Origin of the sequence: Thalassolituus alkanivorans, assembly GCF_020447205.1 — a bacterium.
GTDB lineage: Bacteria > Pseudomonadota > Gammaproteobacteria > Pseudomonadales > Oceanobacteraceae > Venatoribacter > Venatoribacter alkanivorans.
The window spans coordinates 1-57,671 of sequence record NZ_JAJAEL010000044.1; the positions used below are offsets into that span (position 1 = coordinate 1).

The 57,671-nt window shown below is 54.0% G+C and carries 51 protein-coding genes, 1 tRNA gene, 1 other RNA gene and 1 riboswitch (1 of these 54 running past the window's edge); of the genes, 29 read left to right on the plus strand and 24 right to left on the minus strand.

The features are described from left to right. Positions 1 to 1,601 (minus strand): hypothetical protein (locus tag LGT44_RS17690; RefSeq protein WP_230332456.1); only part of this gene is annotated, 1,601 nt, incomplete at its 3' end. A gap of 577 nt (positions 1,602 to 2,178) precedes the next feature. Between LGT44_RS17690 and LGT44_RS17695 the strand changes: the two genes are divergently transcribed. Next, positions 2,179 to 3,795: an FAD-dependent oxidoreductase gene (locus LGT44_RS17695; RefSeq protein WP_230332162.1), complete on the plus strand. Its 1,617-nt coding sequence runs from the start codon at positions 2,179 to 2,181 to the stop codon at positions 3,793 to 3,795. Positions 3,796 to 3,823: 28 nt separating this feature from the next. Next, complete coding sequence (locus LGT44_RS17700) at positions 3,824 to 5,482, plus strand: acetolactate synthase large subunit (RefSeq protein ID WP_230332161.1); 1,659 nt, start codon at positions 3,824 to 3,826, stop codon at positions 5,480 to 5,482. A 44-nt stretch (positions 5,483 to 5,526) separates the two neighbouring features. On the opposite strand, the gene LGT44_RS17705 is transcribed toward LGT44_RS17700, so the two are convergent. From LGT44_RS17705 to LGT44_RS17725, 5 genes are all read right to left on the minus strand, one after another. Next, the gene (locus LGT44_RS17705) at positions 5,527 to 6,384 is read right to left on the minus strand and encodes a phosphotransferase (protein WP_230332160.1); all 858 of its coding nucleotides are present in this window, start codon (positions 6,382 to 6,384) and stop codon (positions 5,527 to 5,529) included. Between the two features lie 19 nt (positions 6,385 to 6,403). Further along, positions 6,404 to 7,105: a nicotinamide riboside transporter PnuC gene (gene pnuC, locus LGT44_RS17710; RefSeq protein WP_230332159.1), complete on the minus strand. Its 702-nt coding sequence runs from the start codon at positions 7,103 to 7,105 to the stop codon at positions 6,404 to 6,406. Positions 7,106 to 7,131: 26 nt separating this feature from the next. Then, positions 7,132 to 7,398 (minus strand): YkoF family thiamine/hydroxymethylpyrimidine-binding protein, encoded by a 267-nt coding sequence (locus LGT44_RS17715; protein ID WP_230332158.1) that lies wholly within the window; start codon positions 7,396 to 7,398, stop codon positions 7,132 to 7,134. A 104-nt stretch (positions 7,399 to 7,502) separates the two neighbouring features. Further along, positions 7,503 to 9,581 carry a TonB-dependent receptor gene (locus tag LGT44_RS17720; protein WP_230332157.1) on the minus strand — a complete coding sequence of 693 codons (2,079 nt, stop codon included), beginning with the start codon at positions 9,579 to 9,581 and terminating at the stop codon, positions 7,503 to 7,505. A gap of 101 nt (positions 9,582 to 9,682) precedes the next feature. Further along, a riboswitch (TPP riboswitch) is annotated at positions 9,683 to 9,810 on the minus strand. 77 nt (positions 9,811 to 9,887) lie between these two features. Next, the gene (locus LGT44_RS17725; protein WP_230332156.1) at positions 9,888 to 11,534 is read right to left on the minus strand and encodes a hypothetical protein; all 1,647 of its coding nucleotides are present in this window, start codon (positions 11,532 to 11,534) and stop codon (positions 9,888 to 9,890) included. Between the two features lie 261 nt (positions 11,535 to 11,795). Between LGT44_RS17725 and htpX the strand changes: the two genes are divergently transcribed. Next, positions 11,796 to 12,683, plus strand: coding sequence for a protease HtpX (gene htpX / locus LGT44_RS17730; RefSeq protein WP_145467112.1), 888 nt, complete (start codon positions 11,796 to 11,798; stop codon positions 12,681 to 12,683). A 68-nt stretch (positions 12,684 to 12,751) separates the two neighbouring features. Here htpX and LGT44_RS17735 read toward each other — a convergent pair whose 3' ends face one another. From LGT44_RS17735 to LGT44_RS17750, 4 genes are read right to left on the minus strand one after another with little or no spacing between them, the layout of a single operon-like run. Beyond that, a complete protein-coding gene (locus LGT44_RS17735; protein ID WP_230332155.1) occupies positions 12,752 to 13,960 on the minus strand; it encodes a UbiH/UbiF/VisC/COQ6 family ubiquinone biosynthesis hydroxylase in 1,209 nt (402 codons plus the stop codon). Continuing rightward, positions 13,957 to 15,210, minus strand: coding sequence for a 2-octaprenyl-6-methoxyphenyl hydroxylase (ubiH, locus tag LGT44_RS17740; protein ID WP_230332154.1), 1,254 nt, complete (start codon positions 15,208 to 15,210; stop codon positions 13,957 to 13,959). Before ubiH ends, LGT44_RS17735 begins: the two co-directional genes overlap by 4 nt. A gap of 8 nt (positions 15,211 to 15,218) precedes the next feature. After that, positions 15,219 to 16,532: a Xaa-Pro aminopeptidase gene (pepP, locus tag LGT44_RS17745; protein WP_222428495.1), complete on the minus strand. Its 1,314-nt coding sequence runs from the start codon at positions 16,530 to 16,532 to the stop codon at positions 15,219 to 15,221. A gap of 24 nt (positions 16,533 to 16,556) precedes the next feature. Continuing rightward, positions 16,557 to 17,108: a UPF0149 family protein gene (locus LGT44_RS17750; protein WP_186435801.1), complete on the minus strand. Its 552-nt coding sequence runs from the start codon at positions 17,106 to 17,108 to the stop codon at positions 16,557 to 16,559. A gap of 160 nt (positions 17,109 to 17,268) precedes the next feature. Between LGT44_RS17750 and LGT44_RS17755 the strand changes: the two genes are divergently transcribed. The 4 genes from LGT44_RS17755 (at position 17,269) to LGT44_RS17770 (ending at position 18,648) form a co-directional block, all read left to right on the plus strand. Then, positions 17,269 to 17,490 carry a TIGR02449 family protein gene (locus LGT44_RS17755; RefSeq protein WP_145467122.1) on the plus strand — a complete coding sequence of 74 codons (222 nt, stop codon included), beginning with the start codon at positions 17,269 to 17,271 and terminating at the stop codon, positions 17,488 to 17,490. Continuing rightward, positions 17,483 to 17,797 (plus strand): cell division protein ZapA, encoded by a 315-nt coding sequence (locus tag LGT44_RS17760; protein WP_145467124.1) that lies wholly within the window; start codon positions 17,483 to 17,485, stop codon positions 17,795 to 17,797. Before LGT44_RS17755 ends, LGT44_RS17760 begins: the two co-directional genes overlap by 8 nt. A 65-nt stretch (positions 17,798 to 17,862) precedes the next feature. Further along, positions 17,863 to 18,042, plus strand: a non-coding RNA gene (gene ssrS / locus LGT44_RS17765) — 6S RNA. Positions 18,043 to 18,066: 24 nt separating this feature from the next. Further along, the gene (locus LGT44_RS17770) at positions 18,067 to 18,648 is read left to right on the plus strand and encodes a 5-formyltetrahydrofolate cyclo-ligase (RefSeq protein ID WP_268866523.1); all 582 of its coding nucleotides are present in this window, start codon (positions 18,067 to 18,069) and stop codon (positions 18,646 to 18,648) included. A gap of 2 nt (positions 18,649 to 18,650) precedes the next feature. On the opposite strand, the gene LGT44_RS20065 is transcribed toward LGT44_RS17770, so the two are convergent. Further along, positions 18,651 to 18,776, minus strand: a complete 126-nt coding sequence (locus LGT44_RS20065; RefSeq protein ID WP_268866524.1) for a hypothetical protein — start codon at positions 18,774 to 18,776, stop codon at positions 18,651 to 18,653. Positions 18,777 to 18,920: 144 nt separating this feature from the next. Between LGT44_RS20065 and LGT44_RS17775 the strand changes: the two genes are divergently transcribed. After that, positions 18,921 to 19,400, plus strand: a complete 480-nt coding sequence (locus LGT44_RS17775) for an EVE domain-containing protein (RefSeq protein WP_230332152.1) — start codon at positions 18,921 to 18,923, stop codon at positions 19,398 to 19,400. Continuing rightward, the gene (locus LGT44_RS17780; protein ID WP_230332151.1) at positions 19,393 to 19,671 is read left to right on the plus strand and encodes a CDGSH iron-sulfur domain-containing protein; all 279 of its coding nucleotides are present in this window, start codon (positions 19,393 to 19,395) and stop codon (positions 19,669 to 19,671) included. Before LGT44_RS17775 ends, LGT44_RS17780 begins: the two co-directional genes overlap by 8 nt. Before the next feature lies 1 nt (position 19,672). Here LGT44_RS17780 and LGT44_RS17785 read toward each other — a convergent pair whose 3' ends face one another. The 3 genes from LGT44_RS17785 to glnA all read right to left on the minus strand — a co-directional run bounded on the left by LGT44_RS17785 (position 19,673) and on the right by glnA (position 22,791). Beyond that, on the minus strand, positions 19,673 to 20,119 hold the full coding sequence (locus LGT44_RS17785; protein WP_230333667.1) for an ester cyclase: 447 nt from the start codon (positions 20,117 to 20,119) through the stop codon (positions 19,673 to 19,675). Positions 20,120 to 20,244: 125 nt separating this feature from the next. Further along, a complete protein-coding gene (locus tag LGT44_RS17790; RefSeq protein ID WP_230332150.1) occupies positions 20,245 to 21,216 on the minus strand; it encodes an alpha/beta hydrolase in 972 nt (323 codons plus the stop codon). Positions 21,217 to 21,384: 168 nt separating this feature from the next. After that, a complete protein-coding gene (glnA, locus tag LGT44_RS17795) occupies positions 21,385 to 22,791 on the minus strand; it encodes a glutamate--ammonia ligase (protein ID WP_145467136.1) in 1,407 nt (468 codons plus the stop codon). A 428-nt stretch (positions 22,792 to 23,219) separates the two neighbouring features. Between glnA and typA the strand changes: the two genes are divergently transcribed. Together typA and LGT44_RS17805 are read left to right on the plus strand one after the other, a co-directional pair. Then, a complete protein-coding gene (typA, locus tag LGT44_RS17800) occupies positions 23,220 to 25,031 on the plus strand; it encodes a translational GTPase TypA (protein ID WP_145467138.1) in 1,812 nt (603 codons plus the stop codon). 90 nt (positions 25,032 to 25,121) lie between these two features. Next, positions 25,122 to 25,952 (plus strand): substrate-binding periplasmic protein, encoded by an 831-nt coding sequence (locus LGT44_RS17805; RefSeq protein WP_225691366.1) that lies wholly within the window; start codon positions 25,122 to 25,124, stop codon positions 25,950 to 25,952. A gap of 73 nt (positions 25,953 to 26,025) precedes the next feature. Here LGT44_RS17805 and LGT44_RS17810 read toward each other — a convergent pair whose 3' ends face one another. The 4 genes from LGT44_RS17810 to LGT44_RS17825 all read right to left on the minus strand — a co-directional run bounded on the left by LGT44_RS17810 (position 26,026) and on the right by LGT44_RS17825 (position 30,602). Continuing rightward, entirely contained in the window at positions 26,026 to 27,288 is a 1,263-nt protein-coding gene (locus LGT44_RS17810) for a malic enzyme-like NAD(P)-binding protein (protein WP_145467143.1), read from the minus strand. 148 nt (positions 27,289 to 27,436) lie between these two features. Further along, on the minus strand, positions 27,437 to 28,768 hold the full coding sequence (locus LGT44_RS17815; RefSeq protein WP_225691365.1) for a HAMP domain-containing sensor histidine kinase: 1,332 nt from the start codon (positions 28,766 to 28,768) through the stop codon (positions 27,437 to 27,439). Between the two features lie 27 nt (positions 28,769 to 28,795). Beyond that, a complete protein-coding gene (locus LGT44_RS17820; RefSeq protein WP_145467147.1) occupies positions 28,796 to 29,494 on the minus strand; it encodes a response regulator in 699 nt (232 codons plus the stop codon). Positions 29,495 to 29,585: 91 nt separating this feature from the next. After that, the gene (locus LGT44_RS17825) at positions 29,586 to 30,602 is read right to left on the minus strand and encodes an AI-2E family transporter (RefSeq protein WP_145467149.1); all 1,017 of its coding nucleotides are present in this window, start codon (positions 30,600 to 30,602) and stop codon (positions 29,586 to 29,588) included. A 115-nt stretch (positions 30,603 to 30,717) separates the two neighbouring features. Here LGT44_RS17825 and LGT44_RS17830 point away from each other — a divergent pair. From LGT44_RS17830 to LGT44_RS17845, 4 genes are all read left to right on the plus strand, one after another. Next, positions 30,718 to 30,802, plus strand: a tRNA-Leu gene (locus LGT44_RS17830). 19 nt (positions 30,803 to 30,821) lie between these two features. After that, positions 30,822 to 31,160 carry a CidA/LrgA family protein gene (locus LGT44_RS17835; protein ID WP_145467151.1) on the plus strand — a complete coding sequence of 113 codons (339 nt, stop codon included), beginning with the start codon at positions 30,822 to 30,824 and terminating at the stop codon, positions 31,158 to 31,160. Continuing rightward, entirely contained in the window at positions 31,157 to 31,840 is a 684-nt protein-coding gene (locus LGT44_RS17840) for an LrgB family protein (protein WP_145467153.1), read from the plus strand. The genes LGT44_RS17835 and LGT44_RS17840 overlap by 4 nt, the downstream gene beginning before the upstream one ends. 43 nt (positions 31,841 to 31,883) lie before the next feature. Beyond that, the gene (locus LGT44_RS17845; RefSeq protein ID WP_230332149.1) at positions 31,884 to 34,328 is read left to right on the plus strand and encodes a PAS domain-containing hybrid sensor histidine kinase/response regulator; all 2,445 of its coding nucleotides are present in this window, start codon (positions 31,884 to 31,886) and stop codon (positions 34,326 to 34,328) included. A 7-nt stretch (positions 34,329 to 34,335) separates the two neighbouring features. Here LGT44_RS17845 and nudE read toward each other — a convergent pair whose 3' ends face one another. Continuing rightward, complete coding sequence (gene nudE, locus LGT44_RS17850) at positions 34,336 to 34,902, minus strand: ADP compounds hydrolase NudE (protein WP_225691361.1); 567 nt, start codon at positions 34,900 to 34,902, stop codon at positions 34,336 to 34,338. A 44-nt stretch (positions 34,903 to 34,946) separates the two neighbouring features. Between nudE and yrfG the strand changes: the two genes are divergently transcribed. The 4 genes from yrfG to LGT44_RS17870 all read left to right on the plus strand — a co-directional run bounded on the left by yrfG (position 34,947) and on the right by LGT44_RS17870 (position 38,613). Further along, a complete protein-coding gene (gene yrfG, locus LGT44_RS17855; RefSeq protein ID WP_225691360.1) occupies positions 34,947 to 35,603 on the plus strand; it encodes a GMP/IMP nucleotidase in 657 nt (218 codons plus the stop codon). 3 nt (positions 35,604 to 35,606) lie between these two features. Continuing rightward, entirely contained in the window at positions 35,607 to 36,005 is a 399-nt protein-coding gene (gene hslR / locus LGT44_RS17860) for a ribosome-associated heat shock protein Hsp15 (protein ID WP_145467161.1), read from the plus strand. Position 36,006: 1 nt separating this feature from the next. After that, positions 36,007 to 36,864 carry an Hsp33 family molecular chaperone HslO gene (gene hslO / locus LGT44_RS17865; RefSeq protein WP_145467163.1) on the plus strand — a complete coding sequence of 286 codons (858 nt, stop codon included), beginning with the start codon at positions 36,007 to 36,009 and terminating at the stop codon, positions 36,862 to 36,864. 210 nt (positions 36,865 to 37,074) lie between these two features. Continuing rightward, positions 37,075 to 38,613: a phosphoenolpyruvate carboxykinase gene (locus tag LGT44_RS17870; protein WP_230332148.1), complete on the plus strand. Its 1,539-nt coding sequence runs from the start codon at positions 37,075 to 37,077 to the stop codon at positions 38,611 to 38,613. A gap of 62 nt (positions 38,614 to 38,675) precedes the next feature. Here LGT44_RS17870 and LGT44_RS17875 read toward each other — a convergent pair whose 3' ends face one another. Beyond that, positions 38,676 to 39,818, minus strand: coding sequence for a helix-turn-helix transcriptional regulator (locus tag LGT44_RS17875; protein ID WP_230332147.1), 1,143 nt, complete (start codon positions 39,816 to 39,818; stop codon positions 38,676 to 38,678). Between the two features lie 276 nt (positions 39,819 to 40,094). Between LGT44_RS17875 and LGT44_RS17880 the strand changes: the two genes are divergently transcribed. The 4 genes from LGT44_RS17880 to gshA all read left to right on the plus strand — a co-directional run bounded on the left by LGT44_RS17880 (position 40,095) and on the right by gshA (position 47,504). After that, entirely contained in the window at positions 40,095 to 41,678 is a 1,584-nt protein-coding gene (locus LGT44_RS17880; RefSeq protein WP_230332146.1) for a hypothetical protein, read from the plus strand. A gap of 159 nt (positions 41,679 to 41,837) precedes the next feature. Further along, positions 41,838 to 43,349 (plus strand): SPFH domain-containing protein, encoded by a 1,512-nt coding sequence (locus LGT44_RS17885; protein WP_230332145.1) that lies wholly within the window; start codon positions 41,838 to 41,840, stop codon positions 43,347 to 43,349. Positions 43,350 to 43,437: 88 nt separating this feature from the next. Then, positions 43,438 to 45,774: a Tex family protein gene (locus tag LGT44_RS17890; protein ID WP_145467171.1), complete on the plus strand. Its 2,337-nt coding sequence runs from the start codon at positions 43,438 to 43,440 to the stop codon at positions 45,772 to 45,774. 161 nt (positions 45,775 to 45,935) lie between these two features. Beyond that, positions 45,936 to 47,504 carry a glutamate--cysteine ligase gene (gshA, locus tag LGT44_RS17895; protein WP_230332144.1) on the plus strand — a complete coding sequence of 523 codons (1,569 nt, stop codon included), beginning with the start codon at positions 45,936 to 45,938 and terminating at the stop codon, positions 47,502 to 47,504. 181 nt (positions 47,505 to 47,685) lie between these two features. Here the strand turns inward: gshA and LGT44_RS17900 are convergent, their stop codons facing one another. After that, entirely contained in the window at positions 47,686 to 48,123 is a 438-nt protein-coding gene (locus LGT44_RS17900; RefSeq protein WP_225691353.1) for a flagellar basal body-associated FliL family protein, read from the minus strand. 165 nt (positions 48,124 to 48,288) lie between these two features. On the opposite strand from LGT44_RS17900, the gene LGT44_RS17905 reads away from it, so the two are divergent. From LGT44_RS17905 to LGT44_RS17915, 3 genes are all read left to right on the plus strand, one after another. Then, a complete protein-coding gene (locus LGT44_RS17905) occupies positions 48,289 to 48,819 on the plus strand; it encodes a disulfide bond formation protein B (RefSeq protein WP_145467177.1) in 531 nt (176 codons plus the stop codon). A gap of 163 nt (positions 48,820 to 48,982) precedes the next feature. After that, on the plus strand, positions 48,983 to 49,456 hold the full coding sequence (gene rsd, locus LGT44_RS17910) for a sigma D regulator (RefSeq protein ID WP_145467179.1): 474 nt from the start codon (positions 48,983 to 48,985) through the stop codon (positions 49,454 to 49,456). Between the two features lie 101 nt (positions 49,457 to 49,557). Next, entirely contained in the window at positions 49,558 to 50,526 is a 969-nt protein-coding gene (locus LGT44_RS17915; protein WP_230332143.1) for a WD40 repeat domain-containing protein, read from the plus strand. A gap of 30 nt (positions 50,527 to 50,556) precedes the next feature. Here the strand turns inward: LGT44_RS17915 and LGT44_RS17920 are convergent, their stop codons facing one another. Then, positions 50,557 to 50,997 carry a DUF4124 domain-containing protein gene (locus LGT44_RS17920; RefSeq protein WP_230332142.1) on the minus strand — a complete coding sequence of 147 codons (441 nt, stop codon included), beginning with the start codon at positions 50,995 to 50,997 and terminating at the stop codon, positions 50,557 to 50,559. A gap of 153 nt (positions 50,998 to 51,150) precedes the next feature. Here LGT44_RS17920 and LGT44_RS17925 point away from each other — a divergent pair, with 153 nt between their 5' ends. Then, positions 51,151 to 51,900 (plus strand): ParA family protein, encoded by a 750-nt coding sequence (locus LGT44_RS17925; protein ID WP_225691349.1) that lies wholly within the window; start codon positions 51,151 to 51,153, stop codon positions 51,898 to 51,900. A gap of 78 nt (positions 51,901 to 51,978) precedes the next feature. Beyond that, positions 51,979 to 53,079 carry a hypothetical protein gene (locus tag LGT44_RS17930; protein WP_230332141.1) on the plus strand — a complete coding sequence of 367 codons (1,101 nt, stop codon included), beginning with the start codon at positions 51,979 to 51,981 and terminating at the stop codon, positions 53,077 to 53,079. Between the two features lie 28 nt (positions 53,080 to 53,107). On the opposite strand, the gene LGT44_RS17935 is transcribed toward LGT44_RS17930, so the two are convergent. Further along, positions 53,108 to 53,623 carry a TIGR02444 family protein gene (locus tag LGT44_RS17935; RefSeq protein ID WP_230332140.1) on the minus strand — a complete coding sequence of 172 codons (516 nt, stop codon included), beginning with the start codon at positions 53,621 to 53,623 and terminating at the stop codon, positions 53,108 to 53,110. Between the two features lie 26 nt (positions 53,624 to 53,649). Between LGT44_RS17935 and LGT44_RS17940 the strand changes: the two genes are divergently transcribed. Continuing rightward, positions 53,650 to 55,554, plus strand: coding sequence for an ATP-binding cassette domain-containing protein (locus tag LGT44_RS17940; RefSeq protein ID WP_230332139.1), 1,905 nt, complete (start codon positions 53,650 to 53,652; stop codon positions 55,552 to 55,554). 67 nt (positions 55,555 to 55,621) lie between these two features. Here LGT44_RS17940 and LGT44_RS17945 read toward each other — a convergent pair whose 3' ends face one another. Beyond that, a protein-coding gene (locus LGT44_RS17945) for a heavy metal translocating P-type ATPase (protein ID WP_230332138.1) crosses the window boundary here: on the minus strand, positions 55,622 to 57,671 show its 3' portion. Its footprint extends 449 nt past the window's final position; 2,050 of the gene's 2,499 nt are visible here — the last part of the coding sequence; its start codon lies beyond the right edge, outside the window; its stop codon occupies positions 55,622 to 55,624.

Below are 57,671 nucleotides of genomic sequence, written 5' to 3' on the forward strand. Positions count from 1 at the left end.
CCTGCAGCGCGGCTTCCATGTCGAAGGTTGGTTTGGTCATGTGTCATCTCTGTTTTGTATAGGATAAAGAAATGACACAGAATTCTGAACACTACCGTAATGACCGATGTCAGACTCAGCTCACTTCCGCTATAGGTACGAGCTTCATAATCGGCTAACAATCCCGATGGGGTATCAGTATATGTATAGTGTACGACAGAACCCGGAATGCCATCACCATTAGAGTCAGTGCTGTATAATATCTTCCGCCCTGACTCATCGTATTCATATTGAGAAAAAGAAATACTTTCTACTGCATCGCCATTACCTGCCCTGAAAGCCGCCCCCCGGACAGTACCATCAGGATTGTAATTCAGAATCCTTTCATGCCAATCGCTTTCGTTCTCCTGAGTGAATGTTGAGTAATAATGGATGGCTCCGTTTTTATAGAATTCATGGCTGTAAATCTCCATTTTTTCAGGTGTAACCCGTGTATGGATATTACCCTTCTCATCATAAGTCCGGACATCTTCGACCACGCCGCCGATGATACCATAAGCATAACTGTCAATTTCATTGCGGATTAACGTCAGATTACCCTCTGAGTCATAGCCCCGACGCCTGTATGTTATCGACTCAGGGCTGCCATCCATATTTTTATCATAGTATGCAATGCGTTCATTATCATGATAGGTATAAATCGTAGTACCTAACTGAAAAGGGCCATAATTATCTTCGACAAAAGTCTCCCAATATATTTTATAAAATTCCCACAAAGGATCATTTTCATCTACATAGACAGAAAGTCCTTCATACCGGCTAGTTGACAGACCTTTCTCATCATATTTAATCTGTACTACAGCATCACTCCAAAAACTATTTTTCAGTTCCTTAAGCTCAGTCATCCTCCCATTACCATCAAACATTCTCTCAAAATTGGTGACGTTTTTATCCTTACTAAAAACTTTTATCAACCGTCCAAATTCATCGTATTCATATCTTTTTTCGTATGCATAATTGTCTGAAACAACAATACCAGCAGGAACCTTAATTCCGGCTTTTTTATAAATAAACATCAGTGGCTCAGAGACAATCACCCGCTCTCTTACCAGATTTTTTTGCTCCGCCAGACTGGCTAGTGTTTTATAAAAGAAGGGATACAGATCCTGATTAAGGTTGATTGCAGGCAGTTTCCCTGGCTCCTGCCATGCCGTTACATCGATGCCACTGGCGGTATTCTGGTCATTATCCAACAGCATCAGTAATGCCATCGCATTGGCCATACGGTGGAAGCCATTGGTATTTTCAGACGTAAGGGCTTCCGTCACTGTCATTTGTGTATCAGGAAGTGACACACCAAACAAATCAGAAAATGTCATGCCCCCATGGGGTTTCACCGATGTCAGAACCGTTGCCCCGACCGAAAATGTTACGATCTCGCCCGGCTTATAAAAGAAGCGTCCCTTTTTATCCGTTTCGCCGCTGTAGGACTGCGAACTGTAATGCAGCCCTTCAATTTTGAAACCAACAGATGTCCGTTTAAGACTTGATTCGTTAAGGTTACACGCAGACAAAAACAGAATGGCAACCAGCATTACGCTGCGCCCAAGCGGATTATTCATGATCGTCCCTGACTAATTTATACTATTATTAGTTGCCAGAAGTGTAGCAAATACCCGTAAAGATCAGTAGCCCATTTTTCATCACCCAACTCCTGCGGCAGACCGGAAACAGCAACACCTCATCCCCCTTAAGGTATATCTGAGACATACCCATTACGGCGTACTTTAACGCTTAAGGCACCTCTGAATAATTCTGCACAGCTTCGCGTGAGTGCTGCAGAGTGCTTTTGACAAGGCGTCGATTGCAGTGAATGGCTAGTCCTTTATAAAATCGACAACACCGTCAAAACGCTCTGCAGCCCACGCCCTTCGGGGCTTGCTGAAAAAATCCAGCTCGGTGTTGCCACGTTTTGACGTAACCCGCTATGCCTTCAACGTGGCGCCTTGATCTGAACGTTTTCAGTAAGCCGAAGCGGGCACTGAATTATTCAGAGGTGCCTTAAATATCCGCCATATGTCATTGTCTGCCGGTGATCGGCTTCCAGAGTCAACTTCACCGTCCTCCCGGGTCAATACCAATACAGTTTCAGGGGTTTATCGTTACGTAATCAATTCAGCGTCAGAACAGGTGTGTTATATGGCCAGACATATTTCGTCCGAAGTACTGGTGGTCGGTGGTGGTATTGCCGGTATCGTTACTGCGCTTGAATTACTGCGCGCCGGCAAACGTGTCACTCTGGTTGACCGGGATTCAGCAGAGCGTTTTGGCGGACTGGCATTATGGGCATTTGGCGGCATGGCGCTGGTAGGCACATCCTTACAGGCGGCGATGAGAATACCTGATACGCCGCAACGCGCTCTGCGGGACTGGATACGCTTCGGTGAACTGAATACGCACGACCAGCATTCGCTGGCCTGGGCAAATTATTACGTCGAAAATTCCTGCACAGAAGTATACGACTGGCTGAAAAACGAAGGCGTTAAATTCATGCCGGCGGTCAATTGGGTTGAGCGCGGTATGTATGGCGATGGTAACAGCGTTCCCCGCTATCACATTGTTTATGGTACATCGCGCGAGCTGGTCCGCATTCTTAGCGCAGCATTGCAGCGGGCCAATAAGAATAATCTTCTGACACTACTGCACCGCCACAGAATCACAGCACTGAACAACGACAGTAATAACAGCATCTGTGGCGCAACCGGCATTGATGAAGAATCCGGTGAGACCGTTACCTTTTCAGCTCATACCGTCGTGCTGGCCAGCGGCGGACTAAACGGCAGCCACGAACAAACCCGCGCTAACTGGCCAAAAGAGCGGCCAATACCGGCAACAATGCTGAATGGTGCCCATCCTTTTGCCGATGGAAAAATGCATCAGGAAGCCTCTGCTAAATTCGGCGGCCATATCGTTAATGCCGGTGAGATGTGGAATTACGCGGCGGGTTTTGCACATCCTTATCCGCATTTTAACGGCCACGGCTTATCGACGATTCCCTGTAAATCAGCGCTCTGGCTGGACCATAAAGGTAAGCGTATCGGACCAGAGCCACTGGTCACCGGTTTCGATACCCACTGGTTATGTCAGCGGGTTGCAGAACAGGAAAAACCCTGGACCTGGCATTTACTTAACTGGCGTATCGCCGCCAGAGAATTTGCCATTTCCGGCGCTGAACATAACCAGCGCATCCGCGATAAACAATTTTTCCGGTTTTTATTCGAAACATTGCTCGGCAATCATCGCCTGGTGAAGCAAATGGCGAATGAAAGCCCCGATTTCATCGTCGCCGATACGCTCGCCGGACTGGCGGAAAAAATGAATGCGCTGACCCAGTCACTGGATATTGATGCCGCCACCCTGCAGGCCACCGCTGATGAATTTGATGCAAACTTTATTGGCGGTAAAAAACTGGAAAATGATGACCAGATCCGCCGCATTCTGCATGCCCGCCAATGGGGGCCCGATCGTTTGCGCACCTGTAAGCCTGCCCCCTTACAGAAACCCGGTTCCGGGCCTTTTATTGCCATCCGCATGCAACTGGTTACACGTAAAAGCCTCGGCGGTTTACGCACCGATTTAGCCAGCCGCGTTCTGGGTGAGAATAATCAACCGATAACCGGCCTCTATTGCGTGGGAGAAGCCGCCGGTTTCGGCGGTGGCGGCAGTAACGGCAAACGCTCGCTCGAAGGTACTTTTCTGCCCGGCTGCATTATGACGGCACGGGCAGCCGCAAAATCCATTATTGCCAACGCATAGTCGGCAGAAACGCCCCAGGAGAATAACTATGACCAATGGCGCACAAGCTCTGATGAAAACGCTGGTCGATGCCGGCGTCGAAGTCTGCTTCACCAACCCGGGTACCAGTGAAATGCACTTTGTTGCAGCACTCGACAGCGAACCCAAAATGAAAGCCGTACTGGCGCTGTTTGAAGGCGTAGCCACCGGCGCTGCCGATGGCTACGCCCGCATGGCCGACAAACCGGCCGCCACGCTGCTGCACCTGGGTTGCGGCCTGGGTAATGGTCTGGCCAACCTGCATAACGCCCGTAAAGGCAAAGTACCGGTGGTGAATATCGTCGGCGACCACGCCACTTATCATGTGAAATACGATGCCCAGCTACAGTCGGATATCGAAACCGTGGCGCGCAACGTATCGCCGGGGTTTGTCCGCACCTCACAAAGCACAGCAGAACTGTGCAATGACGCAGCAGAGGCCGTCGCAGCCGCCAGAAGTTTTCCGCGCCAGGTTGCAACCCTGATTCTGCCGGCCGATGTATCCTGGGGCGACGGTGGTATACCAGCAGCACCACTGCCACCAACCGTTGCCCCCTGCGCCGACGATGCCACCGTCGGCGCTATCAGCAACGCCATCCGCTCCGGTGGTAAAACGGCGTTCCTGCTTGGTGGTCAGGCTCTGCGCGAACCGGCACTGCTCGCTGCGGCTAAAATTGCCGCCCACAGCGGTGTACGTCTGCTGGCCGAAACCTTCCCGACCCGCATAGAACGCGGCGCCGGTCTGCCGGCTGTGGAGCGCATCGCCTATCTGGCTGAGCTGGCTGGTGTGCAGCTGGCGGATATTGAGCACCTGATTGTGGTCGACTCCAAAGCGCCGGTTTCATTCTTTGCCTATCCGGGCAAGCAAAGTTATCTGGCTCCGGAGGGCTGTCAGGTACACACACTGGCCAGTCCGGAACAGGATGCCGTCGCCAGTCTGGAAAAACTGGCCACTGCGCTGGGGGCCGAAAACAACGCTCCTGCATTACAGGCAGCGCAGCGCCCCGCTCGCCCACGTGGTCGTCTGACTGCTGAGAAAGTATGTAAAGCCGTTGGTCATCTTCTGCCGGAAAACGCCATCATCGTCGATGAATCCAATACCTCCGGCCTGATGCTCAACGCCATGACCAGCGGCTGCCCGCGCCACGATATGATCACCCTAACCGGCGGTGCTATCGGCCAGGGGCTGCCGAACGCCATTGGCGCTGCGATTGCCTGCCCCGACCGCCCGGTCATTGCCCTGATCGGTGACGGTACCGCCATGTACACCATTCAATCGCTGTGGACCATGGCGCGCGAGCAACTGAACGTGACCTCTATTATTTTCAACAACGCTTCCTATTCGGTACTGAACATCGAACTGGAACGAGTTGGCGCGGAAGAAATCGGCCCTAAAGCGAAAGCGCAACTTGACCTTACCGGCCCGGTACTGAACTTCGCTCAGCTGGCTCAGGGAATGGGGGTACATGCGGTACGGGTGAGTACAACCGAAGATCTGCTCAAGGCTCTGGAATATGCACAGGCTCATCCTGGCCCGCACCTGATTGAGGCTATGGTGCCGGAGGCCCTGAACGGTGTGAAGCGTAAGATTTTACCCTGGGTGTTACGCTCATTGCCGAATCTGCCGCTGTCTGTTACCCGCGCACTGAAGCGTAAAATTGCACCGTAAGCAGCCAAAATTAAACCCGGCCTTTGCCGGGTTTAATTCGTTAATTACTCAGCCAGCGCCTTAAGGCCATTTAAATAAGCAATTAATTCCCGATCACTCCACAGTCCCTGCGCCCGGTACCAGAGTGCGGCCAGATAGCTCATCTGTGTTTTGGCAAATTCCCAGCCACGATAGTGTTTTAAACCATAGGCCTGCAGCAGGGCCTGCTCATCGTCGGCGGATAAATCCACACCCTGTAATAAAGCAGCCAGATCCCATAACGGATGACCGATAGCCGCGTATTCCCAGTCGAGCAATACCAGTTTGTTCTCAGCTGTCTGTATCCAGTTGGGGGCGGTCGGGTCCATATGGCACAGACAGCGCTGATTATCGGGAGCACCGCTCAACAGGCTTTGCAGCGGGCCACGCAGCGCCAGTAATTCTTCGGCTGCCGCAGTCATAAGATCCATAACGGCAAAATGTGCAGTAATGGTGTCCCAGTAATGGCCGGCTTTTTCACTGATGCTGAGCTTTGGTATTCCGGCCGGTGGACGTAACTGATGCAACTGCTGCAGTTGCTGCGCCATGGTCAGCAGCAGCGGCAGAGTAAGTTGCTGATTGGTTAATGGCGTACCCGGCACATAGTCACGAATCCAGTAATGGCCGCCTGATGAACGGAAGCGAATGGTGGGCGTCAGCCCCTGTGCTGCCACCAGATGATGTACCTGCAACTCGGCTGCGCGGTTAATATCCAGCGCTCTGGAATTCCGCCCTTCTACCCGCAACACATAATCGCCTTCCGGCAAACGCAGCAAATAACAATGATTGGTAAGTCCACCGGGTAATGGACTGATATTATCCAGCGTTGGCGCTTCGCTGCACAATTGCCAGTGTGGCCAGTCGTCTAAAATCTGCTGCAGCATAGGTATCGCCTTATTGTTGTTATTCGGCTATTTTCCACGCCGAGGGCGTGGTCAGCACAGTATTATCATCGCGGTTTTGTTGTGCTTTAAGTTGTGCCTTAAATTGTGGCAACCAGTTAAACCAGCCAATAATGACCAGTACCACGTACACCGCCATCAACAGCGCCGTTAAATACAGCTCACGGTCGATATATAAGAAGATGGCAACACTGTCGACAACGATCCAGTAGAGCCAATTTTCGAGTACTTTTTTTGCCACCATCCAGGTGGTAATCACTGCACCCCAGGTGGTGAATGAATCAAGATAAGGCAATACCGCCGAGGTATTTTCGCTGAGCAGATAACCGCTGATACAACTCAGAACAATCACACTGCCAATCGCCAGCAGGTGTTGTTTTAATCTCCAGGACTGTATTGGTAACTCAGCAGCCGAAGCCTGTGAGTTCTCATGTTTATTATCTGCCCTTTTATTGGCGCGCCACAGCCACCAGCCATAGACGGCCATAATCAGGTAATACACATTCAGCGCCGATTCCATCAGCAGGCTGACATCCCAGAACAGCCCGATAAAAATAGCCGTACTGCCAAAAGCCGCGTACCAGCACCAGATGCTCTGCTTCATGGCCAGCACTAAATAGGCAATACCCAGAATAACGGCGACCAGTTCCCAGCCGCTCATGGCCTGCGCCGCCTGTTCGATATTGCTCCAGATATCCGCCATTATGTATTCCTGCTTAAAGTCGGTGTTCAGCCGTGTGGATTAAGTGCCGGATCGAGATTGGTACCGATAAATTTGCAGACAAAAATACTCTTGCCGAACTGCTCCCAGCTCAGGCGCATTTCTTCTTTTAAGGTATCCATCACCAGATCATAGTCACCGAACACCTGTGTACTCATGGTATTGGTAACGATGGATAAGCCTTCAATCTGATTCAGACGGTCAATAAAAGATTTAATCGCCGGAATATAATCATCGGCCAGAGGGTATTTGCTGATTTCTACTGATATTTCCATCGTTATTCTCCTGCGTGATAAGTGCATCAGGCACTTTATACCGCTCAAACGTATAAGGCGTCCCCTACGCTTTATTGCAGGGGACGCATCGCACAACACTTAAATCAGAATGAGTACTTAGCCTCAATACCATACGTCATTGGATCGCCATACTGGACGTGACCGAATGCTGTGTATTCATCACGCGGATCATTGGCAAAACCAAAACCACGGGTTTCATAATTGACGCCTGTCAGGTTTCTTCCATATACAGAAATTTCATAGACTGGTTTCACGTAGGCAACACGGGCATGCCAGAGCACATAGGCTTGTGAATGAAGGTTATGACTGTCTGAGAAATAAAAAGAATCTTTCGCTTCGCTTTCAACTCGAACCGACAGCACATCCGTCAGTGCGTACGTCAGCGCAGAAGCAACATTGTATTGTGGGGCATGAGCCTGCTGGCGACCGTCCTGCACATAAATGCCGTAATATTTCGACTCATACGTGTACTCTCCAATTTCAGTAATCAAATAGCCCCAGCTCAGAGCCCAGTTCAGGCGTTCAGTGATATTCCAGTCAGATTCAATTTCGATGCCGTAATTTTTACCTTCGTTGGTGTTACCAATATAGTCTTTGAACTTGGGAACCCCCCCATCCATGTAGCTGAAGGAGTTTTTAATCTGCTGGTTTTTACGATCAATATAAAATGCAGCCACACGGGTTTGAAGACTGTTATCAAGGAGTGAAGACTTCACCCCGAGTTCAATGCTATTATTGATCTCGGCTTTAAATACACGTAAAGAATCATCCAAAACCGGCTCACTGTTCACACCGCCTGCTTTGTATCCACGTGCCAAAGTGGCATAGACGAGATGATCATTGCTGACCATTGCTTCCAGTGTAATGCGACCACCTACCAGCGTTTCATCGGTATTTTCTTTAATGCCGCGATTATCTTTAAAATCGTTTTTCCAATTTTCAATACGTATACCGGAAATCAAACGCAGATTCGTATTCAGATCGGCAGACAATTCACCGTATCCAGCAACGGAAGCCGACGTCAGCTCGCTGGTAAATTGAGCATCACTGGTGTAGTTGCGGATCAGGTCCTCCCCACGCTGCATAGCATAGATACCTGCAACCCAGTCGGTGGTACCTGAAAAAATCCGCCCTTCGGGCCCGGACAGCAAACGAACGTCTGCTGAGCTACGATCATAATCACGCAGGTACTGATCAAATCCACTGTATTCCCAGCCGGGAGCAATACCCACATAGGACCAGTCTTCATCATACGAATATTCAACATCAGATTGGCTATAGGTCAGCTCAGATTGCAGTGTTAAGGCACTGCTGATTCGACTGTCGAGAGACAACGCCAGAGCATTGGTATCCTGAGTATCAACACCCGGATCATCAGAATAAGTTGTGCGGGTATTATCAAGACTGAAAGCGTCATACCCGTTATCGATATCCGCATAGAGATAGGTCATTCCCAACGTAGTATCATCACTCAGTTCGAATGCCAGCTTACCCCGGGCAATAACTTCATCGACATTATTCGTATCATCGCGCTTAAGATAAGTGTTATCCATGTAGCCATCGGACTGGTAGGTATGCACTGCAAGGCGACCTTGTAGATCATCCGTCAGACTACCGGAAACAGCACCACCCAATCCGTAGCTGTCATAATTGCCGGCTTTGGCACTGATATAACCTTCGCTGTTTTGCGTCGGGTCATTACTGCGGATATTGATCATGCCGGCCAGTGCGTTAGCACCAAAACGGGTGCCCTGCGGGCCGCGCAGAATTTCCACCTGCTGCACATCAAACAGGGTCGCAGCAGCACCTAAACCGGTCATATCAATACCGTCGATAACCAGACCCACAGACGGATTCACCGGATCGACAAACTGGCTGCGCTCGCCAATACCACGGATCTGGTAATAGCGGCCACGAGATGCTCCCGAGGCGAAATTAACGTTGGGAGCAAAACTTAAAATCTGTTCCAGATGCTGCGCCGAACGGGCTTCAATCTGCTCACTGCCAACTAAGGTGACGGCTTCAGGAATCTGCTGCACATCGGTTTTACGGAAATCGGCCTGCACGGTTTGTGTGCTGAGGGTAACGTCATCAGCCGCCAAAGCCGACAGCGGAGTCAGTGGTGCCAGTAAAACCAACAGGGAAAGTGGTGTTTTTTTCATTCAGGGTCATTCCTCAAAATACAAGAAAGACCCGGGTAGTGCGTAGGGGCCGGTTGCGTTTAACGCCAACCTCCCGGTTGTGATGCGAGCCGCGCTGAACAGTGCGTACTCACCCCCATTCCTACGCCGGTACTAACCGGATCAGGTTCTAGGGGTTTGCCGTTTACACAGGTAAACCTATGGCATCTCAGGCCGGATTCAGACAATCGGGCCACCCCCTGGGACAGGGGCATCATAAGGGATTCACGCAGGGGAACCAATGGCGGCTTTGGGCTAATACGGAGTAACCACTTCTGCGCGAAGATGTCAGCGCTGCCACGGCTGCGGTATGCGGCTGCCGAGCAGATCATCCAGCAACTGCTGTTGCTGTTCGCGCTCAGCCAGAATCGCGGCTTCGGTAAAGTTGGTTATGTCCTGATTTTTATCGCCTTCGCTGACATCGCTGTCGAGGCTGCCCAGCACGTAGGTTCGCCGCCGCTCGTGCCATTCATTCTGACTTTGCTGCGAAGCATGCTGCAGGGTGAAATCTTCGTAGCGCAGGCTGGTAACCTCTGTGGCACGGGCTTCGGTCTCGATGTACTGGTAGTTCTGCTTGCTGAAATCCACCAGCTCCAGCCAGGGCAAAGGCTCATAGAAGCTGGCCTTAAACTGATACGCCTGGGTTTGCTCTACGGCGAGGCTTCCGGCATCACCGGTTTCGCCTCTGGTATCCTGCGCGAAATTAAGCCCAAAGCTGATCTTTTCATTATTGCGCTGTGCATCAGGGTTGGGTTTGCTGACCTGCGCCTGAAATGAAAAGCTGAAATCCGCCAGACCACTCAGCGCCGTAAGTCCGCTGCGGGCAAAACCCACGTCGATTCCGGTTGGCGTTTGCGGTGGCTGCTCCTGTTCCTGCCGCGCCAGATCCTGCGGATGCTGCTCCGGTTTATGCAGCAGGGCGAAGGCATCGAGCATTAAATCCAGCTGCTGTTTATCGGCATTGCCGCGTTCACCGCTCTGTTCGATCAGCGTCAGATATTCTTTCAGGCTGTCCTGCCGCTGTGCTTCCGTGCCCAACTGCGCCCAACCGGCTTTGCTCAGATCCAGCTTCAGTTTGTCTTCGTGCAGCAACACATTCAGGCTGCGCTGCTCATCATCGTTGCGGTATTCAATGCGCAGCAGATCGCTGCTCTCACCACCTGCGCCTTTAAGATCGAGTGATACCGCCGAGAATTGCTGCAGCTTATCCAGCCCAAGGTTTTCCAAATCCAGCATGCCATTGGCCAGATAACGTCGCGCCAGCTTATCCAGTGATGAGGCCAGCTGCAGCGCTTCTTCCTGCTCTTCTTTACTCAGCGATTCATCCAGGGTAAAGCCCACCAGCCACTGATCCACTTCCAGTGCCCGACCGTCGTCGTTCTGACCCCAGCCGCTCTGATGAGTCAGATTCAGCGTTAATTGCTTCCCCGAATGAGTGGTCAGTTTCAGGCTGAATGTTTCCTCCTGATAACCGTATTTCAGACGGACATTACCGACTTCCGCCAACGCCGGCCGCACGCCATCGTCGGCATAAGCGTAACGCCCGCTGGTGCTGCTGAACTGTGATACGCCGCGCTCCAGCAGATCGGTCAGCACAGCTCCGGGACGAAAATTCTTGGGGATGTTCAGAGAGTCGGAGGCAGATACCAGCTGCTCTCGCCCCTCAGGGCTCACGCCATTAATTACTTCGGTATCGTTCAGTGAGCCGGCAAAACGGGTCCAGGACTGATCGCTTTGCCACAGAGTACGGTTGACCGGTTCACGGTAGGTTCCATCATCGGCTGACGACGAGTGCTGTAACGAGCTGTTTGTCGCCGCTTTCAGCCTGCTGTCTGTAGTACGCGCCAGCTGGTCCGTCAGCGGCTCATCACTGTTCCGGCCAGGCTTGATAAACTGGAAACTGCCGACTTCGCTGATGCGTGGTGTAATTGCCATGGTCTGATCCCTGACCCGTGATGATGAGTAATAGATTGATCATTTATCGGCCAGCCACAGCATTAATTAAGACAACTATCATTTAAGCGCAGTGCTTTTAATAACAGTGCAAAGGAATAGCCGCCATAATTACCCTTCCTGACAATAATCCCGCTTGAAAACTGCGGAAAAATCACCATTCTTGCTGTCATAAATCCGTGCTCAAATCTGTTCTGTTGAGCGCCTGCGGACAACTGAGAACAACCCTTAAAGGAGTCGCACATGTTGCGCATTATTCTGTTTCTGGCCACCAACTTAGCCGTTGTACTGGTGGCGAGCGTTACCCTGTCACTGCTCGGCGTGGGCAGTTACCTGGAACGCAGCGGCAATGGTCTGAACCTCGGCAACCTGCTGGTGTTCTGTCTGGTGTTCGGTATGGTCGGCTCGGTGATCTCGCTGCTGCTGTCCAAGTGGATGGCAAAACGCAGCATGGGTGTGCAGATCATCGATCAGCCACAGAATGCCGGTGAACAGTGGCTGCTGAGCACCGTTAAAGAACTGGCTGACAAAGCCGGTATCGGTATGCCGGAAGTGGGTATCTTCGGTTCGGCAGCGCCTAACGCCTTCGCCACCGGCTGGAACCGTAACAATGCCCTGGTCGCGGTATCGACCGGCCTGCTGCAGCGTATGGATAAAGAGCAGATTAAAGCCGTACTGGGCCACGAAATCGGTCACGTTGCCAACGGCGATATGATTACCCTGACCCTGATTCAGGGCGTGGTAAACGCCTTTGTGATGTTCTTCGCCCGTATTATCGGTAACTTCGTCGACCGTGCGGTATTCAAGAATGAAGACGGTCCGGGCATCGCGTTCTATGTAACGACCTTTATCGCCGAGATCGTACTGGGCATTCTGGCTTCGACCATTGTTGCCTGGTTCAGTCGTCGCCGTGAATTCCGTGCCGACCAGGCCGGTGCCGAGCTGGTCAGCCCGGCCGCGATGATCAGCGCGCTGGCTGCCCTGCAGCAAACCTACGACCAGCCAAGTGAACTGAACGGTGAACTGGTGGCCTTTGGTATCGGTGGTGAAGGCAAGATGTCTGCCCTGTTCTCCACTCACCCGCCGCTGGAACGTCGTATCCAGGCGCTGCGTGAGCAGTACGGCCGTTAATTCTGCCTGCTGACGCACCAACGAAAACGAGCCTCAATTGAGGCTCGTTTTTTATCCGGCTAAGTCGATCAATCCAGCCCCATTGCTTTCATCATTACGTGCTGCTTAACCGGCAACAGTTTGTCGAACAGGCGCATCCCTTCGTTGCGTAATAAACGCAGCAATGGCTGATCGGCGGCGAACAGCTGTTTAAAGCCTTCCATCGCCGCCATGGTGCTGAGGTTGTCGGCCTGACGGCGGCGCTGATAACGGCTGAGCACCAGCTCACCACCAAGATCCAGCCCTTTGCTGTGCGCGCGCAGAATTTCTTCCGCCAGGGTTTCAGCATCTTTAAAGCCCAGGTTCACACCCTGTCCGGCCAGCGGGTGAATGGTATGCGCGGCATCACCGGCCAGCACCACGCCTTCACACCAGTAATCACGCGCATGGCGCTGACGCAGCGGGAAGCGGGCCTTGGCCGAGCTGGCCAGCACCTGCCCTAAACGCCCTTCAAACGCCTGGGTCAGCGCAGCGTTAAAACCGTCTTCGTCCATGGCCAACACCGCATCGGCTTCAGCCGGCGAAGTAGACCAGACGATGGACGCCAGATGCTCATCACCCGGCAGTGGCAACAGCGCCAGCGGCCCTTGTGGGCGGAAACGCTGCCATGCCGTCGCCTGCAGCGGGTGTTCAAGCCGTACTGTGGCAACAATGGCGTGATGGCCATAATCCCACTCGGTGGTTGGCAGGCCAGCCCACTGACGCACCCGTGACAGCGCACCATCAGCACCAATCACCAGTCTGGCCAGCAGCCTGTCATCGTTTTCCAGAACCACCCGGGTGTAACCTTCGGCGTCGCGATTATCGAGGTAGCGAACTTTCTGCGTCAGTACATCTACACCCTGCGTTTCCTGCAGGCACTGCTGGATCGCCCACAGCGTTTGCCGGTTTTCGACGATATGACCCAGACAGGGAGCATGCAGATCGGCGGCATCGAAGGTCACAGAACCTGTGCCTTCAGCATCCCAGACGTGCATGCCGGTGTAAGGGCTGAGACGCTGCGGCGGAATCTTCTGCCAGGCGCCCAGACGGATTAAGAAAGCCTGGGTTTTGGCGGTTAACGCCGACACGCGCAGATCATAATCAGCCAGTTCGCTGCCACTGGCCGGAGCCTGTGTGCGGAACGCCGGATCAATCAGGGCAATGCGCAAAGGCTTTTGCTGTGCACCCTGCACCAGCGCGCTGGCAATCGCCTGACCCACCAGTCCGGCGCCAACAATCACGACGTCATAGTTCATGCAGATTCTCCTGAAAGCGGCGTGGCCGGAAGCTTAGCGGCCCGTTGCCCTAAACCCATGGCATGACGGGTAAAGAGCTTGCGCGCGGTTGGCAGGGCCGACATGCCGAGCAGACCAGCATCGCGCAGCAGCGCCATACCCGGCAGTTTTGAACCAAACAGGCGTGGCAGCAGATCGCTGGCCATAATGGTGTTGCGCTGATCGGCCTGCTGCTGTTGCTCGTAAGCCTGTAATAACGCCAGATCGCCCAGCGGCTGATTCTGCTGCCAGGCGCGGTTGAGGTATTCGGCCAGTACGGCGGCGTCGCGCAGTGCGAGATTAAAGCCCTGTCCGGCCACCGGATGCAGACTGTGCGCAGCGTTGCCGAGCAGCACCAGCGAGCGCCGCACCTGCTCTTTACTCTGCACCAGTGCCAGCGGGTAGCTGGCGCGTTCGCCGACACGCATTAAACGTCCCAGACGATATCCGATCTGTTGCTGCAGACGGGCAAGGAATTCGGCTTCGGGCAAGGCTTTGACCTGTTCGATCTGGTCGTCGGCCAGCGTCCACACCACCGCGAAGTCTTTTTTATTCAGCGGCAGAAAGGCAATCGGGCCGTCTTCACTGAAGCGCTCATACGCCCAGTGACCGTGTTCACGGTCAACCTCAACCTGAGTCACCAGCGCATGGGTGCCATAAGAACGACGTTCATGCTGAATACCCAGCTGCTGCGCCAGCGCCGAACGCGCACCATCGGCCAGCACCAGCAGACTGGTCTGCAGTTGTTCGCCGTTATCGAAGGTCAGCAGCGCGCCGTCAGCGTTCATCTGTACGCCCTGCACCTGGGCCGGGGCTTTGATACTGACGCCCGGCTGTTCCAGTCCACTTAAAAGGCCCTGACCAATCACGGCGTTTTCAACGATATAACCCAGAGCTTCGGTATTCTGTTCACTGGCGTGCAGCTGGGTCTGGCCAAAGCGGCCCTGATCGGAGACCTGAATATGCCCGATAGCACAGGCGCGCCCAGCCATCAGACCCCACACACCCAGCTGACTGAGAATCTGCTGTGTTCCGTAGGACAACGCCGTCGCCCGGCCATCAAAGCTGGGCGGACGGCTGGCAATATCACCATCCCAGTTCAGCGCCTGACGGTCGATTAAGGTCAGGCTCATCCCGCGCGCCAGCGCCGGTTTTAACAGATGCACCAGACTGGCGCCGACCATGCCTGCGCCCAGTACCACAATGTCAGACTGCGGGATGTGCTTGCTCATGCTGTTCCTCAGCCCGCCATCAGGGCTTCAATATCATCAATCTCTTTAACAACGGCAGCGGTCAGGACTTTGCAGCCGCTTTTGGTCACCACCACATCGTCTTCGATGCGGATGCCGATGCCTCGCCATTTGGCGTCCACCGTTTCATCGTCCGGCGAGATATACAGCCCCGGCTCAACGGTCATCACCATGCCTTCTTCGAGAATGCGCCACTCACCACCGATGCGGTATTCGCCGACATCGTGTACATCCATGCCCAGCCAGTGACCGGTTTTATGCATGTAGAACTGGCGGTATTCCTGATTCTCAATCAGCTCATCGACATCGCCGCTGAGCAGGCCATGCTGCACCAGTCCTTCGACCAGCACCCGCACCGCCGCTTCGTGCGGCTGATTCCAGTGATTACCGGCTTTGATCTGCTCAATCGCGGCATACTGCGCATCCAGCACCAGCTGGTACATCGCCTTCTGCTCGGCGCTGAATTTACCGTTAGCCGGGAAGGTGCGGGTAATATCGGCGGCGTAGTAGTCCAGCTCACAACCGGCATCGATCAGAATCAGGTCGCCGTCTTTAATCGCCATATTGTTGTGGGTGTAATGCAGAATGCAGGCATTATCACCGGCACCCACAATCGACGGATACGCCGGCCAGCGGCTGCCCGCGGCCATAAAGGTGCGCATAATCTCGGCTTCCAGCTCAAACTCGAACATGCCCGGCTTGACCATCTGCATGGCACGGGTGTGCGCTTCGGCGCTGATGTCGGCGGCCTTCTGCATAACCTTAATTTCTGCAGGGGATTTAATCAGACGCTGATCGTGTAATAAATGATCCAGCGCACTGAACTCGTGCGGCGGCGTGGCGCCGTTACGCACCTGAGTTTTGATATGGTTAACCCACTGCATCAGCTGGTTATCAAAATTCGGGCTGACACCCAGGCTGGCGTAGATGCGGTCTTTGCCTTCGATCAGGCCGGGCAGGATGTCGTCAATATCACTGATCGGGAAAGCATCATCACAGCCCAGCACTTCAGGCGCGGCTTCCGGGCCGACACGGCGGCCGGTCCAGATTTCCTGCTCTTTGATTTTTTCCTGACAGAACAGCACGTACTCACCGTGTTCCCGGCCGGGAATCAGCACCAATACGGCATGCTCTTCGGCAAAGCCGGACAGGTAATAGAAGTCACTGTCCTGACGGAAGGGATGCTCCACATCGCGGTTACGCACCGTGACCGGCGCTGATGGCAGAATGGCAATGCTGTTCGGGCTCATCAGCTCCATCAGCTGACGGCGGCGTTTGGCGTATTCGCGGACATCGAGTTTCATCATCACCTCGTCAATGCGTAGAGATCAGTGCAGGGTTTTAGGGGCCGGAGCGGTTTTGTTCATGCCGTAAAAGACGGTCAGCGCAGCAACACGGGCATGCTCAGCCAGTTCCAGATACAGCATTTCGTTCTGCGGATCCTGCGGGTCATCCAGTGACGCCTGCGAAAAGGCATCCAGATCCTGCAGTACCTCCAGCACGTCTTCCGGCACTTTGCCCTGAATCTGGCCCGAAGCACCAAAGCCGTCGAGGAAGCCTTTGCTCCACTGTGCCAGGCATTCAACCTGCTCGTCGATATCGGCATCTTCATCGGCTGGCAGCAGCACACTGAATTCCATCGACTCGCCGCTCAGGCCAAGCAGCACGTCATCGTAAAAAGTCTGCAGAAACGCCTGCAGCGGTGCTTCCGGAGTTTCTTCCAGCTCCAGATATTCCTGCGCTTCCAGTAACCAGTCGGCCGCTTTCAGCCGCGCACCGGAAGCAAGATAGCCGGTCAGCCAGCCATGCAGGGCGGATGGAGTCTGGTAGCAGCGTGATTCCAGCCACAGATCAGCGGCTGCGGAAAATTCGATCGTCATAACGTCCTCAACGGGAGGGAAAGCGGTCATTCTATCATTGCTGCCGCGAAAGAATCCGCAAATGCCGGAAGCGGAAGGGAATAAAGCAGCAAAGCCGCCTTCCGTCGATTGACCCCGCCGCCAGCGGCCTCTTATAGTTAGCCTGTTCTCACTAACCACTATGATGGCAATGCAAAATCCTGAACTCCAGAGCCTGCAGCGTAAGATCGAAAAACTGCTGACCGTGCACCAGGAACTGCGCGAGCAGAATAAAGCCATGCGCGCTGCGGAAGCGAGCTGGCAGGCCGAGCGTGCAAAACTGATGCAGCAGAACGAAATTGCCCGTCGCAAGGTCAATGAAATGATTACCCGTCTGCAAACGCTGGAGCGCAATAGTGGCTAACCCATCCAAAACCCTGGAATTACTGATTCTCGACCGTGAGTACCGCATCAACTGTCCCGATGGTGCAGAAGAAAAACTGCGCGATGCGGCGCGTTATCTCAACGAGAAAATGTCCGAAATAAAGAACGCCGGCTCCTCCGCCGGCAAAGTGCTGGGCACTGATCGTGTGGCGGTTATTGCGGCACTGAACATCGCTCATCAGTTGCGTGAGCTGGAAGCCGAAAACCTGCAGATGAAGCGCGATCTGAACAAGATGAACGCCGCCATTGATGAAGCTCTGGAGCAGGATCTGCAGCTGGAGCTGTGATTCTGTAACGCAGGTTTCATTACAAAATCCTCATTTTTTCATAATGATCTCTGATATACTGCGCCTGCTCCCTGGGGTGTTTGCCAGTCGATAAAGTCCTGAGCCGATGCACTTTTTTATGGAAGGTTTCACTCGCTGATGTGCGCATGTCCGCCCGACGGAAAGCCTGATTCAGTGTCTGGCCTGCCACCTTGGACCACAGGGTTCAAGGCCTTTATTTACGACAGCGGCACAGTGGGGAGCCCTTCCGATTTCTGCGTTTAATTCCGATGAATAAAACCGAACTCCGCCGGCATATGCGCCGCCAACGCCGCGCGCTTAACCGCCGCCAGCGTCAGCAGGCCGCACAGCAGCTACTGCACTCTCTGCGTCAGTCCACGCACTTTCAGCATTCGCGTCATATTGCCGTGTATTTAACCAATGATGGCGAGATTGATACCTCGGTCTTTATCCGCGACTTACAGCGCCGTGGCAAAACCCTCTACCTGCCGGTGCTGCACCCGCTGCGTAAAGGACACCTGAGCTTTCTGCCCTTTAACCGCCAGAGCCGCATGATCAAAAACCGTTTTGGTATCAGCGAGCCAGACTTTGCCAGCCACCGGGCGATGCCGGCACGTTTTATCAATCTGATCTGTATGCCATTGGTCGCCTTCGATGAGAGTGGCAACCGGCTGGGAATGGGTGGCGGCTTTTACGACCGCACACTGGCCTTCAGCCGCCAGCCCGGAAACAAACCCCGGCTGATTGGCTGTGCCTATGAATTACAAAAGACAGCGGCACTACCCGCTGAAGACTGGGATATACCGCTGACGGCCATTGCCACCGATGCAGGGCTGCACCGTTTCTGTTAATCCTAGCGGATACTGTTTTCCATGGTCATCAGTGACGCCGGGCGTTTGACCTCGCTGGTCATACCAGTCACCGCTGCACCCAGCAGCACAATGATACTGAGAAGAATCAGAATATCGGGTTTTTTCATTACTGTTTGTTCCTACTGCATTCCGTATTACGGATTAGAACCTGTGATCATTGAATGCTACGCTGCCCTTGCACGCTCAGCCTGATGCTTGTTAATGGCACCTCTCGCGAGAGCAATACTCGGACCACTTTATAGTCAGAAAATATGAATCACTGGTTACTGAAATCTGAGCCGGACGTTTTTAGTTATTATCATCTTGAGGCCGCACCAGGCAGGCGCACAGTATGGGACGGCGTGCGCAATTATCAAGCGCGGAACATACTGCGGGATGAGATCCAGGTCTCAGATCTGGCGTTTTTTTACCATTCCAGCTGTAAAGAGCCTGCAATTATCGGCGTGTGCCGCGTTACCCGCACCGGACTTGCCGATCCGTCACAGTTTGATCCGGCCTCCGATTATTTTGATGCAAAATCCGATGCGGCCAATCCGCGCTGGATCACCATCGAAGTCGAAGCCCTGCGCGCACTCAAACACCCCATTACGCTGAAAGATATGCGCAAAGACAGTGCACTGCAGGAAATGGCTCTGCTCAACCGTTCTCGCCTTTCCGTTCAGCCGGTAAGCGCTGAAGAATGGTCGCATATTCTGCATCTGGCCGCCGACGACGGACATTTCCATGAATGAAATAACGCCCCATGTGGTCACCCTGAATGCAGACCAGAGCTATCAGATTTGCCAGTGCGGACGCTGCAGCAGCGCACCCTTTGCCGCCGACAATTGCCCCCGACCGCTGAGCCTGCACAGCGATCAGAAGCAACTGGTGTGGTTGTGCAGCTGCGGACGCAGTGGGGCCATGCCCTACTGCGATGGCAGTCATAATCCGCGCAATAAAATGAGTATTCGGGAGGCGATCAGGGAAATGGCTCAGGACTTACTCAGCCACTTCCGTAAATAGCTCAGAACGCCGCAGCCGCGGCATTGGGTGTCATGATTTTACGCACCTGATGAAACAGGTCTGCGGTGTCGAGCAAAGAGTTGCCCGACTGAATCATACCGTGGCGCACCTGCCAGAAGGTGGCCGCATGTAGGGCAATGACCTTATCCACAGGCTCAAAGCCCATCAGCGGGCGCACCAGCGTGCCACTGAAAGTCGATTGGGTAACCACCAGATTGCCTTCACACACCACCTCTTCAACCCCAATGGAAAAGTCTTCCATAGAGTTGCGGATAGTCTGAATCAGGGTCTCCATACCATCCAGACCCAGCGGCATATTCACCATGCTCGCATAGTAGGTGAAGTCGCGGGCAACCAGAGAACGCGCCAGATTAAAGCGCCCCTGATTCCAGGTCAGCTCAACAAAATTGTGTACCAGCTTTTTATTACTATCCAGACGCGCGTCCATGTCATTCTCCTGCAGTGCAGACATCCTTGCCTGCTGAATCACAGCCATTGGCCTTTTGCGCGATACTACGCAGCGGATAGTTATACTCTTAGGACAATTCGGGTCAATATGGCAAAAGTTGGAAATCAGACCGGGTTGGAATCGGACAGTAACCATTCCGCCAGCTGACGATAGATCTGCTCTCTGTGCTGCGGTGACTCATTCACCAGATGGTGCTGACCACCGGGCAACATCATCAGACGCTGACGGGGAAACTTCTGCGCCAGCAGTTTCAGATTATGACGCCAGGCGACGGTATTATCGTTATCACCCTGCACGATGGTTACCGCCAGTTCAGAAGCGGGCAATGCTTCAATATAGGGTATCCATTGCTTCAGGGCTCCGACCCAACGCACACTGAGGTGATGTGGCTGCAACGGGTCCTCCTCAGCGATAAAGCGCAGAAAATCGGTATCTGCCGAATTGGGGTTAAACTTGCGCCGTACCTGACGCAGAAACAGGCTGACAAAGGTATGCACCAAACGTCCTTTGTACCAGCCTTTCGGGCGTACCAGAGGAGCCATCAGGGTAATGCCGGCAAAGGGGGATTGCGCTTTGGTCAGCTGGCGCTTGAGCAGATAATTAATAATGATGGCGCCACCAGTACTCTGACCGAAGACATACAACGGGCCGCCAAGGCCGCCACGGGTACGCTGCAGAATCAGGCTAAACACTTCGTCGTATTCCTGGAAACTGCCGATGGATGCGCTCTCGCCGCTGGAAAGTCCGTGCCCGGGCAGATCGAACGTCACCACATTCAACCCCTGCTGCAGGCAAAAGCCAATCAGCGAACCGTACAGACCAACATGGTCGTAGTACCCATGAACAACGATGGCAGTACCGCGCGGGTTCTGTGGACGCCATACCTGCACAGCTATCTGGTAATCAGCCGCCTGTATCAGCCCGGCAAAGTGACGCACGCCACTCAGCTCTGGAAAGTCCAGCCGGTACATCTGCAGATAAGCATCCATTTGCGCACCAGAGGCCGGCTCACGAAACTGCCAGTCCATCGGTTTAAGGGCAGAAACCAGACCGTTCTTACTCCAGCTCAGACTCACATTCAGCACTCCGGAAAATAACACCGACATACTAGGCGCTGACAGCAACGATGCCTAGCCACCCTTGCCGTTAAAGACTAAATAAGCCGCAGCAACAGCTTAACCAGCTAAAAAACAGCAATAAAAAAGGGCTCCGAAGAGCCCTTTTTACGATCTGGCTAAAGCGTATTACACGCTGTAGTACATATCGTATTCAACCGGGTGAGTGGTGTGCTCAACGCGGTAAACTTCTTCCATCTTCAGGTCGATGTAAGCTTCGATCATATCCTTGCTGAATACGCCGCCTGCAGTCAGGTACTCGTGGTCAGCTTTCAGGCTGTCCAGAGCTTCACGCAGAGAGCCACAAACCTGTGGAATCTTGGCTGCTTCTTCAGCTGGCAGATCGTACAGATCTTTGTCAGCTGCATCGCCAGGGTGGATCTTGTTCTTAACGCCGTCCAGACCAGCCATCAGCAGAGCTGCGAAAGCCAGGTATGGGTTAGCAATCGGATCCGGGAAACGCGCTTCGATACGCTTGCCTTTTGGAGACGCAACGTAAGGAATACGGATAGAAGCAGAACGGTTACGGGCAGAGTAAGCCAGCATTACCGGAGCTTCGAAGCCTGGGATCAGACGCTTGTAAGAGTTAGTACCTGGGTTGGTGAACGCGTTCAGGGACTTAGCGTGCTTGATGATACCGCCGATGTAGAACAGGGCAGTTTCAGACAGGCCGGCATAGCCATCACCAGCGAACTGGTTTACGCCGTCTTTCCAGTAAGACATGTGAACGTGCATACCGGAACCGTTATCACCACAGATTGGCTTAGGCATGAAAGTAGCGGTTTTGCCGTAAGCTGCTGCAACGTTATGGATAACGTATTTCAGCATCTGCACTTCGTCAGCTTTCTTAACCAGGGTGTTGAACTTTACACCGATTTCGTTCTGACCGGCGTTCGCCACTTCGTGGTGGTGAACTTCAACGTCCAGACCGATAGCTTCCAGAGTGTTACACATGGCCGCACGGATATCGTGGTGGCTGTCTACCGGAGGAACCGGGAAGTAACCGCCTTTAACGCGTGGACGGTGACCCAGGTTGCCGCCTTCCATCACAGTCTCAGTGTTCCAGGCTGCTTCGGAAGAGTTGATTTTGCAGAAGCTGCCGGACATGTCAGAGCCCCAGCGAACATCGTCAAACATGAAGAATTCCGGCTCTGGACCGAAGAATGCAGTATCACCCAGACCAGTAGACTTCAGGTACTCTTCAGCGCGCAGTGCAACAGAACGTGGGTCGCGGTCGTAGCCCTGCATAGTGGCAGGCTCGATGATGTCGCAACGCAGAACCAGAGTGGCGTCTTCGGTGAATGGGTCCAGGAAGCTGGTGCTGTCATCCGGACGCAGGATCATGTCGGATTCGTTAATGCCTTTCCAGCCAGCAATAGAAGAACCGTCGAACATCTGTCCGGTTTCGAAGAAATCTTCGTCTACATAACGCGCAGGAATAGTAACGTGCTGTTCTTTGCCTTTGAAATCGGTAAAGCGCAGATCAACCCACTTTACATCGTTTTCTTTGATTAAATTCAGAGTGTTCTCTGACATCTCACTGTCTCCAGATGCTGGTTCAACTTGATACGGGGTTTAGCCCCGGCTTGCCATGCTCAGTATTGGAGCAAGTAGTGTGCCATTTTATCTTATGGCGTAGCCCGCATGAAATCAGGGCTGCAAAACAACAAACAGGCACTCACTGCACCAAAATAAATCACAACCTGAACCAAATGCACCATTTTAGCGCGATGGCGTGAGGTGAATACGCTAGCCAGTACAAGCCTGCACATTATAGGTTCACTTGAACACCGCAGTACATGGGATTCGGCACAAAAACAGCGCTTTCATTTATCCCCTGATTAATGCCGGCAGAAATGTCCGCAGAATATGCTTGCAGCGGCGAAATTGATGTCACGCTGACGACCCGTTTCAGGTATAATCGCGCCTCATTTTTTGTACAAACTTTCACCAAGGCCATTCTTGTGATCGACAACCTCAGAAACATCGCCATCATCGCGCACGTTGACCATGGCAAAACTACCCTGGTCGACAAACTGCTCGAGCAGTCCGGCACCCTGGACCGCAAAGATCAGGGCGGCGAGCGGGTCATGGACTCCAACGACCAGGAAAAAGAGCGTGGTATTACCATTCTGGCGAAGAATACCGCTATTAAATGGAACGACTACCGCATCAACATCGTTGACACCCCAGGACACGCCGACTTCGGTGGTGAAGTGGAACGGGTTATGTCGATGGTTGACTCCGTCTGCCTGCTGGTAGACGCCGTTGACGGTCCGATGCCACAGACCCGCTTCGTTACCCAGAAAGCCTTCGAACGTGGCCTGCGCCCGATCGTGGTGATCAACAAAATCGACCGCCCGGGTGCGCGTCCGGACTGGGTTATGGACGAAATGTTCGACCTGTTCGACCGTCTCGGTGCAACCGAAGAACAGCTCGACTTCCCTGTTGTATATGCCTCTGCCCTGAACGGTATCGCCGGTCTGGATCCTGACAACATGGCTGACGACATGTCACCTCTGTTCCAGATGATCGTTGACCACGTAACCCCGCCACCAGTTGATCTTGACGGCCCCTTCCAGATGCAGATCTCCGCTCTGGATTACGACAGCTATGTTGGCGTTATCGGTGTTGGCCGTATCGCCCGCGGTAAACTGAAGCCAGGTACCGATGTACAGATCGTGTCTGCCGAAGGCAAAACCCGTAAGGGTCGTGTGCTGGAAGTTAAAGGTTTCCATGGCCTGCAGCGTGTTGCTGTCCCTGAAGCCAATGCCGGTGACATCGTTTGTATTTCCGGTATCGACGGTCTGAGCATTTCCGACACTCTGTGTGATCCTTCTAAAGTAGAAGCCTTACCTCAGCTGTCTGTTGATGAGCCAACCGTATCCATGACCTTCCAGGTAAACGATTCTCCGTTTGCCGGCCGTGAAGGTAAGTTCGTAACCAGCCGTAATATCAAAGACCGTCTGGAAAAAGAACTGATTCACAACGTGGCTCTGCGTGTTGAGCCAGGCGACACTCCGGAAAAATTCAAAGTTTCCGGCCGTGGTGAGCTGCACCTGTCCGTTCTGATTGAAACCATGCGCCGCGAAGGCTTCGAGATGGGTATCTCCAAGCCGGAAGTTGTGCAGAAAGAAATCGACGGTGAGATCCAGGAGCCTTACGAACAGGTTGTGATCGACATCGAAGAAGAGCACCAGGGCTCCATCATGGAAGAGATGGGCAACCGTCGCGCCGAGATGACCAACATGGTGCCGGATGGCAAAGGCCGTGTGCGTCTTGAGTTCATCATGCCAGCCCGTGGCCTGATCGGTTTCCGTGGTCTGTTTATGACCATGACTTCCGGTTCCGGCATCCTGACCAACATCTTCGACCATTACGGTCCGGTGCAGACCGGCCTGACCTCTACCCGTCACAACGGCGTACTGGTATCCATGGTTCCGGGTAAGATTCTGGGCTATGCCCTGTTTACCCTGCAGGAACGTGGTCGTCTGTTCGTTGCTCCGGGTCTGGAAGTGTACGAAGGCATGATCGTTGGTCTGCACAGCCGCGATAACGACCTGGTGGTTAACCCTACCAAGGCCAAGCAGCTGACCAACGTGCGTGCGTCAGGTACCGATGAAGCCATCAACCTGACGCCGCCGGTTAAGCACACGCTGGAACAGGCCCTGGAATTTATCGAAGACGACGAACTGGTGGAAGTAACTCCAACCAGCATCCGTCTGCGTAAGAAGTTCCTGACCGAAAACGAACGTAAGCGCGCCAAAAAAGGCTGATGCCCGTTCCGCCGGCTCTGCTCCAGAGCCGGCATCCCCTCCCTTCAGTTTTATCCTCAGGCACCACGTGCAAATCGTATAAATCCGGTTATGCTGAGTCTGTTGCCGGACTGGATTCACCGTTGTATGTCGTTATTTCTGCGTTTATTTGCCCACTGCCTGCCTGTACTTACCCTCGGTTTGCTGACACCGCTCAGTGCCAGTGCACAGAGTGCCGATTCGGTACGCGTTGGTTGTGGTAATTCGATCCCACCTTATGTGATCCGTCAGAATGACCGCGGCATTGTGCTCGATATCCTGCGCCGGGCACTGCAAACGCAGAATAAAACCATCGACGTACGCTATGACAACAACACCAATAACGTTATCGCTTTTAATAAAGGCGAACTGGATATTGCCTGCATCACCAGCGTAACCGCGTCGCCGAACGCGTTATTTTCCCGCCAGCCGCTGATCGTATTCCATAACATTGCCATCAGCCTGAGCAGTCGTAAGGTATCCCTGACCGATGTCAGCAGTCTGGGCAATTACAGCATCACCGCTTTTAACCTGGCCAGTCAGCTGCTGCCCGACAATTTTGCCGCAGAAGCTGCACGCAGTCCGGCTTACCGGGAACTGGCCGAACAGCAGAAACAGGTTGAGGCACTGTTTAATGGCGAGACTGATGTGATCATTCTCGAGCAGACGATATTCCGTTATTACCTCAGTCAGTTACGTCGCAACTATCCGAACAACCCGGTCTACCAGCAACCGTACCAGTACCACGATCTATTTACCCCGACCTACTACTACGCCGCGTTCCACAGCAAACAACTGCGTGATGCCTTTGATATCGGCATGGATATTCTGATCGACAGCGGCGAGCAGGATAAAATCCTGCAGAGCTACGAGCGCCTGCTGGCTGATTACCTGATTCGCTGACACTGTGGCATTGGCGTAACGACAGGCATAAAAAAACCCGGCATAGCCGGGTTTTTTACTATGGTCTGATCAATCAGATATCAGCCAGAGTTTTCAGCGGGTAGTTAGCCGGGAATGGCTTACGTGCCACACCGGTATCAACCGCAGCCTGAGCAACCGCAGCCGATACAGCACCCAGCAGACGGGTATCAACGGCTTTAGGAATGATGTACTCACGACCAAACTCCAGAGACTCCAGACCGTAAGCATCCAGAACTTCCTGAGTTACAGGTTCTTTCGCCAGACCAGCCAGAGCTTTGGCTGCAGCCAGCTTCATCTCTTCGTTGATGCGCTTGGCGCGTACGTCCAGAGCACCACGGAAGATGAATGGGAAGCCCAGTACGTTGTTTACCTGGTTAGGGTAGTCGGAACGACCGGTTGCCATGATGGCATCAGGACGAACTTCCTTAACGATTTCCGGCATGATTTCCGGAACCGGGTTAGCACAGGCGAAGATGATTGGGTTTTCTGCCATTGCTTTGATCTGTTCGCCGGTCACCATGTTAGGACCAGACAGACCCAGGAAGATATCAGCGCCATTCAGGGCATCATCAACGGTGCGCTTGTCAGTCTCAACAGCGAATGCTTGCTTGTACTGATTCAGATCGGTACGACCGGAGTGGATCACACCATTACGGTCACACATAAAGATGTTTTCTGGCTTCATGCCTGCCAGGATCAGCAGCTTGGTGCAGGAGATTGCAGCTGCGCCGGCACCCAGTACGCACATTTTGGCGTCTTCGACTTTCTTGCCAACGATTTCCAGAGCGTTCAGAGCACCGGCAACGGTTACGATCGCAGTACCATGCTGGTCATCGTGGAATACCGGGATGTCGCACTGTTCGATCAGGGTGCGTTCGATCTCAAAACACTCAGGTGCTTTGATGTCTTCCAGGTTGATACCACCGAAGGTAATAGCAATACGGCGAACGGTGTCGATAAAGGCCTGTGGGCTTTCAGACTCTACTTCGATGTCAATGGAGTCTACGCCGGCAAAGCGCTTGAACAGCAGGCTCTTACCTTCCATAACCGGCTTGGAAGCCAGAGGACCCAGATCACCCAGACCCAGAATCGCAGTACCATCAGTGATAACCGCAACCAGGTTACCCTTACCGGTGTACTTATAGGCGTTTTCAGGATCAGCAGCGATCTCCTTGACCGGCTCTGCCACACCAGGGCTGTAGGCCAGAGACAGATCCTGTGAAGTCTGCGCAGGCTTGGTCAGTTCGACACTGATTTTGCCTGGCTTAGGGAACTGATGGTAATCCAGAGCTGCTTGCTTGAAATCTTGTGACATAGTACTTGTCCAGTCTCTTCACTGTATTTAAAAGCCAGCTGTGCCACATCGTCCAGAACACAGGGGGCATAAGGGTCGTACTTTCTACCAAAAACCTATTGCTTTTTCCAGCTAATCCGGCGCTTCCCTCTTTTTTAACTGAGCCAGATCAGGTTTGTGGCTGCACAGGCAGCTGCATGATCACACGCAAACCGGGGGAGCAATTTTCGGCGCGAACGCTGCCATCATGCAGTTCAACAATGCGCTTCACCAGCGCCAGCCCGATGCCATAACCACCGGCCGCATGATCGCGGGCCGAATCGACCTGCGTAAAAGGATCGAAAATCCGCAGCAGCTCTTCTTCAGGTACGCCCGGCCCCTGATCCTGCACCCACAATTCCGCATACTCAGCACGGACTGTTACACCGACAGACAGCTCTGAGCCCTGCGGCGCAAAACGGATGGCATTACGCAACAGGTTGTCAAAAGCCCGCTCGACCAGCATCCAGTCCCAGTCACATGTCAGGGAAGCGGCCGGCCCTTTGACCATCAGTTGCAGGTGTTTTTCTTCGATCTCAACGTCTGCATTCTGCAGCCAGATCTGCAGCTGACTGCCCAGATCCAGGCGGCCGGTCTGCAACTGCTGGCTGTCGGTCTGCTGCAGCCGGGCCAGATCAAGAATCTGTCCGACCAGTCCATCGACCTGTCCGACGGCGCGTTCTATCCGGTCATGCTCCGCTGCCAGAATCTGGTGCTGATCTTTTTTGCGGGCAATACCAAGGGCAATCTGCAGGCGGGTTAATGGCGAACGTAACTCGTGCGACACATCACGCAGTAACTGCTGATGACTGTGCAATAAACGCTGCAGTGCATCGGCCATATCCACCACTTCGCTGGCCAGCATGCCGATTTCATCATGCCGGTGCAGATCACGGCGCAGACCGGAGACATCAAAATTACCCTGTGCCAGCTGGCGTACGGTGCGCTGCAGCCGACGGATTGGCCGCGTCAGGCTCCACACCAGCACAAAGCACAGCAGCGTAACCACCACCACAATCGCCAGCGGTACCAGCCAGCGGTCTTCGTTATTCAGCACGCTCTGCCATTCTTTACGGGCAACGGCGATATAGAGATAACCCTGACGCTGCAACGGCCCGATCATCAGCCAGCCGTCATTCTGCCCCCACAGAATCTGGTCAGTTTCATCCGCCTCATCGGCAAATTCTTCCAGATCGTGGGGCAACTGACTGATCATATCCACTGGCACCGCCACCAGATTCCAGCCCGGGCGCATTTTGCGCCACAGCTTGCGGCCTTCAGCCACAATCGGCCGTTCACGGTCCATCAGATGCACCAAGTGCATGGCTTCAGGCTGAGTAGCCGGGCGGAAATAATCGTCTTCAATCCATTCGTTGGTCAGCACCGCTGCCCACATGGAAAGGAAGATCACCCCCCAGAACCAGAGGAAAATTTTGAAAAACAGCGAGCGATACCAGCGCATGCACAGGCCTGTGGTAAAGGGGAGAGTTTATTCCGGGCTGACCAGCATATAGCCGCGCGAACGCACCGTTTTGATCCAGTCAGAATCATCGCTGCGGCGGCCCAGTTTCTTGCGCAGGTTGCTGACGTGCATATCGATAGAGCGATCGTAGGCCATCAGCGGACGACCCAGTGCCGCCAGCGACAGCGTATCTTTATCCACCAGCTCACCAACGTGCTCCATCATGCAATGCAGTACGCCGAATTCGGCACCGGTCAGGGCCAGTTCGACACCATCCAGAGTCACTACCCGGCGCGTGGTATTGAGCTGCAGCTCACCCACATTCAGCGTGGTGACCGCACCTTTGCCAGGCTGCTCAGCCGACAGATCAATACGGCGGAAAAGAGCCTTAATCCGCGCCACCAGTTCATGGTGGTGATAAGGCTTGGGAATATAATCATCGGCGCCATGCTCAAGACCCAGCACCCGGTCCACGCTTTCGCCACGGGCGGTCAGCATAATTACCGGCAGGGAAGACTCGGTACGCAGTTTTTTCAGCACTTCAAAGCCGTTCATTTTCGGCAGCATCACATCCAGCAGCACCAGATCGTAATCGCCGCTCAGTGCCCGCTGCAGACCGGTTTCACCGTCCTGCACAGCGGTCAGGGCGAAACCTTCCATCGACAGGTATTCCTGCAACAGTTCGCCCAGTTCGTAATCATCATCAACCAGCAGAATCGATTTCATCACCATCCTCCGTTGCGCCCAGTCTAGCGCTGCCAGCCCCGTGGCCGGCAGTGTTTTTACCCTTCTTTGCTCATACCGTGCCCTGAACAGATCAGTGATCAAGCAAGGTGGCGATCCAGCGCGACTGCGGCCGGGTTTCCAGCGCGATCTTAACCACCATGGTCAGAGGGATCGACAGCAGCATTCCCACCGGCCCGAGAATCCAGCCCCAGAACACCAACGACAGAAAAACCACCAGCGTCGACAGCCCCAGCGAGCGGCCCATCAGACGCGGCTCAACCACATTACCGAACAGCGTATTAACCAGCACATAAACCCCGGCGGTGAGCAACGCGGCTCCCGGGCCAATCTGAATTAAGGCAATCAGCACCGCCGGAACGGCCGCAATAATAGAACCGATGTTAGGTATGTAGTTGAGCAGGAAAGCAACCAGCGCCCACAGTGCCCAGTAATCAACACCGATCAGCGCCAGCAGCAGACCAACGGTCAGGCCGGTACCAAAACTGACCACGGTTTTAATCATCAGGTATTGCTGCACCGATTCAGAGAAACGCTCAAAGTGGGCAAAGGCCTGGGTTTCTTCCCCAAAGGCGCGTTTAACCTTGGCCGGAAAGCTGGAAGCTTCGAGCAGAATAAAGATCACCGTGAACAGAATCAGGAAAGTGTTGGTCAGCACGCCGCCCAGGCCATTAAACACAGAGGCAACGGTTCTCATCACTACGCCGGGATTTACATATTCGCGGATCACATTATCAGCCACTTCCACGCCAAGGCTGCGCAACCAGGTCACGCCATGACTGGTCAGCGCCTGCAGTTTCTGCTCGTACAGCGGCATATCTTTATAAAATGCCGTCAGTGTACCGCCGACAAAAGAAGCCAGTACGGTGCCAAGCAACAGGAAACCTATAACCAGCAACAACACCGCCACAACCCCGGGGACTCGGTGATTAGTCAACCAGCGCAGCAGTGGCGCACTGAGGATGGCAATAAATACCGCCAGTAAAAAAGGTACCAGCATGGCAGCGGCACTTTTAATACCTGCAATCACGATCACGACCGCGGCCGCACTCAGCAGAATATTACTGGCCAAACGATTATCTGAAGGCATAGCCATTCCCTGTTATGCAAAAAAAGGCACCATACACGAGCGCCCCCCTTCAGGGCCAGCGGCTCCGGCCTCTTGGCAAGTGCATCCGAGTTGTATAATATCCGCGCCCTGAATCGCGGAAGTGGTGAAATTGGTAGACACACTGGATTTAGGTTCCAGCGCTTCACGGCGTGAGAGTTCGAGTCTCTCCTTCCGCACCAACTTTTCAGGAGCAGACGTATGTCCGGCCTCCTTACCCTGCTGATCTTTCTGCTGCTGGGTTCTCTGTTACAAACACTGCTGCATCTTCCTGTTCCGGCATCCATTGTTGGTATGCTGCTGTTACTGCTGGCGCTGATACTGCGCGGCAAAACGCCGGATAATCTGCAGCGCATCACCCAGACGCTGTCACCCCTGCTGCCTTTATTCCTGATTCCGGTCAGTGTTGGCATCATTACCCAAAAGCAACTGCTCGCCGAACATGGTCCCGCCCTGCTGGTTATTCTTGCGCTCAGCCTGATTCCCGGTGCCTTGGTCAGTGCGCTGATTATGCGCAAGGGAGGTAAATCAGGCTCATGACACATCTGTTCAGTCTGCCGTTATTCTGGGCCGCGCTTACCATTGCGTCTTTTCTTGCCGGCCAGCAACTCTACCGCCGCCTGGGTAACAACGCCTTTATTCCGCCGATTCTGACCGGCGTTGTACTGGTCGTGACCTGTCTGGAGTTAAGCGGTGTTTCTTATCAGACCTATATGCGGGGCGGTGATTACCTGAACCAGATGCTGGGGCCTGTGGTGGTCATGCTGGCGGTACCGCTGTATCAGTTTATTCATACCATGCGTAAACAATGGCTGCGCATTGTTCTGGCGGTAACTCTGGGCAGCGGCACAACCGTAGCCTGTGCAGTGTTGCTGGCGCACTTCTGGATTGGTGATGACGCCATCACCCGCACGATCTACACAAAATCCATTACCACTCCGGTGGCACTGGCCATCAGCGAACAGGTCGGCGGCATCAATGCTCTGGCCTCAGCCTTTGTCATCATCACCGGAATTCTCGGGGCTCTGATGATTCCGTCCCTGTTAAAACTGCTGCGCATGGATGACCCGCAGGCCGTTGGACTGACACTGGGAATCTGCGCCCATGCCATTGGCACCAGTCGTGCATTGGAATTAGGACCACAGCAATCGGCCTATGCGGCAATGGCCATGACCCTGACCGCCACCCTGCATGCACTGGTATTGCCTTGGATTGTCTGACCACAAGCATCTATTGTTAAGGGACTTCGGCAAAGGACGCACTATGAGCCGCCACATAAAATACCTCTGGATGCTCGCGCTGGCGTCAACGCTGATGATCACAGTTGTTACCAGCCTCCTGCTGTATCTGCACGAAGTAAAACACCAGCAGGATGAGTTAGAGCGTCTGGCCGGCAAGTTCCTGCAACAATGGAAACTCAACTCCGACAGCCTGCCAGGCGCAGCCGAGCTGGGTTACCTGCGCAGTCAGGGGCTGGCGGTGCAGACCGGCGTATTGCATGACAATAAACTCAGCATCCGCCTGCCACCACAACCCGGAATCAGCAACGACGCCGTAACAAAAGCCGCGCAAGGCATCAGTGGCCTGCAACGGATGCATGACGAGCAGCACACCTATCTGCAGTACCTCCAGCCGCTACAGCCCGGTCAGGGTCTGGTTGTCAGCAAGTCACTGTCTCAGCTGCGCCAGTATTATCTGCAGGGCTGGGTTGGTGCGGCACTGACCGATCTGGCCGTTATCATTATTCTGTTTGCTGGTTTCCATCATCTGGTCCGGCCATTGCGTGACCAGCTCGACCGCCAGAGTCTGCAGCACAGCCTCAGCTGGGAACATATGAGTGGCATTGCGGTGCGTCTCAGTGCCCAACAGCTGATTCTTGATGCCAACCCGCGCTTTATTGAGTTGTTTGCCGATGATCACGATCAGCGCTTATCGGCAATTCAGTCCGAGGAAGAACAGCCACAGATTGCCCGTTACCTGCAGCAGGCGCTGGAAAGCCAAACACTGGTCGACTTTGAGTGCACCCTGATTGACCGTCACGGCGACCATGGACGCTGGGCACTGCATGCCCAGCCATGGCACCTCAACGGGCGCGACTACATATTGCTGACCGGCGACGACATCAGTAAACGTCATCATATGGAAGAAAAGCTGCGCGCCGAGCAACAGCGGGTACGGGCTTATTTTGATTCAATGCAGACGCTGCTGCTGGTGTGCGATAAGCAGGGCAATATTCAGCGCATCAACCAGCCGGTACAGGATCTGCTGCAGATGGATAAAAAGCAGCTGTACAAACAGCCGCTGAGTTATCTGCTGCCCAAAACCCATGCCGCACGCCTGAGTCATGACTGGCAACAGTTACTGGGCAGTCATGCAGGCAGTATGGCGTCAGAATTTCCGCTGGTTTCCGCCAGCGGCAAGGAATCAACCATCAGCTGGCGTCTGACCCGCATCAACAGTGGTGAACATCAGGAAGTACTGCTGGCCGGCCTCGACATTACCGAGGCGGTGGCCAACCAGCGGGCACTGGAAACCGCCAACGTACGCATCCGCGAGGCGCTGGAGCAGGCAGAAAGTGCCAACCGCAGTAAATCGATTTTCCTGGCCAATATGAGCCATGAAATCCGTACCCCAATGAACGGCATTCTTGGTGCCAGCGAGCTGCTGCTCGACTCGTCACTGTCAGAAGACCAGCGCCACTATCTGGATATTATTCACAACTCATCCCATGCCCTGCTCGACATCATTAACGATATTCTCGACCTGTCGAAAATTGAGTCCGGCAATCTGGAAGTTGAGCAGATTGATTTTGACCTGAACCGTCTGATCACCGACATCTATCAGCTGTTTAACGAACCGGTACGGCGCAAGGGATTATCGCTGCTGTATTACTATGACTCAGGCCTGCCCGCCAACTGGCGTGGTGACCCGAAACGGGTGCGCCAGATCATCACCAACCTGCTCAGCAATGCACTGAAATTCACCGAGAAAGGCCGTATTGAAATCCGCGTCAGCGGCCAGCAGCAGGAAGACTTCCGCTATCTGCTGAATATCGAAGTACGCGACAGCGGGATCGGTATTGCACAGGACAAAACCGAACAGATTTTTTCCGCGTTCAAACAGGCTGATACCAGCACCAGCCGCCAATACGGCGGTACCGGATTAGGACTGACCATCAGCCGTCACCTGGCGAAAGCGATGAATGGCGATATAGGACTCAGTTCAGAAATCGGTCATGGCAGCACCTTTGTGCTGCAGTTACCGTTGCACGAAGGGCACGCACCGGAAAAAGAAAAACAACCGGCCGAAAAACAGAACCGTACCCTGCATGGCCGTGTGCTGCTGGCCGAAGACAACAGCGTGAACCAGAGAATTGCCGAACGCATGCTAAGCCGGCTGGGCCTGGTGTATACCACGGTATCCAACGGCGAGCAGGCCATTACCGAAGTGCTGAGCAACGATTACGACCTGATTTTAATGGATGTGAACATGCCGGTGATGGATGGTATTACCGCTACCGAACGCATCCGCGATCTCAGCAGCCATAAAAACCATATCCCGATCATCGCCCTGACCGCCAATGCCATGCTGGAAGATAAAGAGCGTTGCCTGGCGGCCGGCATGAACGGCTTTATCAGCAAGCCCATCAGGCTGGATACCCTGGGCAAGGTAATCGCCGACTTCCTGCCCGCCAGAACCCAGGCCTGAAGCAGGCTCAGGTCAGCACTTCACCGTCAAAACGCCCGGCCAGAAATTCCTGCGCCAGCGCCAGCGCAGCGATCGCCCGGCCTTCGGTGCAGTCTTCGCGACTGTACAGTTCGTGCAGGTTGTTCAGCTTCCAGGGCACCAGTTCCAGCGGTTCCGGCTCGTCGCCTTCGAGCTTCGATTCGTACAGATCGCGGGCCACCACCACATCGATACCGCCGCTCATATAGCTGGGTGACAGGCTGAGTTTTTTCAGATGAATAAACTCCCGCGCGCCATAACCGATCTCTTCCTGCAGCTCGCGGTTACAGGCTTCGCGCAGACTCTCGCCCAGATCGATCGCACCTTTTGGCAACGTGAGGGTGTAATCTTCAATTCCGCCCCCATATTCCCGGATCAGGGCAATGGTATCGTTATCCAGCAGCGCGACCAGCATCACTGCGCCGCTTCCTCCGGGCATCAGACGCTCATAGGTCCGCTCAACTCCGTTACTGAAGCGCAGATCGAAGGATTCCACCCGGAACAAACGGCTCTGCGCCACCAGATGACGTTGCAAAATCTGTGGTTTTTTATGCATAACAGCCCTGTTTTAATAGACATTCCGATTGCGAGTATAACCCTATGAGCCTGACCAACTGGCAACAAATTGATACCGTGCTGCTGGACATGGATGGCACTCTGCTGGATCTGCATTTCGACAATTATTTCTGGCTCGACCACCTGCCGGCGGTCTACGCCCAACAGCACGGCCTGAGCGAGGAAGAGGCCCTGGCTGAGCTGAACAAAAGCTTTGTCGGCCTGCGCGGCACCCTCGACTGGTATTGCCTCGATTACTGGACCGAACTCACTGGCCTGCCCATCGCCGAACTGAAGCGCGATGTGCAGCATAAGATCGGTTTCCGCCCGCACGTGCAGGATTTCCTCGCCCGCCTTAAGCAATTGGGCAAACGCACCGTGATCGTCACCAACGCCCACCGTGACAGCGTAAACCTGAAAATGGAGCGCACCGGCCTTGATCAGCTGGTCGACCGCGTCATCAGCTCCCACGATTACCGCGAGCCGAAAGAAAGTCAGGCATTTTGGGATCACCTGCAGCGTGATGAAGGATTCGATCCGGCCCGCACCCTGCTGATCGACGACAGCCAGCCTGTGCTAGAATCCGCCGCCCGCTGGGGCATCGCTTTCCTGCTGGCGATTTTCCATCCCGACAGCCAGAAAGAACCCAATACCGACAGCCGCTTCCCCGGCATTCATCATTTTGATGAGCTGGATTTTTAAGATATGACTGACAACAAAGAAAAGATCCGTCTCGACAAATGGCTCTGGGCCGCGCGTTTTTTTAAAACCCGCGCACTGGCCAAGGCCGCTATTGAAGGCGGCAAGGTGCATGTCGACGGTCAGCGCTGCAAGGTCAGCAAAACCGCCGAACTGGGCGCCCGCCTCAGCATCCGTCAGGGCTTCGACCAGAAAGAAGTGCTGATCACCGCGCTGTCCGATCAGCGCCGCGGCGCACCGGAAGCCCGGTCGTTATACGAAGAAACCCCGGAGAGTATTAAACAGCGCATGGATGAAGCCGAACGGCGGCGCATTATGAAGGCCTCCATGCAGGTGCCCGACCACAAACCCAACAAGAAAGAGCGCCGCGATATGCGTCGTTTTGAGCACAACCAGGATTACTGACATGAGCAATACCAGCCGCGACACGCTGCAGCGTTTCAGCTTCGACAACACCGACATCCGCGGTGAGATTACCCACCTGCAGGACAGCTACCGCGAAGTACTGCGCCGCCACCAGTACCCGCCGCGCATTGCCGTTGCCGTCGGTGAGCTGATGGCCGCTACTGCCCTGCTCAGCGCCAGCCTGAAATTTGCCGGACGCCTGACTCTGCAGATGCGCCTGCCGGGCAACGTCACCTTACTGCAGGCCGAAACCAACGAAAAAGGCCAGCTGCGCGCCATCGCCCGTTACGATGAGAGCGCCGGCGACAGCGAACTGCGCTTTGACGATGGTCAGCTGGTGATCACCATCGAGCCGGAACAGGGCCAGCGTTATCAGGGCATTGTCAGCATAAATGGCGGCAATATCGCCCAGGCGCTGGAAGAGTACTTCACCCAGTCCGAACAGCTGGGCAGCCACTTCTGGCTGGCCTGTGACGGTCAGACTGCCGCCGCGCTGATGCTGCAGAAAATGCCGACGCCCGCCGGTCAGGTCACCGATACCGATGCCTGGGACAGAGTCAGCCACCTGGCCTCCACCATCCGTAACGACGAACTGCTGGGATTGGATGCCGCCACCGTGCTGCACCGCCTGTTCCACGAAGAGCAGACCCGTATTTACCCGGCCTCTGAGCTGAGCTTCTTCTGCACCTGCTCCAAGCCGCGCATCGCCAACGCTCTGCATCAGATGGGTTACGACGAGCTGAACAGCATGATTGAAGAAAACGGCAAGATCGATATCACCTGCGAATTCTGCCAGCAGAGCTACGTCTTCGACCGGCCACAGGTAGAAGAGCTGTTTCCGGAACGGAATCCACATTAAAAGTGGCGATAACCCGAGTCCTCATAAGGGGACTTTTCGGGACAGCCATTTCACCTCAAAAGACAGGGCTTAGCGTTTAACCAATTTTCTGGCATAATCACGCGCCTTCAACTTTGGGTTCGCCCGTGTACCCTCAGGGCGGTATAGAGAACATCAGAGTATGGCCACAAGCCGTGCGCTAATTATGAGGACCCGTTTGGGCACCGATATATGACCACTGTTTACACCGATTTATCGACACCGTTACTGGTAGAACAAGCAATCCTGCGTGGCGAAGGCCAGCTGCAGGACAACGGCGCACTGGTTGTTGAAACCGGTATCCGTACCGGCCGTTCTCCGATGGACCGCTTCATCGTCGAAGAGCCAAGCAGCAAAGACGCCATCGACTGGGGCAACATCAACCGCCCATTCGACGCCGACAAGTTCGATGCTCTGTGGGAACGCGTGGAAGAGTATCTGGCCCAGCACGACAGCTTCGTGTCACACGTACACGTGGGTTCCGATCCGCAGCACTACCTGCCGGTGAAAATGACCACTCAGACTGCCTGGCAGAACCTGTTTGGCCGTAACCTGTTTATCCGTCCGGAAACCTACAACCCTTCTGACAAAGAAGAGTGGCAGATCCTGAACGTACCAGGCTTCGAATGTGTTCCTGAGCGTGACGGCACCAACTCTGACGGCGCGGTTATCCTGAACTTCGCCCAGCGCAAAGTACTGCTGGCCGGTATGCGTTACGCCGGTGAAATGAAGAAAGCCATGTTCGGCGTGCAGAACTTCCTGCTGCCGGAAAAAGACGTGCTGCCAATGCACTGCTCCGCCAACGTTGGCGATGACGGCGACACCTGTCTGTTCTTCGGTCTGTCCGGTACCGGTAAAACCACCCTGTCTGCTGACCCTGAGCGTTTCCTGATTGGTGACGACGAACACGGCTGGGGCAAAGGCACCGTATTCAACATCGAAGGCGGCTGCTACGCGAAAACCATCGATCTGTCTCAGAAGAACGAGCCGATCATCTGGAACGCCATCAAATTCGGCGCCATCGTTGAAAACGTTGTGATCGATCCGGTTACCCGCGTTGCCGATTACACCGACGTTTCCAAAACCGAAAACACCCGTTGCGCCTACCCGCTGGAACACGTTGAAAAACGCGTTCTGGAAAACATGGCCGGCGAACCTAAAGCGGTTATCTTCCTGACCTGTGATATGACCGGTGTACTGCCACCTGTTTCTATCCTGACCAAAGAACAGGCGGCTTACCACTTCCTGTCCGGTTACACCGCACTGGTGGGTTCCACCGAAATGGGCGGCAGCAAAGGTCTGAAGTCTACTTTCTCTACCTGCTTCGGCGCGCCATTCTTCCCGCGTCCGGCTGGCGAATACGCGGAACTGCTGATCAAGCGCGTTACCGAATTCGACTCTCAGGTTTATCTGGTTAACACCGGCTGGACCGGCGGCGCTAACGGTGCCGGCGGTGAGCGTTTCAGCATCCCGACTACCCGTGCTGTGATCTCTGCAATCCAGAACGGTAAACTGCGCGGCGTTGAAACCGAGACTGTGCCTGTGTTCAACCTGCTGGTTCCTAAGACTCTGGAAGGCGTTGACAGCAAACTGCTGAACCCACGCAACACCTGGGCCGATGCCGACAAGTACGACGAAGCTGCCCGTAACCTGGCTGCCCAGTTTGTAGAAAACTTCAAGAAGTACGATGTCTCTGACGCCATCGTTGCTGCAGGCCCGCAGCTGGATTAATTCCTGCTTAGCGGCCATAAAAAACGGGAGCTTCAGCTCCCGTTTTTTATGGCTGTCATTTCTTATTCCGGACTGCCACTCAGCGGAATCATGGTCTGAATAATAATCCGGATAACATCCTGCTGCGTGTTGACGCCAAGCTTGTTAAAAACCGCTTTCATCTGGCTGCGTACGGTTTCCAGCGCAGTACCATTATGTTCTGCAATATCTGCCAGCTTAAGTCCGTTCACCAGACATAACGCCACCTGAGCTTCAGCATTGGTCAGAGCAAATATTTCTGCCAGCTGTCCGGCGGAGATGTTCATTTTCCCTCCGGGGTCGCTGATATATACCGTCGCATAGCGCTCTTCTCCGCTATGCATCGGGTGTCTGCCAGATTCTTCCGCAGCAGAAATAAACAGAACCAGTGGAAACGAAAATTGCGGATGGGAAAAAGAAACGGTGGTAACGGTTGGTTTATCCTGCTCTGTCTCGCTGTGCAGAACATCCAGTACATTCTGCAGAGCAAACTCCAGTTGCTTCTGATTCTCGCGGTTATGAGCCTGCAGTTTATTGTCGACCAGCGACAGTCCTTTGTGCTTACTGATAACAAATTCGGCAACCGAGTTGCAGAATTTTACCTCTCCGTATTGATCGATCAGCAACATGCCCATAGGCATTTTGGATACCAGCGACATCAGGCTGTGAGTTTCGCTACGGGCATTATCTAATTCCCGCTGAATTAAAACGGAACGACAGATATGCGGAGAAATAAGCCGCATGATCCTGATTTCTTTGTCTGTATATGCGGGCGCATTAAATGAACGGTGTACCGCCAGTCCAACACGGATTTCATTGTCTTTATGCAGATCGACAACGGAGATATGACCGATATCCGCAGGCTTCAGAATAAACTGATAATATGAAGGACTATTATTTTTTAACTCTTCTGCCGGCAATATTGTGACATCATTTACCGGGGTTTTTATAAGAGAAAACGTATTATCGTAACGTCCAAGTCCGGTGTTATAAGCAAGCGCAAGAATGCGGCTGATACCGTGTATGCTGATGATCTTCCGGCTGCCGGAGTTCTGATTCTCGATGATCAGCACACTGGATTTTGACTGTGTCAGCAGGCAGAGTTTTTCCATCACCACCTCCCAATGCCTGGGTTTGTACGAGGCTTCATAAATATCCCCGACAAAATCCAGCAAATCATCCTGCATAACAACTCCGGATAACAGGCTTGTCCGGATAGCAAACGTATTCCGGTTAAACCCTGGTAAATTTTCTGACATTGCTGCAGCGGAATATATTCATCCAACTATCAACAACAAATTTCATACATATAAGTAATAGCAGAATACCTGCTCACATCCTCCTGTCCACCCACATAACCCATATGGGGGATGCCCTCTCAGGCTGTGCAGGTAATGATATCGACATACGCCTGCATGCGGATTTCCGCTCAGATTGATTACAAATAAATAAGGACTTCAGCCATGAAATTACTGCCACTGGTTTTTATCTCCAGCTGTAGCCTGCTTACTGCCTGTGGTGGTAGCAGTGGAGACTCTGACAGCGACAACGATGACGACAACAGCACACCGGTGAATACCGCGCTGTTTGTTGATTCAGGCGTAGCCGGGCTCAATTACAGCTCGCCCAGCCATCAGGGCACCACCAATACGCTGGGCGCTTTCCCTTATGAACCGGGTGAAACCACCACCTTCAGTTTTGCCGGGCTGACACTGGGCAGCATTACCATTGCTGAAGGTACAGGCACGCTGACGCCACTGGATTTATTTAATACCAGTGATGTAAATGATCAGCGGGTGAAAAATACGCTGGTGCTGCTGCAAAACCTTGATAGTGACGGTAATGCCCAAAACGGCATTACATTGCAGCCATTTCCGGAAGGCAGCGGAGCTGATATTTCCGCGCTGGATTTAGCCGCCGACTCGGCCGATTTCAGCAGCGCGTTACTCAGTGCGGCATTTCCTGACGAGCCCGGCCGCGAGCTGATATCCGAAGAAGATGCTCAGGCTCACTTCGAACAAAGCCTCAGCGCTATTAATGCCGGACTGCAACTGACCGGCACCTGGCTGGAGCGTAATGACAACGGTGAAATCCGCTACAAATATACCTACGAAAGTAATGGCAATATGACTGCGGTCAGTTATTCAAACTGCACTGACGACGACTTTTACCGTGCACCAACCGAAGCGTCGGTGAATCGTAATTGTCGTGTTTCCAGCGCCTCCTACACCTATGAGTTTTCTGAGCGGGTACTGACCATCTACAGTAATGGTGAATTCGCCGATCGCTGTACCGTGCTGCGCTCAAGTGAGTACGCCTACGACGCCACCTGCACCACCGATGAATTTATTCACCTGGAGCGCGTCATTACTGAACTAAGCAACAACCTGATTGCCGACAGCTACCGGCTGGTCACGGTTGGCAGCAGCAGTTTCAGTGAACTTACATTCGACAAAGAGAGCGGTACCGGCTCCTACCAGAGCTATACCGATGGCATCGCCGGCAGTGGCAACACCGACTCCGGAACCTTTACCTGGTCCGCCTCCGGAAATACGCTGACGTACTCCGGCACTCACGAAGACGGCATTGCCACTTTCGCCGATACCCTGACCCTGAAAAATAATAACGCCGGCATCCGTGGTGCACTGGTGACCACCTCTGCCGCTGAGGAAGGTACAACCCAGCTGTTGATTCCTTACTTTGACAGCAGTCTCGCCGCTAACTTTTTTAGTCAATCGTTATATGGGATTTACGATGCTGTCAGTGGCGTCTGTCTGGCGGTTTACGACGGTGGTACAAAACTGGACAACGCTGGCAACAACGATATCTGCAAATACGATCCGGCTGACTTCGGCAACACCACAGCCTCCATTAACTTCACCGAGCGTCATGGTTCACTGGTACTGAGCGAAGGTGGTGAAGATGATATTTGCTGGCCGGTATCGCGCATTATCACCTCCGAAAACGGCAGCTACACCCTGATGGCCTGCTCACCGGATAATGGCGGCCCGGACAGCTTTAACTACCAGCTCTGGTACGCACTGTGATTGCCAGATAACTGAAAAAACGGGAGCTTCGGCTCCCGTTTTTTTTATGCCTTTGACCAGCGTCACAACTGCACAGTCTGTACATTGAGCCGGCGCGAATCCGCCGTTAGACTCCGTCTTCCAAAATTTCTGATAACTCTCTGACAACAAGGAACTGTTATGGCCTTCTGGGGAATTCTTACCGGCGTACTCTGTATTGCCGCCATTATCGCATTGGGTTTTTTCCGTGCCGCCCAGCACATGAAAGTTGAGCGTATGCGCAGTGAGCTGGAATCTCAGGGCGTGGCTGCTGAAGATATCAGCAGCCGTCTTGATTCCATCACTTACGATATTCCCCAGCAGGTTGCGCCGTCGCTGGTGATTGCTGCGGTTATTTCTTTTGCGTTTGGCATGTTCAATCAGGTGTTTTTCTACGCAGAGCCGGGTTTTGTGTACCACGTACGCACTATCACCGGTGAAGAAAAAGTAGTCTCAGACGTGGGCTACAACACCTACCTGTTCGGCCGCTATAACGCCTGGAAACGATCGATGACAGTACAGGCCGTTGTCGGTAAACGTGAAGAACTGACAGCCGAGCGTGACGATGCCTTCGCCAGCGCACTGCTGCCACCACTGAACATTATGTTCCTTGATCAGGTGGATGCTGATGCCGAAGCCACCGTGCGTTTTTCCATCCCGCAGGATCAGGAGCACTTCCTGAAACTCGCCCACGAATACCGTTCTCCGGAAAATCTGCTGCGTACCGCGCTGATTCCGGCCTTTAAAGAAACGCTGCAGTCCACCGCATCGCTGATGGGTGCCGAAGAATATTATTCCGGCGGCCGCTCAGGGTTTAACTCTGAATTTGAAAATCAGATGGCTAACGGGATTTACATCGTCAAACGGGAAGAGCAGCTCAGCCGCAGCAACCGTAAACAAAAATCCTCTGCCAATGCCGCACTGGGCGAAGAGCAACAGGATTATGGTGACGAAACCAAAATCGAATTTGTGGTTATGAAACAAGTCGACGACAACGGCATTCCAAAGCGCAAGGTGCAGAAGTTCACCAACTTCGGCATTACCGTACTGGATGCCCGCGTCACCGATATGCGCCCTAACAAAAAATTCGTTGAACGTATGCAGCTGAAGCAGAAAGCATCCGCCGACCGTGCGATTGCCCGCGAACAGCGGATTCAGGAAGAAGAACAGCGCCTGCTGGCCATTGCCAAAGGTGAGCGTGAAGTAGCAGAGCGTCAGGCCAAAGCCAAGGTAGAGCAGATTCAGCACACCACCGAAGCGGAAACCGAAAAGCAGCTGGCCATTACCGGTGCCGAAAAACTGAAAGAACAGGCTGAAATTGCCAAAGAAACCGCCCAGATCGAACTGGAGAAAGCGCGCATCGAAGCCGAAACCCAGCGCACTCTGGCGGACGCTGAAGCCTATCAGAAGAAAGTGATTCTGCAGGCCGATAACGCCCTCGCGCAGAAACTGCAGGCCGAAGTTGAAATCCAGAAACTCTGGGCCGAAGCCTTTGCCAAACGTCAGGTGCCAACCAACGTCTTTGGTGGCAATGGCAGCGGCGGTGCACCGGTTGGCTCCGATGCCGAAACCAAAGCTTTTATGCAGATGCTGACCCTCGATGCCGCCAAACGTCTGAATTACGACCGCGACATCACCAAAGCCAAGAAGTAAGTCATACTTTTTGCCGGGCTCAGCACATGAGCCCGGCCCACAAGTCCGTTATACTCCCCCCGGTTTTATCGTTTCCCCTGAGAGTGTTATGAGTCACGAATCCATCGGTTCCCGTATTGCTGAAGAACTGGGCATCCGCCCACAACAGGTTGCAGCCGCTGTCGCGCTGCTGGATGAAGGCGCCACCGTGCCCTTTATTTCCCGATACCGTAAAGAAGTCACCGGCTCGCTGGATGACACTCAGCTGCGTACGCTGGAAGAGCGTCTGCGTTATCTGCGCGAGATGGAAGACCGCCGCGCCTCGATCCTGAAAAGCATCGAAGAACAGGGCAAACTGAGCGACGAGCTGAAGCGCGATATTTTAAGCGCCGACACCAAAACCCGCCTCGAAGACCTGTACCTGCCCTACAAAACCAAACGCCGCACCAAAGGCCAGATCGCCATCGAGGCCGGTCTGCAGCCACTGGCTGAAGCGCTGCTGGATAACCCGGCGCTTGACCCGGAAGCCGAAGCAGCCGGATTCCTCAACGCTGAACAGGGCGTGGCCGATACCAAAGCGGCCCTCGACGGTGCCAAGTACATTCTGATGGAGCGCTTCGCCGAAGACGCCAACCTGCTGGCCAAGCTGCGTACCTTTATGCAGCAGGAAGCCACCCTGTCGGTGCGTGTTGTTCCTGGTCAGGAAGGTGCGGGGGCCAAATTTGCTGACTATTTCGAACATGATGAAGCGCTGAAAGGCGTGCCCAGCCACCGCGCACTCGCCATTCTGCGTGGCCGTAACGAAGGCATATTGAGCTTCTCGCTGGTCACCGGTGATCCCTCCGACAAACTGACGCCAAGCCCGTGCGAAGGCATGATCGCCTCACATTTTAATATCGAACAACAGGGCCGTGCCGCCGACCGCTGGCTGGCCGAAGTGGTGAAATGGACCTGGCGCATCAAACTGCTCACTCACCTCGAAACCGAGCTGATGGGCAACCTGCGCGAAAGCGCCGAAGAAGCGGCGATTAAAGTCTTTGCCGATAACCTGAAAGACCTGCTGCTGGCCGCTCCGGCTGGCCCGAAAGCCACCATCGGCCTCGATCCGGGTTTGCGTACCGGGGTGAAAGTCGCGGTGGTCGATGCCACCGGTAAAGTGGTCGATCACTGTGCGATCTTCCCGACACCACCACAAAACCGTATCGCTGAGTCCGAAGCCGTGCTGATGGCTTTAATCAGCAAACACAATGTTGAACTGATCGCCATCGGTAACGGTACCGCCAGCCGCGAGACCGATAAATTCGTCGGCGATATGCTGAAGAAATTCAAAGCCACTCAGGTACAGAAAGTGATGGTGAACGAGGCCGGCGCTTCCGTTTACTCCGCGTCTGAGCTGGCGGCGAAAGAATTTCCGGATCTCGACGTAACCATCCGCGGTGCGGTGTCCATTGCCCGCCGTCTGCAGGACCCGCTGGCCGAGCTGGTAAAGATCGAGCCAAAGTCCATCGGTGTCGGCCAGTATCAGCACGATGTGAACCAGAGCCAGCTGGCACGCACGCTGGATGCGGTGATCGAAGACTGTGTGAACTCGGTCGGTGTTGATCTGAACACCGCCTCAGCGCCGCTGCTGACCCGTGTGTCCGGCCTGAACAGCACTCTGGCAAACAATATTGTTGCCTTCCGCGATGCCAACGGTGCCTTTAACAGCCGCGCCGATCTGCTCAACGTGCCACGTCTGGGCGGTAAAACCTTCGAACTGGCCGCCGGTTTCCTGCGCATTATGAACGGCAGCAACCCGCTGGATGCCTCGGCCGTGCACCCGGAATCTTACCCAGTGGTGGAGAAGATCGCGCACCAGTTCTCGCGTGATGTTGCCAGTCTGGTCGGCGATGGCGCGCTGCTGAAGTCGGTTAATGCCGCGCAGTTTACCGACGACAAAGTCGGTGAAATTACCGTTAAAGATATTCTCAATGAGCTGCAGAAACCGGGCCGCGATCCGCGTCCGGAATTCAAATTCGCCCAGTATCAGGAAGGCGTGGAAGAGATCAGAGATCTGAAGCCAAACATGGTACTCGAAGGGGTAATCACCAACGTCGCCGCCTTCGGTGCTTTCGTCGATATCGGCGTGCATCAGGATGGTCTGGTACACATTTCCGCACTGTCCGACACCTTCGTCAAAGACCCGCGTGATGTGGTGAAAGCCGGCGATATCGTCAAAGTTAAAGTGATGGAAGTGGATGTCGCGCGTAAGCGTATCGGCCTGTCGATGCGTATGAGCGACGATGCCAATGACCGCGCCAACGAACGCACACCCGGCGAAAAACCGCAGCGCAATGGCCAGCGGGCGAACGGTGCGCCAAACCGCAACAGCTTTGGTGATAAAGCCCAGGCTCAGGGCGCGATGGCCGGTGCGCTGGCTGCCGCGTTTGCCAAAGCAAAGAAATGACCTTCACCAGCATGACACTGGCTCCCCACAGAGATGCTGCGGGAGCCAGGCATTCCCTTGCAGGCAACAATGAATACCACCAGCCTTACCGTTGGGAGGTATCGTCCGCCGGCAATTTCCCCCTATAATCCGGCGATCTGTGTTTCTGCCCCGAGGCGACTTTGGCTAATTATCAACAAGCCCTGAATCTGTTCAGCGACCCGCAACATCTGGCACTGCTGGCACGTTTACAGCGTGGTATCGAAAAAGAAGGCTTACGCTGCTCACCTCAGGGCATCATCAGCCAGAAACCGCATCCGAAAGGGCTGGGTTCGGCACTGACCCACCCAAGTATCACCACCGACTATTCCGAAGCTCTGCTGGAATTTATTACGCCGGTTTTCGAAAGCGCTCACGAGGCCCATGCCTATCTGAGTATTGCTCACCGCTACGCGTACAAACAGCTGGATGGTGAGCTGATCTGGCCAAGCTCCATGCCCTGTATTCTGCAGGGTGAGATGAGCATTCCGATTGCCCATTACGGCAGTTCTAACCTCGGCCAGCTCAAGCATGTTTACCGTCATGGTTTGTGGCACCGTTATGGCCGTACCATGCAGACCATTTCCGGTATTCACTACAATTTCTCGCTGCCGGCGGAAATCTGGCCGCTGCTGCAGGCCAACGATGAACGCGGCGATCAATACAGCCCGCAGAGTTATATCTCGGCGCGTTATTTTGGGCTGATCCGTAATTTCCGCCGCTATTCGTGGCTGCTGATGTACCTGTTCGGCGCCTCGCCAGCAGTGTGCGCCAGCTTCCTCGCCGGGCGTGATCACAAGCTCGACCGCCTCAATGAGCACAGCCTGTATGCGCCTTATGCAACATCGTTGCGCATGAGCGATCTGGGTTATCAGAACAATGCCCAGTCTGATTTGATGGTGTGCCATAACACCGTCGACAGCTATATCAAAACCCTTGGCAAGGCGATCAGCGCGCCGGTTCAGGCCTACGAAGAGATTGGTCTGCAGGACGAGCACGGCCACTACAAGCAGCTGAACACCAATCTGCTGCAGATCGAAAATGAATACTACAGCGATATCCGTCCCAAGCGCGTTGCCCGCAATGGTGAAAAACCGCTGCAGGCGCTGGATAAATACGGCGTCGAATATATTGAAGTGCGCTGCACCGATGTGAACCCTTTTATGCCACTGGGTATCGACGTGCCGCAGATGCAGTTTATGGATCTGTTCCTGACCTGGTGTCTGCTGCAGCCAAGCCCGGATATCGACGAAGACGAATACTGGCGCATCAAACGCAACCAGCAAAAAACCGTGATGGAAGGCCGTCGTCCGGGCCTGATGCTGGAACAGGGCGGCAGCGATATCAGCCTGCAGCAATGGGGCATGACCATACTCGACGAGATGAAAGAGCTGGCCATCATGATGGACCGCGCCAGCGGTGAAACTTTCCATATCGACACCCTCGGACAACAGCGCCTTAAGCTGGCCGACAGCCGCCTGACGCCGTCTGCGCAGGTATTGCTGCAATTACAGGAAAGTAGTCTGGAGTTTGCCGAGCTGACCCTGCAGCAGGCTGAACGTCACCGCAAAACCCTGAGCGAAAACCTTGGCCCGCAGGTCTACCAGCAATGGCAGCAAATGGCGCGCGATTCGCTGGCGGCACAGGAAGAACTGGAGCAGTCAGACAACATGCCATTTGCCGAATATTTAGCGCATTATCTGCAACGCTGAGCGGAGCGGCAGGCAATAAAAAGGGAGGCATTGCCTCCCTTTTTAATTTTCACGGTGAATTCCGCACCGTTAATTCTGTGCTCTTAATTCTGTGCTCTTAATTCTGTGCTCTTAATTCTGTGCTCTTAATTCTGTGCTCTTAATTCTGTGCTCTTAATTCTGTGCTCTTAATTCTGTATCTTTAATTCTGAACAACGAAATTACTGAAATATAAATCGTCGATCAGTGGCGAACCTTCCAGCTGCACCATCAGTGCCCGTACTTCATCCAGTGCAACCTTACGCAATGACTCACGCCCCTGCGAGCTGTTCATGGTTTCTGATTCCTGCGCACTCAGCAGCATCACCAGGTTATTGCGGATATATGGTTTATGCTGACTGACAGCCGCTGCCGCCTCATTACCGGAGACTTTCAGCGCGATTTCGGTACGCAGATATTTCATCCGCCCGGTGCTGCCATAATTCACCACAAACGCCGGTTCCAGATGAATATACTTGGTCTGATTTGCTACCGCCGTTTCCTCCTCTGCCTGAACAACCTGGCTTATACCTGCCGTTGTCATCAGCAGCCCCAGCATCAGTCCCGTTGCTGACATTAACTTCCAAAACCTGCGGAACATACCGCCACTCCTCCTGACTAATTTGAGCCCGTTAATACGGATTTAACAGCACCTGACCCGGCCGCCTCGGCTGCCGCCCTATTGATCTTAGACCAGATCCTCCGGATTGTGGCTGTGTTAGACTTCAACCAAACCAGGCGAGAAGCGCCGGATCGTGGAATTTTTATGAAAACATTTCTGAAATCACTGTCATTACATCACGGCTATCTGGCCGGCTTTCTGTCCTGCGCTGCGCTGCTCGCAGCCGCTTACTACTTTGAATACGCACTCTATCTTGAGCCCTGCCCTCTGTGCATGGTACAGCGTCTGGCAACACTCGCCATCGGACTGGGTTTTCTGGCCGCATTTATCGCGCGCCAGCGGGGCGATAAACCGGCCAGCTGGGCGTTGCGTATCGCGTTAATATTCACGTTGTTGTCAGCCATAGGTGGTGTCTGGGTCGCCGATCACCATGTCTGGCTGCAGAATCTGCCACCGGAAGATGTTCCGGCCTGTGGTCCCGGATTCGATTACCTGATCGAAACACTGCCGCTGAGCGAGCTTATCGGTGTCATGCTGCGCGGTAACGGTAACTGCGCCGATGTATCCTGGAGCTTTGTTGGTCTGAGCATGCCGGAATGGACGCGTCTCTGGTTTCTGGGTTATGCCCTTGCCGCTGCTTTTGCCCTGTTCCGCGTCTGGCCACGTCAGCGCTGAGCAGAACGCTGAAGAGCAAGCAGAAAACCTTGATTTCACAAGGCGGAAAACAGAAAAAAGCTGCTTGCTTCGCCCTTTTTGACCGGCCTATAGTGTCTGCATACCCTCAGAACAATAATGCTGCGACCCGGAACACCAAAGCAGGGTCGCCAAGGAGAAGAACATGCTGGAAGGTTGCAAAACTGCACAGGAACGCTGGGGCGGCGTTCATAAACTGATTGATGGCTGGCTCAGCGGTCGTCAGGAACTGATCGTTTTATTCTGCAATCTGTCTGCCAGCAAACCGCTGTCAGCAGAACAACCGCTGGGGCCGGGCATTCAGCGCTTCTGCCAGAGCATGATGGATTACTGCTCCGCCGGTCATTTTGAAATTTACGAGCAACTGATCAACGAAGCCAAAGAATATGACGATGGCGGCCTGGAACTGGCTTCCACACTGGTTCCCAAACTCGACGAACTGACCGGACGCTGTGTCGATTTTAATGACACCTACGACCAGCACTGCACCTTTGAAGAACTGGCGCAGTTGCCAAAAGATTTATCAGCAATCGGTGAAATTCTGGAAGAGCGTTTTGAACTGGAAGACCAGTTAATCGAACGCCTGCACACCATTCACCGCGAACTCGTGACCGAATAACTCTTCCTGCTTTTGCTCTCCGGTTCCCGCGCGCGGCGGGAGCCGCACAATCCCACCAGACGAACTACACTGATACAGAATTTATCTGCAACGGGTTTGCCATGATTCTGCGTGTGCGGCATTTATCTTCTGCCTTACTTCTTTCTCTGACCCTGCTCCTGAGCGCCTGCGACGGTGGTAAAGCGCCCGCCGATATCCGTGAAGTTGCGCGTCAGGGTGCCTATTCCATGCGTTTTTCAGCCAACGGTAATGAGCTGATGGTGGGCAGCCTGCATCATGGTGGCAGTCTGTGGAGTATCAGCCCGCCAGAGCGCCTGATTGACTGGAATCACAAAGCCGATGACTACAGCAGCATCACCAGCAGTGCGTTTTCTCCGGAAGGGAACTTTGTTGCCACCACCGACAACCGCACCATCGTTCTCTGGGCACGCGACAGTGGTGAGGCTGTGTGGTTCTGGAATTCACCCGGCGATATTCAGGACATCGCCCTGACCAGTAACGGCAGCTACGCACTGCTGGCGATGGCCGATTACACCGCCACACTGTTTGATATTAAGAATGGTGGTATTCGTTTGCGTCTCGCGCATGATGGTACGGTTTACGATGTCAGCGTCAGCGATAACAGCCTGCTCGCCGCCAGCGCCAGCGACGACCTGAACGCCCGTATCTGGAATCTGGAAAACGGTAAATTACTGCATCAGATCAAACACAATAATCAGGTAAAAACCGCTCAGCTTTCTGCCGACGGACGCCTGCTGTTTACTTCGGCATTAAATGAAAGCGGCAAAATCTGGGATGTTGCTTCCGGGCGTTTATTACAACAGATTGACCGCACCCGTGGTCATTACAGTGCCGCTCGCTTTTCCGCCAATAACAGCCAACTGTTAACCGGTAACAGTTCCGGCCAGATCGAATTGTGGAACACTGCTGATGGCACACGCAGCCAGATCTGGCGGGCGAGCCCGCGTGATACCTGGGTAAGCAATAATGTTCTGGTCGAAGACGTTGCCTTTCACAACGACGAATGGCTGGCCGCAGGCTCGAACGGACTGCTGTATTTTCTGCGCTAGAGTCGTTCAGTACCCGTCAGAAGCAGGCGTTCAGCGCGCCTGATCAATCTCTTTTTTATGCTGATCCACCAATGCCTGCACGCCCTTGGCATCGTCCAGCAGTTTGGGAATATCCGCCGGATTTACCGTCATCGGTAGCCCGGGCAGTGGCGCTGCCGGTTCCTGCTGTGGTTTTTTCCCGCTGTCGGCTTCGCTGTCTTTGTCCGGCAGCTTCACGCTCTGAATCACATTGGCAGCGGTATCGATATCAACCGCCTGCGCAGTAACCCCTTCAGGAACCTCATCACCAAAGTGCCAGACACCATCCTTATCCTGCCACTTATAGTAAGTTTGCCGTGTATCTTCGGTCGACAGCAGCTCTTGCTTATCATCGAACGACATCAGTGGTTTGCCATCCGGGCCTTTAATAAAGTAAGGCGCCGCAACTGCCAGCCCCAGAATAAACAGCATAAAAGCTATTTTACTTTTCATTTGATCATCCTTGTGATTCATTCCACGGCCAGAGATTATAACCTATGCTACAAATGCGCTGGGCAAAAAGCGCCCGTAATAATTATAGGTATACCCGGAGTCTGTTGACACTCAGTTCAGTACATCAGACCCAGGGGAAACAGGGATATTTAAGTGACAGAAACGCTAACGCCACAAGATGCTCCGGCAACCGTCCGGGTTATCAGTCGCGCGGCTCCTGTTCGCATAATGATTGCGAACGCCAAAGGCGGCTGTGGCAAAACCACCATGGCAACCAATCTGGCCAGTTACTTTTCCCGGCAGGGTGAAGTCACGGCGCTGATTGACTATGACCCGCAGGGATCATCCATGGACTGGTTACAGGCACGTGACCAGCATCTGCCCAAAATCAGTGGAGTGCCGGCTTTTCAGCGCCACGTGCCCAGTGCATCGACCAGGGTCTGGAGCCTGCGTGTTCCAGCCAACACCAGCCGTGTGATTCTCGATACTCCTGCTGGCCTTGCCGGTAACGAATTATCCGATCTTATTCAGCAGGCTGACCTGATTGTTATTCCGGTGATTCCTTCCGCCATCGACATCCGTGCCGCCACCGGTTTTATCCGTGACGTACTCCTTTCCCGGGCTTATCGGATTAATCCGAAGCCCATCGCTGTGGTCGCTAACCGGGTGCGTAAAAACACGCTGATTTATGCCAAGCTCGAACGCTTCCTTAACAGCCTGCAAATTCCTTTTATCGCCGCACTGCGCGATACTCAGTTCTATGTCCGTGCCAGTGAGCATGGATTAGGTCTGATCGATTTCGATCAGCAGGATTCAAAAGACGAAAAAGAATGGCAGCCTTTGCTGCAATGGTTGACTAATACCATTGAAAATATTCGTCTCCAGAGCGAAAAAGACAAATAAATTCACCTAAAATAAATAGATGATTTTAATTCATTTCGTATAATGCCCCGACGATCAAACCCGAATGAGGAATTGCACATGGCCGCCCGCAAAAAAGCACCTGCAAAAAAAACCGCTCAACCCAAAGCAAAAGCCGCTGTAAAAACAGTTGCTAAAGCTGTTGTTAAGAAAGCAGTAGCAAAAAAACCTGTTGCCAAAAAAGTTGTAGCGAAGAAGCCGGTAGCGAAAAAAGCGGCGGTTAAAAAAGTCGTTGCTAAAGCAACTGCTCTGAGTGCAGTACAGCAACTGGAAAAAGATATCGCAGCACTGCAGGCCAAACTGGCTACTGCCCGTGCCAAAGAGCTGAGCGATGCAGAGAAAGCCGTTGCCAAAGCAACGGCCACTCAGGCAAAAGCCAATGAAAAACTGGCCAAAGCCAATGCCGCACGCAAAACCGTTGCTGACAAAGTAAAAGCCAAGAAAACCCCTGCCGGTGTTCGCCAGCTGGAAACCGCCCGCAGCCGTGTTGAAGCAGCTAAAACCGAAGCGGCTGCAGCAAAAGAAGCTGCAGTTGCTGCCAAAGCTGCAATGGCAGCTCTGACTCTGGAAGCAAAATCTCGCGCGGCACTGGACAAAGTCATCGCTGATTTTGAAAAAGCTCAGGCTAAACTGGCAACCAAAGCACCGGCCAAAAAGAAAGCCGTTGCCCGTAAGCCTGCCGTGAAAAAAGCCGTTGCTGCTCAGCCAGCTGCTCCTGCTGCTGCCGAAAAACCAGCGGCTGCCAAAAAAGCTCCGGCTAAGAAAGCCGCTGCCAAACCTGCCGCCAAGAAAGCAACTGCTGCAAAACCTGCAACCAAAGCCGCTGCTAAACCTGCAGCAGCCAAACCAGCGGTTAAGAAAGCGGCCGCCAAGCCTGCAGCTAAAAAACCCGCTGCGAAAAAGCCAGCCGCTAAACCAGCAGCTCCTGTCGCCGCTGCTGAAGCAGAAGTGAAAGACGTTGCCGTTGAAGCTGCAAAGGTTGAAGCACCGGCTGTTGCAGCTCCTGTTGTTGAGAAACAGACAGCTGAAACACCAGTCGTTGAAAACGCAAAAGTTGAAGCTCCTGTAACAGAAGCGCCGGCAGCACCAGTAGCCGAAACTCCTGCTACTGAAACTCCGGCTGAAGACAGCGACAAGTCCAGCCTGTTTGGTAATAACTAAGCTGCTGCATTGTCATTACCTGGCGAAGTTACTTCGCCAGTAATAACAGCTGTTGTAAAAGAGGCCCACGGGCCTCTTTTTTTTGTGCCGTCACTGAACCGTTATCGGCCATCGTGATGTTCTGCAGTAACGTCAGGTTAACTGCACTGCAATCTGCCTGCTCTGTCAGTGCCTGCTGTTGCAGCCAGGTGAATATCAGCCGTATAGCTTCCTGCTCTGCCTGTAATTCACTTTGCAGTAATTGCTTACGTAATACAGCCTGCTGCGAACGCAGCGGTTCGGCATTTAAGTGTGAACGTGCCTGCCGTATTGGCAGAATCACCTGCTCACGCCAACGAAAGTAGTCACCGGCTTCCGCCAAACTGTCTGGTAACAAACATTGCTGCTTACCCAGCCACAACGCCGTCAGCAGCAACAACACATCCATACCGGCATCGTTCTGCAGGTTCAGCAACGTCTGCTGTACTCCGGGGCGTGCATAAAATGTCAGGGCGAACTCCCACAGTGGGTTATCACCGCTTTCTGTGGCAAACTGCGCCGCCATTGCCGTCACCTTTAATTAGCCAAGTTATGATCGAATTTAATCAGGTTTCCCTGCAGCGCGGAACGCAAACTCTGCTCAAAGACTGTCAGCTGCGTATTCACGATGGGCAGAAAATGGCACTGATCGGTCCGAACGGGGCCGGTAAGTCGAGTTTATTTGCGCTGCTGAACGGTGAACTGCAGGTGGACGGTGGCGATCTGTACATTCCGCCAAAGTGGCGCATTGCCCATATGCGCCAGGAAGTGGAAGCCAGCGAGCGCAGTGCGCTGGATTACGCGATGGATGGCGATGCCATTTACCGCCGCATCGAGCACGGCATTGCCAACGCCCAGAATGATAACGATCTGACCCACTGGCTGGATCAGATGGATCAGCATCAGGGTTACAGCGTGCCGGTAAAAGCCGAGCAACTGCTGCACGGTCTTGGCTTCAGCAAAGAAGAATTGCAGCGTCCGGTTAAAAGCTTTTCCGGTGGCTGGCGTATCCGCCTGAATCTGGCGCAGGCGCTGATGATGCCGTCCGATTTACTGCTGCTCGACGAACCAACCAACCACCTGGATCTCGAAGCAACCCTGTGGCTTGAGCAATGGCTGAAAAATTATCCCGGCACACTGTTATTTATTTCCCATGACCGCGATTTTATCGACGGTGTTGCCAACAATATTGTTCACCTGCATCAGCAGACGCTGACGCTCTATCCGGGCAACTACAGCGCTTACGAGCGTATCCGTGCGGAAAAACTCGCACAGCAGCAAACACTGTTTGAAAAACAACAGGTGCGTGTGGCCGAGATCGAACAGTTCGTTGCCCGCTTCCGCGCCAAGGCCAGTAAAGCCAAACAGGCACAGAGCCGCTTAAAAGAATTGCAACGCATGGAGCTGATCGCGCCGGCGCATGTGGATTCACCTTTCCGCTTTGAATTTCCGTGCTACGAAAAAATGTCAGCGCCACTGCTGGCCATTGATCATGCCTCGCTGGGTTATGCCGGCAAAACCATTCTGCCCGATGTGCGCCTGTCGATTGTACCGGGCCATCGCGTTGGTCTGCTCGGCCCTAACGGCGCGGGTAAATCAACGCTGCTGAAAACCCTGTGCAACGAAATTGCCATGCTCAGCGGTGAACGCTCCGAAGGCGAACATCTGCGCATTGGTTACTACGCTCAGCACCAATTGGAATCTCTGGATGTGAAAGCCTCCGGCGCGCTGATATTGCAGCGTTTAAAACCGAAAGCATCCGATCAGGAAATCCGTAATTTCCTCGGCGGTTTTGGTTTTCATGGTGATAAAGCACTGGAAGTGATCGAGCCCTTTTCCGGTGGCGAAAAAGCCCGCATGGCGCTGGCCTGTGTCGCCTGGATGAAGCCCAACCTGCTGATTCTGGATGAGCCGACCAACCACCTGGATATCGAAATGCGCGAAGCCTTAACGCTGGCGCTGCAGAATTTCCCCGGTGCGATTTTAATCGTCAGCCACGACCGTCACTTATTAAAAGCAACCGTCGATGAATACTGGCTGGTCGATAACGGCAAGGTGCAGGAGTTTGATGGCGACCTCGACGATTACCATCACTATCTGCAACAGCGGGAAGAAATGCCTGCCTATGGCAGCGACGGCACAGTAACACCTGCAACCAGCGCTGCGGCCAACGTGCCACAGACAGATCGCAAAGAACAGAAACGTCTGGATGCCGAAAAACGCCAGCGTCTGGCTCCCCTGCGCAAGCAACAGCAGGCAGCGGAAAAGCAGATGGAGAAATTCCAGACTCAGCTCAGCGCGGTCGAAGAAAAATTATCCGACACCGGTCTGTACGATGCCGAGCGCAAAGCAGAGCTTAATCAGTTGCTGCAGGAACAGGGCAAACTGAAAAGTGCGCTGGAAGAAGCTGAGATGGAATGGATGGAGCTGACCGAACAGCTGGAGCAGGCGGAATAATATCCGCCTGCTTTACCTGTTTTTTAACAGCATGCTTTTAACAACAGGTATTTAACAACAACCTGAATCAGCCAAGCACCGCTTTAAAACGCTTCAGCCGCAGCGCATTACTCAGCACAAACACACTCGACATTGCCATTGCGCCCGCCGCCAGCATCGGCGACAACAACACACCATAAGCCGGATACAACGCACCGGCTGCCAGTGGAATCAGCAGGGCGTTATAGGCAAATGCCCAGAACAGATTCTGGCGGATATTGCGCAGGGTCGCCTGGCTGATGGCCAGCGCATTCGGCACCGCCCGCAAATCGCCGTTCATCAGCACCACATCGGCTGCTTCAATGGCGATATCGGTACCCGTGCCAATGGCTAAGCCGACATCCGCTTCGGCCAGTGCCGGCGCATCGTTAATACCATCACCAACAAAAGCCAGTGCACCGTAACGGGCGCGCAGAGTTTTCAGCGCTTCTACTTTGCCTTCCGGCATCACTCCGGCAACCACCTCGTCGATACCGAGCTGCGCAGCAATCGCCTGCGCGGTGCGTTCGTTATCGCCGGTAATCATCGCCACTTTTAAGCCCAGCGCATGCAGGGCATTAATGGCCGCAGGAGTGGTGTCTTTAACAGGATCAGCCACCGCAATGACTGCCGCTAATTGCCCGTCGATGGCGGCGTACAGCGGGCTCTTACCCGCCGCGGCCAGCGCCGCACTCTGCGCGGCTAAAGGCCGTAATTCCGCGCTCATTAAATCCAGCCCGAGCTGCTGCATAAAACGGTCGGCGCCGATTTCAACACGCTTGCCATCGACCAGCGCGCGGATACCCAGACCGGGAAGCGCGCTGAATTCCTGCGGCTCACTCAGTGTCAGAGAACGCTCTCTGGCGGCGCGTACAATAGCCTCAGCCAGCGGATGTTCAGAATGCTGTTCGGCGGCGGCGACTAATGCCAGCAGACTGTCTTCTTCAAAACCCGGCTGACAGATCAGGTTGGTCAGCTCCGGCTGGCCTTTGGTTAACGTACCGGTTTTATCCAGCGCGACGATTTTACTGTCACGCAGGCTCTGAAGCGCATCGCCACGGCGGAACAGAATACCCAGTGCCGCGGCCCGCCCGGTGCCGACCATAATGGAGGTTGGCGTCGCCAGCCCCATGGCGCAGGGGCAGGCAATAATCAGCACGGCAACGGCATTAATCAGGGCAAAACTCAGCGCCGGTTGCGGGCCGAACAGCAGCCAGACCACAAAGGTCAGGGCGGCAATGGCCATCACCAGCGGTACAAAGATGGCCGTGACTTTATCGACCAGCGCCTGAATCGGCAGCTTCGCACCCTGCGCCTGTTCGACCATGCGGATAATCTGTGACAACAGGGTATCGCCACCCACTTTTGCGGCACGGAACGTCAGCGCGCCGTTTTTATTCACCGTGCCACCCACAACTTCATCTCCGGGGGCTTTCGCCACCGGTAACGGTTCTCCGGTGAGCATGGATTCATCCACATAGGATTCGCCTTCCAGCACCTCGCCGTCGGTGGCAATACGCTCACCGGGGCGCACCACCAGCACATCACCCACCTGAATATCCGCCAGTTCAACATCCACCAGCTCTGTTCCGCGTTTGACCCGTGCAGTTTTTACCTGCAGACCCAGCAGGTGCTGAATGGCTTCGCCGGTACGGCCTTTGGCGCGCGCTTCGAGTAAGCGCCCCAGCAAAATCAGGGTAACGATCACCGCCGCCGCCTCAAAATACACATGGCGCGTACCTTCCGGCAGCCATTGCCCGGCGAAGGTCACCACCAGCGAAAAGCCCCAGGCCGATAAACTGCCCAGCGCCACCAGTGAGTTCATATCCGGTGCGCGACGCCATAACGCCGGCAGACCCTTAGTAAGAAAACGCCGGCCGGGGCCAAACAGCACCAGCGTGGTGAGCACTAACTGGATGCCCCAGTTCATTGGCTGGCCCAGAGTCTCTGCCAGCCACTGCTGCATGCCCGGAATAATGTGTGCGCCCATTTCCAGCACAAACACCGGCAATGTCAGCCCGGCGGCCAACCAGAAATCACGCTGTAACTGCTGCTGTTCCTGTTCGCGCCGGGCGTTGTCGTCATCACGCTCAGCGGCC

Bases quoted from the DNA above. Each gene is read 5' to 3' on its own strand.
- LGT44_RS17695 (WP_230332162.1), top strand. From the start codon at position 2,179: ATGGCCAGACATATTTCGTCCGAAGTACTGGTGGTCGGTGGTGGTATT.
- LGT44_RS17700 (WP_230332161.1), top strand. From the start codon at position 3,824: ATGACCAATGGCGCACAAGCTCTGATGAAAACGCTGGTCGATGCCGGC.
- LGT44_RS17705 (WP_230332160.1), bottom strand. From the start codon at position 6,384: ATGCTGCAGCAGATTTTAGACGACTGGCCACACTGGCAATTGTGCAGC.
- pnuC (WP_230332159.1), bottom strand. From the start codon at position 7,105: ATGGCGGATATCTGGAGCAATATCGAACAGGCGGCGCAGGCCATGAGC.
- LGT44_RS17715 (WP_230332158.1), bottom strand. From the start codon at position 7,398: ATGGAAATATCAGTAGAAATCAGCAAATACCCTCTGGCCGATGATTAT.
- LGT44_RS17720 (WP_230332157.1), bottom strand. From the start codon at position 9,581: ATGAAAAAAACACCACTTTCCCTGTTGGTTTTACTGGCACCACTGACT.
- LGT44_RS17725 (WP_230332156.1), bottom strand. From the start codon at position 11,534: ATGGCAATTACACCACGCATCAGCGAAGTCGGCAGTTTCCAGTTTATC.
- htpX (WP_145467112.1), top strand. From the start codon at position 11,796: ATGTTGCGCATTATTCTGTTTCTGGCCACCAACTTAGCCGTTGTACTG.
- LGT44_RS17735 (WP_230332155.1), bottom strand. From the start codon at position 13,960: ATGAACTATGACGTCGTGATTGTTGGCGCCGGACTGGTGGGTCAGGCG.
- ubiH (WP_230332154.1), bottom strand. From the start codon at position 15,210: ATGAGCAAGCACATCCCGCAGTCTGACATTGTGGTACTGGGCGCAGGC.
- pepP (WP_222428495.1), bottom strand. From the start codon at position 16,532: ATGAAACTCGATGTCCGCGAATACGCCAAACGCCGCCGTCAGCTGATG.
- LGT44_RS17750 (WP_186435801.1), bottom strand. From the start codon at position 17,108: ATGACGATCGAATTTTCCGCAGCCGCTGATCTGTGGCTGGAATCACGC.
- LGT44_RS17755 (WP_145467122.1), top strand. From the start codon at position 17,269: ATGATGGCAATGCAAAATCCTGAACTCCAGAGCCTGCAGCGTAAGATC.
- LGT44_RS17770 (WP_268866523.1), top strand. From the start codon at position 18,067: ATGAATAAAACCGAACTCCGCCGGCATATGCGCCGCCAACGCCGCGCG.
- LGT44_RS20065 (WP_268866524.1), bottom strand. From the start codon at position 18,776: ATGAAAAAACCCGATATTCTGATTCTTCTCAGTATCATTGTGCTGCTG.
- LGT44_RS17775 (WP_230332152.1), top strand. From the start codon at position 18,921: ATGAATCACTGGTTACTGAAATCTGAGCCGGACGTTTTTAGTTATTAT.
- LGT44_RS17780 (WP_230332151.1), top strand. From the start codon at position 19,393: ATGAATGAAATAACGCCCCATGTGGTCACCCTGAATGCAGACCAGAGC.
- LGT44_RS17785 (WP_230333667.1), bottom strand. From the start codon at position 20,119: ATGGACGCGCGTCTGGATAGTAATAAAAAGCTGGTACACAATTTTGTT.
- glnA (WP_145467136.1), bottom strand. From the start codon at position 22,791: ATGTCAGAGAACACTCTGAATTTAATCAAAGAAAACGATGTAAAGTGG.
- LGT44_RS17805 (WP_225691366.1), top strand. From the start codon at position 25,122: ATGCTGAGTCTGTTGCCGGACTGGATTCACCGTTGTATGTCGTTATTT.
- LGT44_RS17810 (WP_145467143.1), bottom strand. From the start codon at position 27,288: ATGTCACAAGATTTCAAGCAAGCAGCTCTGGATTACCATCAGTTCCCT.
- LGT44_RS17815 (WP_225691365.1), bottom strand. From the start codon at position 28,768: ATGCGCTGGTATCGCTCGCTGTTTTTCAAAATTTTCCTCTGGTTCTGG.
- LGT44_RS17820 (WP_145467147.1), bottom strand. From the start codon at position 29,494: ATGAAATCGATTCTGCTGGTTGATGATGATTACGAACTGGGCGAACTG.
- LGT44_RS17825 (WP_145467149.1), bottom strand. From the start codon at position 30,602: ATGCCTTCAGATAATCGTTTGGCCAGTAATATTCTGCTGAGTGCGGCC.
- LGT44_RS17835 (WP_145467151.1), top strand. From the start codon at position 30,822: ATGTCCGGCCTCCTTACCCTGCTGATCTTTCTGCTGCTGGGTTCTCTG.
- LGT44_RS17840 (WP_145467153.1), top strand. From the start codon at position 31,157: ATGACACATCTGTTCAGTCTGCCGTTATTCTGGGCCGCGCTTACCATT.
- LGT44_RS17845 (WP_230332149.1), top strand. From the start codon at position 31,884: ATGAGCCGCCACATAAAATACCTCTGGATGCTCGCGCTGGCGTCAACG.
- nudE (WP_225691361.1), bottom strand. From the start codon at position 34,902: ATGCATAAAAAACCACAGATTTTGCAACGTCATCTGGTGGCGCAGAGC.
- yrfG (WP_225691360.1), top strand. From the start codon at position 34,947: ATGAGCCTGACCAACTGGCAACAAATTGATACCGTGCTGCTGGACATG.
- hslR (WP_145467161.1), top strand. From the start codon at position 35,607: ATGACTGACAACAAAGAAAAGATCCGTCTCGACAAATGGCTCTGGGCC.
- hslO (WP_145467163.1), top strand. From the start codon at position 36,007: ATGAGCAATACCAGCCGCGACACGCTGCAGCGTTTCAGCTTCGACAAC.
- LGT44_RS17870 (WP_230332148.1), top strand. From the start codon at position 37,075: ATGACCACTGTTTACACCGATTTATCGACACCGTTACTGGTAGAACAA.
- LGT44_RS17875 (WP_230332147.1), bottom strand. From the start codon at position 39,818: ATGCAGGATGATTTGCTGGATTTTGTCGGGGATATTTATGAAGCCTCG.
- LGT44_RS17880 (WP_230332146.1), top strand. From the start codon at position 40,095: ATGAAATTACTGCCACTGGTTTTTATCTCCAGCTGTAGCCTGCTTACT.
- LGT44_RS17885 (WP_230332145.1), top strand. From the start codon at position 41,838: ATGGCCTTCTGGGGAATTCTTACCGGCGTACTCTGTATTGCCGCCATT.
- LGT44_RS17890 (WP_145467171.1), top strand. From the start codon at position 43,438: ATGAGTCACGAATCCATCGGTTCCCGTATTGCTGAAGAACTGGGCATC.
- LGT44_RS17900 (WP_225691353.1), bottom strand. From the start codon at position 48,123: ATGTTCCGCAGGTTTTGGAAGTTAATGTCAGCAACGGGACTGATGCTG.
- LGT44_RS17905 (WP_145467177.1), top strand. From the start codon at position 48,289: ATGAAAACATTTCTGAAATCACTGTCATTACATCACGGCTATCTGGCC.
- rsd (WP_145467179.1), top strand. From the start codon at position 48,983: ATGCTGGAAGGTTGCAAAACTGCACAGGAACGCTGGGGCGGCGTTCAT.
- LGT44_RS17915 (WP_230332143.1), top strand. From the start codon at position 49,558: ATGATTCTGCGTGTGCGGCATTTATCTTCTGCCTTACTTCTTTCTCTG.
- LGT44_RS17920 (WP_230332142.1), bottom strand. From the start codon at position 50,997: ATGAAAAGTAAAATAGCTTTTATGCTGTTTATTCTGGGGCTGGCAGTT.
- LGT44_RS17930 (WP_230332141.1), top strand. From the start codon at position 51,979: ATGGCCGCCCGCAAAAAAGCACCTGCAAAAAAAACCGCTCAACCCAAA.
- LGT44_RS17935 (WP_230332140.1), bottom strand. From the start codon at position 53,623: ATGGCGGCGCAGTTTGCCACAGAAAGCGGTGATAACCCACTGTGGGAG.
- LGT44_RS17940 (WP_230332139.1), top strand. From the start codon at position 53,650: ATGATCGAATTTAATCAGGTTTCCCTGCAGCGCGGAACGCAAACTCTG.